This window comes from Klebsiella sp. C349492 (assembly GCF_042055345.1).
Taxonomy (GTDB): Bacteria; Pseudomonadota; Gammaproteobacteria; order Enterobacterales; family Enterobacteriaceae; genus Klebsiella; species Klebsiella scottii.
In genome coordinates this window covers 115,169-172,839 of record NZ_JANQCE010000003.1, presented here as the reverse complement: position 1 = coordinate 172,839, position 57,671 = coordinate 115,169, and the positions used below count along the sequence as shown (strand labels likewise).

The 57,671-nt window shown below is 52.5% G+C and carries 41 protein-coding genes and 1 pseudogene (2 of these 42 running past the window's edge); 25 read left to right on the top strand and 17 right to left on the bottom strand.

Features of this window, described 5'->3' with window-relative positions:
- Positions 1–341 carry the beginning of an SDR family oxidoreductase gene (locus NWP14_RS13450; protein WP_241782311.1) on the bottom strand. Its footprint begins 409 nt before the window's first position, so only the first 341 of its 750 coding nucleotides appear in the window; its start codon is at positions 339–341; its stop codon lies beyond the left edge, outside the window.
- 267 nt (positions 342–608) lie between these two features.
- Between NWP14_RS13450 and NWP14_RS13445 the strand changes: the two genes are divergently transcribed.
- Positions 609–1,619 carry a substrate-binding domain-containing protein gene (locus tag NWP14_RS13445; RefSeq protein WP_346431030.1) on the top strand — a complete coding sequence of 337 codons (1,011 nt, stop codon included), beginning with the start codon at positions 609–611 and terminating at the stop codon, positions 1,617–1,619.
- 14 nt (positions 1,620–1,633) lie between these two features.
- Here the strand turns inward: NWP14_RS13445 and NWP14_RS13440 are convergent, their stop codons facing one another.
- Positions 1,634–2,575 (bottom strand): sugar-binding transcriptional regulator, encoded by a 942-nt coding sequence (locus tag NWP14_RS13440; protein WP_375215490.1) that lies wholly within the window; start codon positions 2,573–2,575, stop codon positions 1,634–1,636.
- A 227-nt stretch (positions 2,576–2,802) separates the two neighbouring features.
- Between NWP14_RS13440 and dalD the strand changes: the two genes are divergently transcribed.
- From dalD to NWP14_RS13420, 4 genes are all read left to right on the top strand, one after another.
- Entirely contained in the window at positions 2,803–4,170 is a 1,368-nt protein-coding gene (gene dalD / locus NWP14_RS13435; protein ID WP_375215489.1) for a D-arabinitol 4-dehydrogenase, read from the top strand.
- A gap of 9 nt (positions 4,171–4,179) precedes the next feature.
- Complete coding sequence (xylB, locus tag NWP14_RS13430) at positions 4,180–5,643, top strand: xylulokinase (RefSeq protein WP_375215488.1); 1,464 nt, start codon at positions 4,180–4,182, stop codon at positions 5,641–5,643.
- A gap of 194 nt (positions 5,644–5,837) precedes the next feature.
- Positions 5,838–7,115 carry an RbtT/DalT/CsbX family MFS transporter gene (locus tag NWP14_RS13425; protein ID WP_095100841.1) on the top strand — a complete coding sequence of 426 codons (1,278 nt, stop codon included), beginning with the start codon at positions 5,838–5,840 and terminating at the stop codon, positions 7,113–7,115.
- A gap of 52 nt (positions 7,116–7,167) precedes the next feature.
- A complete protein-coding gene (locus tag NWP14_RS13420; RefSeq protein ID WP_331834791.1) occupies positions 7,168–7,830 on the top strand; it encodes an HAD-IA family hydrolase in 663 nt (220 codons plus the stop codon).
- A 95-nt stretch (positions 7,831–7,925) separates the two neighbouring features.
- Here NWP14_RS13420 and yegS read toward each other — a convergent pair whose 3' ends face one another.
- Positions 7,926–8,819, bottom strand: coding sequence for a lipid kinase YegS (gene yegS, locus NWP14_RS13415; protein ID WP_095100845.1), 894 nt, complete (start codon positions 8,817–8,819; stop codon positions 7,926–7,928).
- Between the two features lie 229 nt (positions 8,820–9,048).
- On the opposite strand from yegS, the gene NWP14_RS13410 reads away from it, so the two are divergent.
- On the top strand, positions 9,049–9,444 hold the full coding sequence (locus tag NWP14_RS13410) for a protease inhibitor I42 family protein (protein WP_095100847.1): 396 nt from the start codon (positions 9,049–9,051) through the stop codon (positions 9,442–9,444).
- A gap of 235 nt (positions 9,445–9,679) precedes the next feature.
- On the top strand, positions 9,680–10,420 hold the full coding sequence (locus NWP14_RS13405) for a carbonic anhydrase (protein ID WP_095100851.1): 741 nt from the start codon (positions 9,680–9,682) through the stop codon (positions 10,418–10,420).
- Positions 10,421–10,539: 119 nt separating this feature from the next.
- Here the strand turns inward: NWP14_RS13405 and NWP14_RS13400 are convergent, their stop codons facing one another.
- The 8 genes from NWP14_RS13400 to NWP14_RS13365 form a co-directional block, all read right to left on the bottom strand.
- Entirely contained in the window at positions 10,540–12,786 is a 2,247-nt protein-coding gene (locus tag NWP14_RS13400) for a TonB-dependent receptor domain-containing protein (protein ID WP_375215487.1), read from the bottom strand.
- Positions 12,787–13,410: 624 nt separating this feature from the next.
- On the bottom strand, positions 13,411–14,772 hold the full coding sequence (yegQ, locus tag NWP14_RS13395; protein WP_346431036.1) for a tRNA 5-hydroxyuridine modification protein YegQ: 1,362 nt from the start codon (positions 14,770–14,772) through the stop codon (positions 13,411–13,413).
- 273 nt (positions 14,773–15,045) lie between these two features.
- Positions 15,046–15,768 carry a two-component system response regulator BaeR gene (gene baeR, locus NWP14_RS13390; RefSeq protein ID WP_095100857.1) on the bottom strand — a complete coding sequence of 241 codons (723 nt, stop codon included), beginning with the start codon at positions 15,766–15,768 and terminating at the stop codon, positions 15,046–15,048.
- Positions 15,765–17,252: a two-component system sensor histidine kinase BaeS gene (gene baeS / locus NWP14_RS13385; protein ID WP_331834684.1), complete on the bottom strand. Its 1,488-nt coding sequence runs from the start codon at positions 17,250–17,252 to the stop codon at positions 15,765–15,767. Before baeS ends, baeR begins: the two co-directional genes overlap by 4 nt.
- Complete coding sequence (locus NWP14_RS13380; RefSeq protein ID WP_331834683.1) at positions 17,249–18,664, bottom strand: MFS transporter; 1,416 nt, start codon at positions 18,662–18,664, stop codon at positions 17,249–17,251. Before NWP14_RS13380 ends, baeS begins: the two co-directional genes overlap by 4 nt.
- 1 nt (position 18,665) lies before the next feature.
- The gene (gene mdtC, locus NWP14_RS13375; protein WP_095100863.1) at positions 18,666–21,743 is read right to left on the bottom strand and encodes a multidrug efflux RND transporter permease subunit MdtC; all 3,078 of its coding nucleotides are present in this window, start codon (positions 21,741–21,743) and stop codon (positions 18,666–18,668) included.
- Positions 21,744–24,866, bottom strand: a complete 3,123-nt coding sequence (locus NWP14_RS13370) for an MdtB/MuxB family multidrug efflux RND transporter permease subunit (RefSeq protein WP_375215486.1) — start codon at positions 24,864–24,866, stop codon at positions 21,744–21,746.
- Positions 24,866–26,116 (bottom strand): MdtA/MuxA family multidrug efflux RND transporter periplasmic adaptor subunit, encoded by a 1,251-nt coding sequence (locus NWP14_RS13365; RefSeq protein ID WP_375215485.1) that lies wholly within the window; start codon positions 26,114–26,116, stop codon positions 24,866–24,868. Before NWP14_RS13365 ends, NWP14_RS13370 begins: the two co-directional genes overlap by 1 nt.
- 444 nt (positions 26,117–26,560) lie before the next feature.
- Here NWP14_RS13365 and NWP14_RS13360 point away from each other — a divergent pair, with 444 nt between their 5' ends.
- Positions 26,561–27,829 (top strand): dicarboxylate/amino acid:cation symporter, encoded by a 1,269-nt coding sequence (locus NWP14_RS13360; protein ID WP_095100869.1) that lies wholly within the window; start codon positions 26,561–26,563, stop codon positions 27,827–27,829.
- A gap of 311 nt (positions 27,830–28,140) precedes the next feature.
- On the opposite strand, the gene NWP14_RS13355 is transcribed toward NWP14_RS13360, so the two are convergent.
- From NWP14_RS13355 to yegD, 5 genes are all read right to left on the bottom strand, one after another.
- Positions 28,141–28,758 carry a transcriptional regulator gene (locus NWP14_RS13355; protein WP_095100871.1) on the bottom strand — a complete coding sequence of 206 codons (618 nt, stop codon included), beginning with the start codon at positions 28,756–28,758 and terminating at the stop codon, positions 28,141–28,143.
- A gap of 169 nt (positions 28,759–28,927) precedes the next feature.
- Positions 28,928–29,059 (bottom strand): small membrane protein, encoded by a 132-nt coding sequence (locus tag NWP14_RS13350; protein WP_143350169.1) that lies wholly within the window; start codon positions 29,057–29,059, stop codon positions 28,928–28,930.
- 385 nt (positions 29,060–29,444) lie between these two features.
- Complete coding sequence (locus NWP14_RS13345; RefSeq protein ID WP_375215484.1) at positions 29,445–30,143, bottom strand: response regulator transcription factor; 699 nt, start codon at positions 30,141–30,143, stop codon at positions 29,445–29,447.
- Complete coding sequence (locus NWP14_RS13340; RefSeq protein ID WP_375215607.1) at positions 30,140–32,107, bottom strand: ATP-binding protein; 1,968 nt, start codon at positions 32,105–32,107, stop codon at positions 30,140–30,142. The genes NWP14_RS13345 and NWP14_RS13340 overlap by 4 nt, the downstream gene beginning before the upstream one ends.
- A 450-nt stretch (positions 32,108–32,557) precedes the next feature.
- The gene (yegD, locus tag NWP14_RS13335) at positions 32,558–33,910 is read right to left on the bottom strand and encodes a molecular chaperone (RefSeq protein ID WP_375215483.1); all 1,353 of its coding nucleotides are present in this window, start codon (positions 33,908–33,910) and stop codon (positions 32,558–32,560) included.
- Positions 33,911–34,045: 135 nt separating this feature from the next.
- Between yegD and alkA the strand changes: the two genes are divergently transcribed.
- The 4 genes from alkA to asmA all read left to right on the top strand — a co-directional run bounded on the left by alkA (position 34,046) and on the right by asmA (position 38,320).
- Positions 34,046–34,894, top strand: a complete 849-nt coding sequence (alkA, locus tag NWP14_RS13330) for a DNA-3-methyladenine glycosylase 2 (protein WP_375215482.1) — start codon at positions 34,046–34,048, stop codon at positions 34,892–34,894.
- 237 nt (positions 34,895–35,131) lie between these two features.
- A complete protein-coding gene (gene udk, locus NWP14_RS13325) occupies positions 35,132–35,773 on the top strand; it encodes a uridine kinase (RefSeq protein WP_041146397.1) in 642 nt (213 codons plus the stop codon).
- A 90-nt stretch (positions 35,774–35,863) separates the two neighbouring features.
- A complete protein-coding gene (gene dcd / locus NWP14_RS13320; protein WP_045855745.1) occupies positions 35,864–36,445 on the top strand; it encodes a dCTP deaminase in 582 nt (193 codons plus the stop codon).
- 27 nt (positions 36,446–36,472) lie between these two features.
- Positions 36,473–38,320: an outer membrane assembly protein AsmA gene (gene asmA, locus NWP14_RS13315; RefSeq protein ID WP_375215481.1), complete on the top strand. Its 1,848-nt coding sequence runs from the start codon at positions 36,473–36,475 to the stop codon at positions 38,318–38,320.
- 112 nt (positions 38,321–38,432) lie between these two features.
- Here the strand turns inward: asmA and NWP14_RS13310 are convergent, their stop codons facing one another.
- A complete protein-coding gene (locus NWP14_RS13310; RefSeq protein ID WP_095101363.1) occupies positions 38,433–40,019 on the bottom strand; it encodes a TerC family protein in 1,587 nt (528 codons plus the stop codon).
- 886 nt (positions 40,020–40,905) lie between these two features.
- Between NWP14_RS13310 and galF the strand changes: the two genes are divergently transcribed.
- From galF to NWP14_RS13245, 13 genes and pseudogenes are all read left to right on the top strand, one after another.
- The gene (gene galF, locus NWP14_RS13305; protein ID WP_346431044.1) at positions 40,906–41,796 is read left to right on the top strand and encodes a UTP--glucose-1-phosphate uridylyltransferase GalF; all 891 of its coding nucleotides are present in this window, start codon (positions 40,906–40,908) and stop codon (positions 41,794–41,796) included.
- Between the two features lie 462 nt (positions 41,797–42,258).
- Complete coding sequence (locus NWP14_RS13300) at positions 42,259–42,888, top strand: phosphatase PAP2 family protein (protein ID WP_375215480.1); 630 nt, start codon at positions 42,259–42,261, stop codon at positions 42,886–42,888.
- A gap of 1,026 nt (positions 42,889–43,914) precedes the next feature.
- On the top strand, positions 43,915–45,348 hold the full coding sequence (locus NWP14_RS13295) for a capsule assembly Wzi family protein (RefSeq protein ID WP_375215479.1): 1,434 nt from the start codon (positions 43,915–43,917) through the stop codon (positions 45,346–45,348).
- Positions 45,349–45,470: 122 nt separating this feature from the next.
- Positions 45,471–46,604 (top strand): polysaccharide export protein, encoded by a 1,134-nt coding sequence (locus tag NWP14_RS13290; protein ID WP_375215478.1) that lies wholly within the window; start codon positions 45,471–45,473, stop codon positions 46,602–46,604.
- Positions 46,605–46,609: 5 nt separating this feature from the next.
- Positions 46,610–47,047: a protein tyrosine phosphatase gene (locus NWP14_RS13285; RefSeq protein WP_375215606.1), complete on the top strand. Its 438-nt coding sequence runs from the start codon at positions 46,610–46,612 to the stop codon at positions 47,045–47,047.
- 14 nt (positions 47,048–47,061) lie between these two features.
- Entirely contained in the window at positions 47,062–49,230 is a 2,169-nt protein-coding gene (locus tag NWP14_RS13280; protein WP_375215477.1) for a polysaccharide biosynthesis tyrosine autokinase, read from the top strand.
- 149 nt (positions 49,231–49,379) lie between these two features.
- The gene (wbaP, locus tag NWP14_RS13275; protein WP_375215476.1) at positions 49,380–50,807 is read left to right on the top strand and encodes an undecaprenyl-phosphate galactose phosphotransferase WbaP; all 1,428 of its coding nucleotides are present in this window, start codon (positions 49,380–49,382) and stop codon (positions 50,805–50,807) included.
- A gap of 38 nt (positions 50,808–50,845) precedes the next feature.
- On the top strand, positions 50,846–51,757 hold the full coding sequence (locus tag NWP14_RS13270; RefSeq protein ID WP_375215475.1) for a glycosyltransferase family 2 protein: 912 nt from the start codon (positions 50,846–50,848) through the stop codon (positions 51,755–51,757).
- A gap of 386 nt (positions 51,758–52,143) precedes the next feature.
- Entirely contained in the window at positions 52,144–53,925 is a 1,782-nt protein-coding gene (locus NWP14_RS13265; RefSeq protein ID WP_375215474.1) for a hypothetical protein, read from the top strand.
- 37 nt (positions 53,926–53,962) lie between these two features.
- Positions 53,963–54,733, top strand: a complete 771-nt coding sequence (locus NWP14_RS13260) for a glycosyltransferase family 2 protein (protein WP_375215473.1) — start codon at positions 53,963–53,965, stop codon at positions 54,731–54,733.
- Position 54,734: 1 nt separating this feature from the next.
- Positions 54,735–55,889, top strand: a pseudogene (locus NWP14_RS13255) (O-antigen polymerase); the annotation flags it as partial.
- 154 nt (positions 55,890–56,043) lie between these two features.
- Positions 56,044–56,898, top strand: coding sequence for a glycosyltransferase family 2 protein (locus NWP14_RS13250; RefSeq protein WP_375215472.1), 855 nt, complete (start codon positions 56,044–56,046; stop codon positions 56,896–56,898).
- 68 nt (positions 56,899–56,966) lie between these two features.
- A protein-coding gene (locus NWP14_RS13245; RefSeq protein WP_375215471.1) for a lipopolysaccharide biosynthesis protein crosses the window boundary here: on the top strand, positions 56,967–57,671 show its beginning. The gene runs 729 nt beyond the window's last position; the window shows 705 of its 1,434 coding nt (coding positions 1–705); its start codon is at positions 56,967–56,969; its stop codon lies beyond the right edge, outside the window.

Below are 57,671 nucleotides of genomic sequence, written 5' to 3'. Positions count from 1 at the left end.
CGATCCCACACGTCCGGATCGCCTTCGGCCACCGGCCCGCCGATATAGGCTCCGGCGTTGGCGTGGAAGATATCCAGCCCGCCCGCCAGCTTAAGAATACCGGCCAGAATATTATCGACCTGTTCGCCCTGCATCAGATCCACCTGCAGGGCGAAGGCGTTTTCGCCCAGTTCGGCCACAATCTTATTTAGCTTTTCGCCTTCGCGGTCGATCAGGACTACCTTCGCGCCCGCCGAGAGCAGGGTTTTGGCGCATTCGAGACCGATACCGGAAGCCGCGCCGGTCACCGCAGCGACTTTACCATTGAGAGAAGTATTCATAGAGGATACGGAGTGGTTCATTTTATAATCCTTCACCGGGTCTGTTTTGGTAAATCGATCTGGCCCGTAATAAGCCGGGACCAGCGTTGGAGTCAGGTACTAAATCTTGCTAAGATTTTGAATATCAGCATCATTTATTTATATACGCTGGATACTGAGCGGCGTGCGACCTGGCGCGCCGGGGAGCATAGTGGTTGCTCAATCGATGAAGCTAATGTGCGCCAGCTTCATCGATTGAGCAAGTGGGGAAATTAACAGCGAAATGAATTTGTGACGCAAGTTGGGAAAATGAAAAAAATCACTATCTACGATCTGGCGGAATTATCCGGCGTCTCGGCAAGCGCGGTCAGCGCGATCCTCAACGGTAACTGGAAAAAACGCCGTATCAGCGCGAAGCTGGCGGAGAAGGTTACCCGGATTGCCGAAGAGCAGGGCTATGCGATCAACCGCCAGGCCAGCATGCTGCGCAGTAAAAAATCCCACGTGATCGGCATGATCGTCCCTAAATATGATAACCGCTACTTCGGATCGGTGGCGGAAAGTTTTGAAGAGATGGCGCGCGAACGCGGGCTGCTGCCGATTATTACCTGTACCCGCCGTCGCCCGGAGCTGGAAATTGAAGCCGTGAAGGCGATGCTCTCCTGGCAGGTGGACTGGGTGGTGGCGACCGGGGCAACCAATCCGGACAAAATTGCCGAGCTGTGCCAGCAGGCGGGGGTTCCCACCGTTAACCTTGACCTGCCGGGAACCATTGCGCCTTCGGTAATTTCCGATAACTACGCCGGCGCGAGGGCGCTGACCGATAAAATCCTCGACAACAGCCTGCGGCGTCACGGCAGCCTGGCGCCGCTGACCTTCGTCGGCGGCCGCAGCAGCGACCATAACACCCTTGAGCGTCTGCGCGGCTTTCACGACGCGCATCGGGCGCGCGGCCTGAACGTGCCGGCGGAAAATATCCTCGCTCCCGGCTACTCGAAAGGCAAAGTTGAGGCCAGTATGCTGGCCCGCTTCGGCGCGCCGGATGAACATCTGCAGGGCTTCTTCGTCAACTCAACCATCTCTCTTGAAGGGGTCGTCCGCTGGCTGGCCCAGCGGGGCCTGACCGGCACCGGGCAGCCGCCGATGGGCTGCTTTGACTGGGACCCTTTCGTCTACCTGCTGGGGCACGATATTGACATGGTTCAGCAGAACGTGCCGGCGATGCTGGAAGCGGTGTTCGGCATTATTGATTCCGGCGACGCCGCTAAACAGCTGGTCGAAATCCCGCCGCTGCTGATCGGCAGCCGCGAGCTTATCTGAGCGCGTTGCGGGCGTTAGCGCGTCAGCAGCCAGCGGGCGGTGTGCTCATCGGTCACCAGGCCGTTGATCCAGCCGCCTTTCAGCGCCGCCAGAATTGCCGGACGCTTATATTCGCCGCAGGCTACCGCAATTCGCGGGCAGCGGTTGTGGCGGATATCGTAGCTGGTGATCATCTGGTTGATATTGCTCTCCACCACGCCGCCTTCGGCATCGATAAACCGGCCGAGGATCTCGCCGATCCCGCCCTGGGCCGTTAGCTCGTCCAGCTGCGCCTGATTAATAAATCCGTCCTTGAAGATTGGGCTGTGGGTGCCCAGCGGGCCGATGCCGACGAAAATCACGTCCGCCTGCTGCGCCACTCCGGACACGTTCTGAAACAGGCGGCTGGTGCACCACATCCGGTGCTCATCCGCCGTTTGCGCATAGCGCGGCGCGGGCCACTGGTAATATTTGGCCTGTATTTTCCGCGCCAGCAGCAGGGGAACGTCGTCGTAGTAGTTGCACTGTCCGTCGGCATCCATCGCGCTTATCAGCGCCACGCAGCGCGTGTTCAGGCTGTCGAAATCGATGCGCTGCATGGTTTTCTTCAGCGTCAGCCCGGAGCCAATGCCGATAATTTTGGCCTTATCGTCCTGCAGATAGCGGGCCATCAGCTGGTAGCAGCCGAACGAAACGCTATCGAGGGTGCTCTCCTCGCTATAGGCCGGAACGATATTGCAGTCGATAAGCCGATATTTTTCCTGCAGCAGCTGGGCGTAGTCGAGGCAGTTTGCCACCGGATGATGCAGCCCAATCGAGACGATGCCTTCCTCTTTCGCCGCGGCAATCAGCCGCTGGACCACCGGCCTTGAGGTGCCGAGCTGGCTGGCGATCTCGCTCTGATTCTGGCCGGCAATGTAGTACATCCACGCGGCGCGGACCTTCTGGCCCAGCCTGATGTCATCTTCTTTACTCACGGTTCCCTGCCTTAAGTTTGCGGCCACGGCGATAAGTTCGTCTTTCTGCAGGCCCACTGATTTTGACTATTAGCAGCATTTTGGCTGCGGCTCAGAAAACAGGCAAGCTTTTGCTCTGGTTTGGTCATTTGTAATTTAATTGGGTAATTGATCTTTTGTGATCTATGGCTCTTAATTGGGTCAAATGATCATCTACAGTGAGCCACATCACTCAAGGAGATCAGAATATGAATCAGCAATACACATGGCTTCACATCGGTTTGGGTTCTTTTCACCGTGCGCATCAGGCGTGGTATCTGCATCGCCTGATCGCCAGCGGCGATAAGCGTTGGCATATCGCGGCGGGCAATATTCGCGATGATGCCGAGCAGGTGGTGCAGGCGCTGGCCGCGCAGGGCGGGCGCTATGTGCTGGAGACCGTCAGCCCGGAAGGCGAACGCGAGTATGAAGAAATCACCTCTATTCAGAAGCTGCTGCCGTGGCAGAAGGGGCTGCAGCCGCTGATTGATGAAGGGGCCAACCCGCAGACTAAGGTCATTGCCTTCACCGTCACCGAAGGGGGTTACTACCTGAATACCAGCCATCGTCTGGAGACCAGCAACCCCGACCTGGTTGCCGATCTGCAGGGCGACTGCCAGACCATCTACGGCACCATCGCGCGTATTCTGGAAAAGCGCATGGCGGATAACGCCGGACCGCTGACCCTGCTGAACTGCGATAACGTCCGCCACAACGGCGAGCGCTTCCACGACGGGCTGGTGGAGTTCCTGCAGCTAACCGGCAGGCAGGCGCTGGTTGAGTGGCTGGCGGCGAATGCGAACTGCCCGAACACGATGGTTGACCGCATTACGCCGCGCCCGGCGGCGGATCTGCCGGCGCGAATCAAAGCGCAAACCGGCATTGACGATCGGGCTCCGGTGATGGGCGAAAGCTTCATTCAGTGGGTGGTGGAGGATAATTTCCGCGCCGAACGGCCGAATCTGGAAGCCGTTGGCGTGGAGATGGTGGAGTCGGTTATCCCTTACGAAGAGGCGAAAATCCGCGTTCTCAACGCCTCGCACAGCTGCATCGCCTGGGCGGGCACCCTGATCGGCCAGCGCTATATCCACGAAAGCACGCTCACCGAATTCATCTACGCCATTGCCGATCGCTACGTCACCGAAGACGTGATCCCGTGCCTCGGCGATAACGGTATCGACCTTGCGACCTATCGCGACGTGGTGCTCAAGCGCTTTACCAACCCCTACATCCAGGACACCAACCAGCGGGTGGCGGCGGACGGCTTCTCTAAAATCCCGGCGATGATCGCCCCGACCCTGCAGGAGTGCTACCAGCGCGGCGCGCGGCCGGAAGCGACGGCGATGCTCCCGGCGCTGTTCTTCGTCTTTATGGAGCAGTGGCATAAGGGAACGCTGCCGTATCAATACCAGGACGGGATCCTCGACGCGCAGGCGGTGCACGAGATGTTTGAGGCCAGCGACCCGATCGCCGTCTACGCCAAAGACCGGGCGCTATTTGGCGCGCTGGCGGATCGCGAGGACTTCCTGGCGCTGCTGCGCGAGAAGATTGCCGCAGTTTATACGCTGATTAAGTAAGAGGTGGCTATGTACTTAGGGATCGATCTTGGCACGTCGGAAGTGAAAGCGCTGGTCATTGACGAGAACAACGACGTCGTCGCCAGCCATAGCGCGCCGCTGAGCATTCAGCGGCCCCATCCCCATTGGTCCGAGCAGGCGCCGCAGGCGTGGTGGGAAGCCACGGAGTATTTGATGACCACCCTGCGGGAAAAGTGCGGCCATCACTGGTCGGCCATCAAGGCGATCGGTCTCTCGGGGCAGATGCACGGTGCGGTACTGCTGGACAGCCGCGGGGAGGTGATTCGCCCGGCAATCCTGTGGAATGACACCCGCTGCGCCGACGAGTGCCGCGAGCTGGAGGAGGCCGCGCCCGAGTTGCACCAGGTGGCGGGAAACCTGGCGATGCCGGGGTTTACCGCGCCAAAACTGCTGTGGGTGCGGCGCCATGAGCCGGCCAACTTCCAGCGCACGGCGACGGTTATGCTGCCGAAGGATTATCTGCGCTACCGGATGACCGGCCGGAAAATCTCCGATATGTCGGATGCCGCCGGGACGCTGTGGCTGGACGTGGCGAAGCGCGACTGGTCCGATGCGCTGCTGGACAAGTGCGGCCTGTCGCGCAGCCATATGCCGTCGCTGGTCGAAGGCTGCGAGGTGTCCGCTACCCTCGATCCGCTGGTGGCGGAGCGCTGGGGACTGAACGCGTCGGTGGTGGTCGCCGGCGGCGGGGGCGATAACGCGGTCAGCGCCATTGGCGTTGGGGCGGTCTCGCCGGGCGATGCCTTTATCTCTCTCGGGACCTCCGGCGTGCTGTTCGTGGTGACCGACTCCTATCGTCCGGCGCCGCAGTCGGCGGTTCACGCCTTCTGCCACGTGCTGCCGAACCTGTGGCATCAGATGAGCGTGATGCTCAGCGCCGCCAGCTGCCTGCAGTGGTTCTGCCGTCTCACCAGCACCACCGAGGTCGCTCTGCTGGAGGAGATTGCCCAGCTCAGCGAGGAGGAGAAAGCCAGCGCCCCGTTCTTCCTGCCGTACCTTTCCGGCGAACGCACCCCGCATAACGATCCCGATGCCCGGGGGATGTTTTGGGGGATGACTCACTCCAGCCTGCGCGCGCAGCTGGGCTATGCGGTGCTGGAGGGTGTGAGCTTTGGCATCAACGATGGCCTGCAGGTGCTGAAGGAGAGCGGCACGCGGATTGAGCAGTGCTCGCTGGTCGGCGGCGGCGCCCGAAGCCCGTTCTGGGCCCAGCTGCTGGCGGATATTCTCGCGATGCCGGTGGTTACCCATAAAGGGGGCGAAACCGGCGGCGCGCTGGGGGCGGCGCGGCTGGCCTGCCTGGCGGCAGGGAAACCGCTGGCTGCGGTGTGCGAAAAGCCGGAAGTCTGGCAAACCTGGCGCGCGACGCCGGCCCGCCATGAGGCACTGATGCAGCGCTATGCGCAGTTTAAGGCCTTATATCTCAACGACCTGAATTACCGTCAGCGCTAATTATAAATAACATATCCTAAATAATTCGGGCTGCAGGAAGGCGGCGACGCAGGGAATCTCCAGGAGCTTACTTAGGTAAGCGACCGGAGCGAGTGAGGAAGCCAACGCACCTGCAGCCTGAATTATGACGGGTATAACAACCGCCCCGGTGACGCCACCGGAGCGGCATCCTGTACCCTGAAAACGAGGTCATTATGTCCGTAACCAATAAACAGTGGCTTGGTCTGCCCCTGAATCTGATATGGGGATACATTGCTATCGCCGTGTTTATGACCGGCGACGGTTTCGAGCTGGCTTTTCTCTCGCACTATATTAAAGAGCTGGGCTTCACCCCGGCGCAGGCCTCTTTCGCCTTTACGCTGTACGGCCTGGCCGCCGCGCTCTCGGCGTGGATTTCCGGCGTGGTGGCGGAGATCATCACCCCGCAGAAAACGATGATGATCGGCTTCGTGCTGTGGTGCGTGTTCCACGTTCTGTTCCTGGTTTTTGGCCTCGGACACGCTAACTATCCGCTGATCCTGCTGTTCTACGGCATTCGCGGCTTTGCCTATCCGCTGTTCCTCTACTCGTTTATCGTGGCGATTATTCACAACGTCAAAAGCGACAGCGCCAGCTCGGCGCTGGGCTGGTTCTGGGCCGTCTATTCAATCGGCATCGGCGTATTCGGCAGCTACATTCCGAGCTTTACCATCCCGCATATCGGCGAGCTCGGTACCCTGTGGCTGGCGCTGGCGTTCTGCGTCACCGGCGGCGTTATCGCGATGGTCGCGCTGCGCAAAATTGAGACGCCGCGGCATATGCAAAACCTGACGACCCGCGAGAAGTTTGCCGAACTGGGCCGCGCGGTGACGCTGCTCTACAGCAATCGCAATATTCTGCTCTCCAGCGTGGTGCGCATTATCAATACCCTGTCGCTGTTCGGCTTTGCGGTCATTATGCCGCTGATGTTTGTTGATGAGCTGGGCTTCACCACCTCGGAGTGGCTGCAGGTGTGGGCGGTGTTCTTCTTCACCACCATTTTCTCCAACGTGCTGTGGGGGATCTTAGGCGAGAAGCTGGGCTGGATCAAAGTGGTGCGCTGGTTTGGCTGCGTCGGCATGGCGCTGTCGAGCCTCGCTTTTTACTACATTCCGCAGCACTTCGGGCATAACTTCGCCATGGCGCTGATCCCGGCGGTTGCGCTGGGGATCTTTGTCGCCGCCTTCGTCCCGATGGCCGCCGTGTTCCCGGCGCTTGAGCCTAAGCATAAAGGGGCGGCCATTTCGGTCTATAACCTGTCGGCGGGGCTGTCCAACTTCCTCGCCCCGGCGATAGCGGTAGTCCTGCTGCCGTACTACAGCACCATCGGGGTGGTTATCGCCTACACCGCGCTGTACGTGCTGGCGTTCTTCCTCTGCGCGTTTATCCGCGTTGAGCAGCCGGGTTTTAGCCAACAGCCGGCCGGTAGCGGTAAAAGCGTTGAATTTTCCTGATGAGAGTCTACGGGCCGCGATGGCAGACATCGCGGCCCGCCTGAGGTGGATGATGAGTATTAAAGCGGTAATTTTTGACATGGACGGCGTGCTTATTGATTCGGAAAGCCTGTGGCGCCAGGCGCAGATTGAGGCCCTGGCGCGCTGGGGCGCCACGGTTAGCGTGGCGGAGTGTGAAACCTTGACCAAAGGCAAGCGGCTGGACGACATTGCGCGCACCTGGTGCCGCCATTGTCAGCTCAGCGTCGCGCCTCAGCGCCTGCAGCAGATGATCCTGCGGCGGGTGACCGGGCTGATTATCGCCAGGGGCGAGGCGATGGACGGCGTCAATGAAGCCCTGGCCCATTTCCGCCACTGCGGCTACAAGATTGCGCTGGCGACCTCCTCATCCCATCAGGTTATTGCCGCCGTGCTCGATAAACTCGCCCTGCGCCCCTGGTTCGACGTGATATCCAGCGCCGATGACGAAGCGTGGGGCAAGCCGCACCCGGCGGTCTACCTCTCGACCCTGCGCAAGCTCAATCTCCGCGCGGACCAGTGTCTGGTTATCGAAGATAGCGCCAGCGGCTTTCAGGCCGCCCGGGCCGCGGGCATCCCGACGATAGCGGTGACCGAAGATTGCCAGCATCAGCAGTTCCACGGCGCCGTCGCCCGCCATCATTCGCTAACCGAGCTGCTGCTGTCGCGCGCTGAAAGCGTCAAGGCGGCCGGATAGCCACGTACCGATGAGCGCAGAAACCCTGGGGATGTAACGGTCGGTTTATCTCTTTTCTGCGCTCATTTTCACACCTTTCCCTGGCGATCGCCCATCTATTTCAGCAGCGCGCAGTCCGGCGGCAGCCGGCAGCGCAGGGCGCCGGGCAGAATTTCCATGCGGAAGGTTTTGCCGCTTAGCGGCTCGCCGTCGAGGTTAAAGGTCATCTCGTGGGCGGCGGTAATTTCAAACCAGGACGAAACGCCGTCCACCAGGTTAGGGGAGTTGTCGGGATTGGCCAGCGTACTGAACAGCGCCGGCAGCAGCTCCTGACCGGTAAAAATGCGCAGATGCAGCAGCCCGTCGTTAATTAACGCCTGCGGGCACAGCTGCTGGCCTCCGCCCGCCTGGCGTCCGTTGCCGATGCCGATCACCAGCGCGTCCCCTTGCCAGGAGAAGTTCTCCCCGCGGATTTCACAGCGGTCGGGTTTGAGGGTATCCATGCGCATCAGGCCGTGGATCAGGTAGGAGACGCCGCCCAGCGCGGCCTTGAGCTTTTCCGGCGTTTCGGTGGTGATCCGGGTGCCGAAGCCGCCGGTGGCCATATTAATAAAGCCGGTTTTATCGTTGACCCGCGCGACGTCTATCGCGATATCGCGCCCGACGATCGCCAGCTTGAGGGCGCTGGCGAGGTCCAGCGGGATCCCGACGCTGGTAGCGAAGTCGTTGGCGGTACCCAGCGGCAGGATCCCCAGCGCCGCCTTGCTGCCACGCTGGACCAGCGCGGTGGCGACTTCATTAATGGTGCCGTCGCCGCCGCCGGCAATCACCGTGCCGACGTTAAGCCGTTCGGCCTCATCGACGAAGCGCCCGGCGTCGCCTTTTTCCCAGGTGACGCGGACGTGGATATCGACGCCCTCTTCGCGTAACAGATTTATCGCTTCGCGCAGCTGCGGCTCATTAGCGCCTTTGCCATTCAGAATCAGTAAGCTGGCCGGAAACGTTGACATGATGGTTGCCTCATTGCACAAGATGCAGAAAGTGTACCGCATGAAGAGAAGGATGGATATTTCGTAAATTATCGGCCCGGGGGGCGTGGATATCGGGCTATCGATAACCGCGCCCCCCTTTTTCTGCAATGGTAGCTCAACCGGCGCGCTATTCGTCCTGTGATACGTTGCGCGGGAGTGTCAGAATTGCGCGGGTAAATTTGACCATTGATATAGTAAGGAAAAGAGGATGTCCCGTAACACATTCACCTACGTAACGAATTCCTGCATGGCGGTATTTTGTCTGGCTTTCTCCCTGCAGGCTCTCTCCGCGCAGGTGACGGAGAAGAGCATTTCCGGCGGGGAACAGTTTACCGTTACGCTGCAGGATATCCCGGGCACCGGCTACAAGTGGATGCTACGTTCCTTACCCGCGCAGGTTATGCTGGTCGCCGAGAATTACCGCCAGCCCGCCAGCTGCGGTAAGCGAGCCACGGGCTGCCCGGTGGAAAGAACCTTTACCTTTAAAGGTGTCCAGCAGGGGAGCGGAAATATTAACTTCGTCTATGGCCGCCCCTGGCTGAATATCACAGAGAAAGCGACCACCGTACGGGTCAGCGTAAGGTCAAATGCCCCTGCGCGGTAATTCGGCATTACGCTATTACTTCGCATCTTATTCGCGCACGGTTTTTAAACTGTGCGCTTTATGTTAATTGTCTTTTCAAAAAGGCTTCTTCATATTAACAACCTGCCCCTGCGAGCGTCATTATTGAAACAAAGGGAAAAAAAATTTCTCTATATATCGTGTGGTTTTAGTTTGGTTGTTCTTTACCAGGAGATTATCTGCGTAATTTGAATAACCCGGTCCATAGAGAGATATTATGAAACAGAACCAACAAGCTGAACCTTCACGTCGTACCATTCTGAAGCAGACGTTAGCGCTTTCCGCGCTGTCCATCACCGGGCTGGCGGCCTTATCGGTACCGACGATCTCTTTTGCCGCGTCTCTGAGCAAAGAGGAACGCGACGGTATGACGCCGGATGCGGTAATTGAACATTTTAAACAGGGTAATCTGCGTTTCCGGGAAAACCGCCCGCTTAAGCACGATTATCTGCAGCAAAAGCGCAGCAGCCTGGCGGGGCAGTTCCCGGCGGCGGTGATCCTCAGCTGTATCGACTCGCGCGCGCCGGCAGAAATTATTCTGGATGCGGGGATCGGTGAAACCTTTAACTCTCGGGTTGCGGGTAATATCAGCAACCGCGATATGTTAGGTAGCATGGAGTTTGCCTGCGCCGTCGCCGGTGCGAAGCTGGTGCTGGTGATGGGGCATACCCGCTGCGGCGCCGTCCGCGGGGCCATCGATAATGCCGAATTAGGTAACCTGACCGGCTTACTCGATGAAATTAAACCGGCCATCGCAAAAACCGAGTACAGCGGTGAGCGTCAAGGCAGTAATTACGACTTTGTTGATGCCGTGGCGCGGAAAAACGTCGAGCTGACAATCGAAAATATTCGGAAAAATAGTCCGGTGCTGAGAAAGCTGGAAGAACAAAGGAAAATCAAAATTGTTGGCAGCATGTATCATCTTGCTGGCGGGAAGGTCGACTTCTTCGAGGTATGAGTTAGATAACAAAGCCCGCGCGCATGCAGCCTGAAGATAAATATTCATAGCGCATAATCGGCAGGGAAGAGGGCGCAAAAATCGCCCTCTTCCCTGATAGCGCCTCTGGTGGGGAACGATCAGAAGCGGAGGTCAACGCCGAGCATTACCGTTCTGCCGGGATCTGGCATGCTGATAACCGCTCCGGGCTGGATATCATAGCGATCTGTGACATTATTAACCGCGGCAAAAAAGGTCGCATTTTTATTTAAAATATATTCTCCATACAAATCAATTTGGTACCCGGAAGGTATTTCGATAACCGGGTTGGCTGCTGTCCCCTCAAGCCATCCCGCAGGGTTTGTTTTCGCCGAGTGATATCTGTATCTGATGCCAGCATCGACGGTTTCATTGCGGAATTTTTTCCCCAGATTCACAGAGATATTTTGTTTGGCGGGAATTCTGGTGGGCGTTAATCCCCAGGCGAAGCCCATGTTATTACAGCTGCTGGTGTTATATTTTTGCGCATAGTAGTTTGAGCACACCGCCGTTTTGCTATACAAGGTTGCGGAAATGGCAGAGTAGAACAGTTCGCTGTTGTATTTAAGCGAAAAGTCAATTCCGGATAAATCGAGCTTATCATAATTCATAAACGTGAAGTTATCCTGCCATGCCGGCATTCCCGCGGTTTTATCCTTTAATCCGGGAGAGATAAAGTTATTGGTCCTGTTGTTAAACCAGGAGAGGGAGAGGTCGAGAGCATCCTCCGCGGATAATAAAGCCGGGCGATGTATCTTTACCCCAACTTCTTTTTGCAGGGAGACTTCTGGCGCGATCGGGTCCGCCGGGTTATAGCTGAAAATCTCATTCGATACCGTGGTTTCATACAGGCTCGGCATTCTGTAGTTTCTGGCTGCTTTCACAAACACGGTTGTGCCTGGGGTCAGCGCATAGCTTATTTCGGAACTCAGGTCCGCTTTAGCCTGATATTTTACGCTTTGATTGGTCTGAAAATCGTTGGCTGCGGAATTATGATAATTAATACCCAGATTGACCTGGAGCGGACCACTCTCAATCATCCCGTTGACGAAAAGGGCATTTTCCCTTCTCTCGCCATGCCGCGAGGTGGGATAGGCGGTAAACCGGGTCAGACCGTCAGATTTTGGCGCCAGCTTTTCTTTTTGCGTTGACGACCCGTAGCGGAGCGTGAGCATGTTTAACTGGCTTTCATTGACAATGGCTATACCATTTTTATTGTTGCTATAGGCATGCAGATATTGTTGCGCATTGGTCCCCAATGCCCACAGGCCGTTATATTGCTTTAAGTTCGTATCGGTTATCCAGTAGTTCAGATTTAAGTTAATCAGCCTGTTGTTAACGGGGGTATAGGTATATCCGGCACTGTAGGCATTAACAATCGCGCTGCCGGGTTTCCATTGTGGCATGGATTCCACGCCCGCAGGCAGGGGCTCGAAGTCAATGTCATTGGCGTTTTTATACCAGTAGGCAGCCAACGTTTCACCGGCCTGCTGACGATGGTTGCGGTACGCAAGGTTGAAGTGATGATCATCATTCGCGTTGATCGCAAGCTTATAAATAAATGACTCGCTTTCAAAGTAAGTGTTTACGACCTCTTCATTTTTAAATACCACCGGATCGTTGAATTTTTTAAAGCCATTTTTCCCTGAAAAATAGTTCCCGGTAGATCTTTTACTATAGGCAAGCACGGTATCAACCGTATCATCTCTGAAGCCAAAGGCAAGCGTGGCGGAGCCATTTCTAAAATCATACCCGCGGGGCTTGTCCGTCAGCTGATAATAGCTTTGCGCCGCATAATCATCAGGGATATCAGGCTTTTTATTATTGTTGAACGTTCTTAGCTTAAGAAGTAAGCCGTAGCTATTGCCGGGATTGATAATATCCTCCGTGGAGAGGGTTTTTATATTTATTACCCCACCGATGGCGCCGGATGAAAAAGCATTGTTATTCTGTGAGGCCCCTTTGCTGATGGTGATATTGCTGATTAAATCAGGGTCGATATACGTTCTGTCGCTGGTTCCCTGATAGCCTCTTGACGTGTGGGTCGACTGCAGCGAGCCGTCAATAAACACCGGAACACGGCCTTCTCCCTGCAGTCCCCTGATTCCTGGATCAATCGCACCCGCCTCATTTCTCATATTATTTGACTGGATATATGTTTCAGAGGAAAAAATATCTGCATTCGCAATCCCTCTGAATCTGTTTAAATCAGATCCGGAGAGGGTATTTTCAGCGGTCCCTGTAGATGAAACAACCATAATTTCTTCATTGTCATTTTTTCCCTCTGCAAGCGTCGAACCTGTAAAAACCGACGTCGATAAGGTGAGGATTAAGGCGCGTTTTCCCATGAAATTTCCTTATTTTTTAAAAAGATATCGAAAATCCAACAATGTTAGTGATGAAAAACCAGTAGCTGGTTAATTACCGGTTTAAAACACTAAAAAAATAAAGAATGGCAGTTTATGCCTCTAATTAAACAAATGCAAATAGTTATCATTATCATTTAATTGAAGTGATTATAATTATCTGTCTAATGAATGATGGATAAAAAGCATGTCACTCCTGGGCCAGCGGGAGAGCGCCGTTCCGGTCAGAGCGGCTGATGGCGACAACATATTGATGGCCGCGCCTGAACGGAGGTTTTGTCACTCAGGAGGAACCAAAGCAGCGGGAAAGGCGGGGAATTGTTTTTAATATCAGGGGAACGATCGCGGATGGGTCTCCGCTGTAAAGAGGGCACCTGGTAAAGCAAAACCGGTATCCAGGCATGGACAGCATGCGGACGTAGATAGGTTAATAATAAAAAAATAAGCCCGCGTAAGGGAGATTACGCAGGCTAAGGAGGTGGTTCCTGGTACAGCTAGCATTTATGGGTTATGTTTTTCAGCGAAATGGATGATACCGGCTTTAAGCGAAACGGTATGTGATCCGTTTCTAATATCCGTGCATCCTGAAAAAATAACCCTGGTAAACTAGCTGCCGTGCGGGTTTCTGGTGCTCTGGCCGGCAAAGTTGCGCATCAGCAGGGCGTACTGCAGCACCATATCTTCCGGTACCGGCAGCCAGACCGTGTAGCCATCGCCGGGGGCGACCGGCATCACTTCGCCTTTGGCATTTTCCATATGCTCGAGGGTGAAGTTGACGTTGCCCTGCGGCGTCATCAGCTCAAGGCTGTCGCCGAGGGTGAATTTGTTCTTCACCGCCACCGCCGCCAGCTGGCCGTTACGTTCGCCGGTAAACTCTCCGACAAACTGCTGGCGCTCTGAGAGAGAGTAGCCGTACTCGTAGTTCTGATAATCATCATGGGTATGGCGGCGCAGGAAGCCTTCGGTATAGCCGCGGTGGGCCAGCCCTTCGAGGGTTTCCAGCAGGCTTTCGTCAAACGGTTTGCCGGCGGCAGCGTCGTCGATCGCCTTGCGGTAGACCTGGGCGGTACGGGCGCAGTAGTAGAAGGACTTGGTGCGGCCTTCGATTTTCAGCGAGTGCACGCCCATATTGGTCAGGCGCTCAACGTGCGCGATGGCGCGCAGATCCTTCGAGTTCATGATGTAGGTGCCGTGCTCGTCTTCGAAGGCGGTCATATATTCGCCCGGGCGCTTGGCTTCTTCAATCATAAATACCCGGTCGGTGGGCTCGCCGATCCCCAGCGTTGGCTCAACGTTCTGTACCGGGATCGGCTCATATTTGTGGACAATATTGCCGACGTCGTCCTGCTTGCCTTCCTGGACGTTATATTCCCAGCGGCAGGCGTTGGTGCAGGTCCCCTGGTTCGGATCGCGTTTGTTGATATAGCCGGAGAGCAGGCAGCGGCCGGAGTAGGCCATGCACAGCGCGCCGTGAACGAAAATTTCGAGCTCCATCTCCGGCACCTGGCTGCGGATTTCGGCAATTTCTTCCAGCGACAGCTCGCGCGAGAGAATGACCCGGCTCAGCCCCATCTGCTGCCAGAATTTTACCGTTGCCCAGTTGACGGCGTTGGCCTGTACCGAGAGATGGATCTGCATCTCGGGGAAGTTTTCCCGTACCAGCATGATTAAGCCCGGATCGGACATGATCAGCGCATCCGGCCCCATTTCCACTACCGGCTTCAAATCGCGAATGAAGGTCTTCAGCTTGGCGTTATGCGGCGCGATGTTCACCACCACGTAGAACTTTTTCCCCAGCGCATGGGCTTCGTTGATGCCGAGCTGCAGGTTTTCGTGGTTGAATTCGTTATTGCGCACGCGCAGAGAGTAGCGCGGCTGGCCGGCATAAACGGCATCTGCGCCGTAGGCGAAAGCGTAACGCATATTTTTCAGCGTTCCCGCCGGGGAAAGGAGTTCCGGTTTAAACATGATTTTCTCGTTCTGATGACAGGTCAGATTCGCCGCACCTGGTGGGCGAGTTGGGGAGTGTCCCCACATTAAGGGCGGGCATTGTAGCGCCGTGGGGGAGGCAGGTAAACCCTTTCACGCCGCCAGCGCCGGGTCGGCGGGTCAATGACGGCAAATGCTCCTGCTGCGCGGACTCGTCGGCGCCATATGGGCGAGAGCGCCGGAGGCGTTTTTCGCATAAAAATTACCCGCCAGCAGGCGGGTAATCGCGCGGGCAGAACGGCATCCGGTGGCCTATGCCAGCCGGCAGGCGTCCGCCTCCCAGCGGTAGCCGACGCCGTAGACGGCGCGGATAAACGACTGCTCTGCGTCCAGCGACTCCAGCTTGCGGCGCAGGTTTTTGATATGGCTATCGATGGTTCGGTCGGTGACCACGCGATAATCATCGTAGAGATGGTTCAGCAGCTGTTCGCGCGAGAACACTTTTCCCGGCTCCTGGGAGAGGGTTTTCAGCAGGCGAAACTCGGCGGGGGTGAGATCCAGCAGCTTGTCGCGCCACGAGGCCTGAAAACGCCCTTCATCGACGATCAGCGGGCTGACGGCATCCAGCGCCTGCAGCTCCGGACGCGGCTTGCAGCGGCGAAGGATGGTTTTTACCCTCGCCACGACTTCACGCGGGCTGTAGGGCTTGCAGATATAGTCGTCGGCGCCGATCTCCAGCCCCAGCAGGCGGTCGATCTCCTCAATCTTGGCCGTCACCATCACCACCGGAACGTCGGAGAAGCGGCGAATTTCGCGGCACAGCGTCAGCCCGTCGGTGCCCGGCAGCATCAGATCCAGCAGGACCAGGTGCGGCGGCGTCTGGCGAACGTAGGGCAGAACCCGATCGCCGTGATTAATCAGCGTCGGCGCATAGCCTGCGGCAAGCAGATAGTCGATCAGCAGCTGGCCGAGCTTGGGTTCATCTTCCACGATAAGAATACGCGGAGTGTTTTCATCAACAGGTAATTCAATCATACGTCTCTCGGTAAATCGCGTTCCAGAGGTAACTCTACTTTAATGCTAACCCCGCCAAAAGGCGAATGGCCGGCCCGTAAGGTGCCGCCGTGGGCGGCGACGATATTGACGCAGATAGCCAGCCCGAGGCCGGAGCCGCCGCTGGCGCGATTGCGCGAACCTTCTGCGCGGTAGAATCGTTCGCAGAGGCGCTCCAGCTGGGCGTCGCTGACGCCAGGGGCGCTATCGGCGAAGTCGACGATCAGCATCCGACCGTTTTGACTGGCGCTAATCAGCAGCTTGCCGCCGCTATCGGTATAGCGAAGGCTGTTTTCCAGCAGGTTATTGAAAAGCTGCATCAGGCGGTCGCCGTCGCCAAAAATCATGGCGCTTTCCGGTAACGATACGCCGATCTCCAGCCCGCGGCTGGCGAAGCGCTCGCGGAAGGCCCCCGCCGCGACTTCCAGCAGGGTGATGATATCCACGGAGGTTTTCTGATAGGCCAGCGCGCCCTCATCCGACATCGACAGCTGGTGCAGATCGTCAACCAGCTTGGTCAGGGTGGCGACTTCCGCCTGCAGGGAGGGGATAGAGTCCGGGGTGAATTTGCGTACCCCGTCCTGAATCGCCTCCAGCTCGCCGCGCAGAACCGCCAGCGGCGTGCGCAGCTCGTGGGAAATATCCGCCATCAGATCGCGACGCATCTGCTGGTTGCGCTCAAGGGTGCTGGCAAGCTGGTTAAAGTCCTGCGCCAGGCGGCCAAGCTCATCGCCGCCGCTGGCGGTGACCCGGGTGGAGAAATCACCCGCCGCGAGGCGATGGGTTCCTTCTACCAGCCGTTTAACCGGCGCCAGCAGGCCGCGCGCCAGCGGGAAGGTCGCCAGCGCCGCAAGGATGGTCGCCAGGGCCACAATCAGCCAGCTGGTGCGCTTCTGCTGCCGATCGAAATTGATATCGGTATTGCGGGTTAAGCGCTCCACTGGCGAGGCGATGACCGCCCCTACCGGAGCGCCGTCAACGAGGATCTCGCGGCGGGTACCGTCTTCAGGCACCGGCTCCCGCGGGCCGACCAGCACGCGACCTTTCTGATCGACCACCCAGAACATCGTCCGCCAGCCGTGCGGAGGCATATCCGGCCCGGGACCGCGGGGGCCGTTGTCCGGCGGCGGGCCTCGGTCCGGCCCCGGACCCCGCTCGCCGTCAGGCCCTGGGCCGTGGCCGGCGGGGGAGCGATCGTCGTTGTCGCGCTCAAAGGTGCGCAGCAGCTGGAAAATAAAGCGGTCGTTGTTGCGCAGGAACTTCCAACTGCCGTGCTGGGCATACTGCTCGCTGAGGGCGTCGCCAAGCATCGTCAGCCGCTGTTCGTTGCCGCGCTTAATGTAGTCGATAAAGCCGCGTTCAAAGCTGATACGCACCGCCCAGTGCATGCTGATCAGCAGCACGATGCAGGTGGCGAAGATGGCGAGAAACAGTTTGCCGGTAATGCCGGGACGCCAAAGCTTCACGGTTCACTCCTTTTGCGGCGGGCGATGACGGTATTGCCTTCGATGTCATCCGGTACGCGGGAAAAAATAAGCGCCGGCAGCGCGATAATGACCGCCATGCTCAGGTAGGTGTAGAGAAAGACCTGATGCGCGGTAGCCGCATCGGCGCTGAGGTGCTGCTGGCCGAACATCCCCAGCAGCATGCCGGCGATGGTGACGCCAATACTCATCGACAGCTGCATCACCATCGACAGCATGCTGTTGCCGCTGCTGGCCAGCGGGTCCGGCAGATCCTTCAGCGTCAGGGTATTCATCGACGAGAAGCGGCTGGAGTTGATCATGCCTTGTAAAAACAGCACCACCGGCAGCAGCCAGTACCAGCCCGCCAGCGCGACGGCCATAAACAGCAGGCTGACCAGCGCCAGGCCGATCGTCGCCACAATCAGCACCCGGCGGTAGCCAAAGCGGTTCACCACCTGCACCACGATGCGCTTCATGCCCATGCTGCCGAGCACCATCGGGATCATCATCAGGCCGGCGTGGAACGGCGTGAAGCCGAGGCCAATTTGCAGGAATACCGGCGTCATGAACGGCAGCATGCCGCTGCCGATACGCCCGGCGAAGCTGCCGCCGAGCCCGAGGGAGAAGGTGCGGTTGCGGAACAGGTCTAGGCTGAACAGCGCGCCGTCATTGCCCCGCGCGTGCCACAGATAGAGAACAACGGAGGCGATGCCGATAGCCACCAGCGCCGCCAGCAGCAGCGGAGAAATACCCAGCCCTTTTTTGCCGTCAAGAGCGAGGGTTAACGTCGCCATGCCGGTGGCCAGCAGGATAAAGCCGAGCATATCAAAGCGGCGCGTCTGCAGGGTGTAGTTCGGCATCAGCGAGAGCGTGGCGATAGCGCCGATAATGCCGACCGGAATGTTGATTAAAAAAATCCAGTGCCAGGAGGCATATTCCACCAGCACGCCACCGAGCGCCGGACCCAGCAGCGGCCCGACCTGGCCGGGGAGGGTGACGAACGTCATCGCCGCCATATACTGCGAGCGGGGGACGATTTTCATCACCGTCAGGCGGCCTACCGGCACCATCATGGCGCCGCCGATGCCCTGCAGCACGCGGGCCAGCACCAGCTGGTCAAGGGTGTTGGCCTGGGCGCAAAACAGCGACCCGAGGGTGAACAGGATAATGGCAGTAAAAAAGATATTGCGCACTCCGACCCGATCCGCCAGCCAGCCGCTGGCGGGCAGCATAATCGCCACCGTCAGCACGTAGGAGACAATAACCATATGCATATGCAGCGGGCTCTCCCCGAGGCTTTTGGCCATCGAGGGGAGGGCGGTGTTGACGATAGTGGTATCCAGCGACTGCATAAAGAAGCCGAATGCCACTATCCATAGCTGCCAGCGCACGCTGGACGGGAGATCGGTCATGTTATTCGCTTACCGGTTGCCTGATTTTTCGGGAAAAACGCAGCCGCAGACGATCGAAGAACAGATACACCACCGGCGTGGTGTACAGCGTCAGCAGCTGGCTTACCACCAGACCGCCGACGATCGTAATCCCCAGCGGCTGGCGCAGCTCCGAGCCGTCGCCGCCGGATAGCACCAGCGGCAGCGCGCCGAACAGCGCCGCGAGGGTGGTCATCATAATGGGGCGAAAACGCAGCAGGCAGGCCTGGAAGATGGCCTCTTCCGGCGGCAGGTTGCCGTTACGCTGCGCCTCCAGCGCAAAGTCGACCATCATGATGGCGTTTTTCTTCACTATTCCAATTAATAGCATAATTCCGATCAGCGCGATGAGGCTGAACGGCGCGCCGAACAGCTCCAGCGCCAGCAGCGCGCCGACCCCCGCCGAGGGGAGGGTGGAGAGGATCGTTAACGGATGCACGTAGCTTTCGTAGAGGATCCCCAGCACGATATAGACCGTCGCAATCGCCGCCAGAATCAAAATGATCTGCGAATTCATAGTCTGCTGGAAAACCTGAGCGGTGCCGGCGAACGAGCCGCGGACGCTGGACGGCACCCCGAGCTGGGTCATGGCGCGGTTGATGGCGTCGCTGGCTTCCGACAGGGATTTACCGGTCGGCAGGTTAAAGGAGATGGTGGAGGCCGCCGAAAGCCCCTGATGGTTCACCGACAGCGGGGCGTTAGCCGGCTGCCATTTGGCGAAGTAGGAGAGCGGGATCGGTTTGCCTTCGCTATTGATAACGAACATCTTATCCAGCGCGCTGACGTCCTGGGTGTAGACCGGGTCAACTTCCATCACCACCTTGTACTGGTTAAGGGGCTGATAGATGGTGGAGATCTGCCGCTGGCCGAAGGCGTTGTTCAGCAGGCTGTTGGCGTCCTGCACGCTGATGCCGAGGCGCGACATGGTATCGCGATCGTAGAGCAGGTCCATCTCCGCGCCGTTGTCCTGCTGGTCAGAGTTGACGTCAGCCAGCTCAGGCAGCGCCGCCAGCGCTTTGCGAATTTTAGGCTCCCACTCGCGCAGCGCCGCCAGATCGTCCGACAGCAGGGTGTACTGGTAGCTGGCGTTGGCCTGACGTCCGCCGACGCGGATATCCTGCACCGCCATCAGGAACAGGTTCGCCCCCGGCTCTTTCGCCAGCTTTTTCCGCAGGCGGTCAATAATCTCCTGCGCCGTTTCATGGCGCTGGTCGCGCGATTTGAGGGTGATAAACATCATCCCGCTGTTGACCCGCGAGCCGCCGGTAAAGCCGGTGACGTTATCCACCGCCGGGTCTTCACGAATGATTTTCATAAAGTCCTGCAGCTTGCCGCGCATCGCCTGGAAAGAGATGCTCTGGTCGGCCTGAATGCCGCCCATCAGCACGCCGGTATCCTGCTCCGGGAAGAAGGTTTTCGGAATTGAGATATAGAGCCAGATGCTAAGGGCAATCGTACCCAGCAGGACGAGGCCGGTCATTCGGCTGTGCTTCAGCACCCACCTCAGCGATTTGCCGTAGCCGCCCTGAATGGCGACCAGCAGGCGGCCAAAGCCGCGGTTGCGCGTGGGCTCATGCGGCTTACCGCTTTTCAACAGCCAGCCGCACATCATCGGCGTCAGGGTTAACGACACCGCCAGCGAAATACCAATCGCCACCGACAGCGTGACCGCGAACTCGCGCAGCAGACGCCCCGGCAGGCCGCCCATCAACAGCAGCGGTAAAAACACCGCCACCAGCGACAGGCTCATCGACAGCACCGTAAAGCCCACTTCCCGGCTTCCCTGCAAAGCCGCCTGCAGCGGCTTCATCCCCGCCTCAAGGTGGCGGGAGATATTCTCCAGCACCACGATGGCGTCATCCACCACGAAGCCGGTGGCGATGGTCAGGGCCATCAGCGACAGGTTGTTGAGACTAAAGTCGCAAAGGTACATGGCCGCAAAGGTGCCGATCAGCGATACCGGCACCGCTACCGCGGGGATCAGCGTGGCTCTGCCGGAGCGCAGGAACAGGAACACCACGAGGATCACCAGCGCGACCGAAATCACCAGCGTCTGCTCGACCTCCTCCAGCGAGGCGCGAATCGTCGGGGTGCGGTCCTGGGCGATTTGCAGATCGATCGCCGCCGGGATAGTTTTCTGTAGCTCCGGCAGGCGCGCGCGAATGCTGTCCACCGTCTGGATGATATTGGCTTCCGGCAGCTTGCGGATCATCAGCAGAATCGCCGGTTTCGCATTGGTCATCCCGGCGTTGCGTACGTCCTGCACCGAATCGCTGATGTTGGCGACGTCGCCAAGACGCACCGCCGCGCCGTTGCTGTAGTGCACGATTATCGGCTGATACTCGGCGGCGGTTTTCAGCTCATCGTTGGTTTGCACCTGCCAGCGATGGCTGCTGTCCTCCAGCGCCCCCTGCGGCCTGCGCACGTTGGCGCTATCAATTGCCGTGCGCACGGCGTCCAGCGATACTCCCTGGTTAAACAGCGCCTGCGGATTGAGGTCTACGCGCACCGCGGGCAGCGAGCTGCCGCCGACGTCAACGTCGCCGACGCCGTCAATCTGGGCGATAGTTTGCGCCAGCTGGGTGGAGGCAAAATCGTACAGCTCGCCCTGGGAGTAGGTATCCGAGGTGAGCGTCAGGATCATGATCGGCGAGTCCGACGGATTGGCCTTGCGATAGGTCGGACGGCTCGGCATGCCGCTGGGCAGCAGGCTTTGCGCGGCGTTGATCGCCGCCTGGACATCGCGGGCGGCGCCGTTGATATCGCGGTCGAAGTTGAACTCCATAATAATGCGCGTGCTGCCAAGGGAGCTGGAGGAGGTCATTTCATTGACCCCGGCAATGCGCCCGAGGGAGCGCTCCAGCGGCGTCGCCACCGACGAGGCCATCGTCTCCGGCGAGGCGCCGGGCAGCGAAGCGCTGATCATAATCACCGGGAAATCCACCTGCGGCAGCGGGGCGACCGGCAGCAGGCGGAAGCCGAGAATGCCGCACAGGGTGATGGCCAGCGAAATTAAAATCGTCGCCACCGGACGGTAAATGAAGAGGGCGAAAAACTTCATTTACGCCTCCTCCTCGCGCCGTGGGAAGCGGCTTTTGAGGTACAGCGACAGGCGGTCGAACAGCAGATAGATGACAGGGGTGGTAAACAGCGTCAGCACCTGGCTTAGCATCAGGCCCCCGACCATGCCGATCCCCAGCGGACGGCGCAGCTCTGCGCCCACGCCGGTGCTCAGCATCAGCGGCAGCGCGCCGAGCAGCGCCGCCAGGGTGGTCATCAGGATGGGGCGGAAACGCAGCAGACAGGCCTGATAAATCGCCTCGCGCGGCGCCATGCCCTGTTCGCGCTCTGCGGCCAGGGCAAAGTCGATCATCATGATGGCGTTCTTCTTGACGATGCCAATCAGCAGGATGATGCCGATAATGGCAATCACGTCCAGCTCGCTGCCGGCGAGCCACAGGGCCAGCAGCGCGCCGACGCCGGCGGTCGGCAGGGTCGAGAGGATAGTGATCGGATGGATAAAGCTCTCATACAGCACGCCGAGGACGATATACATCGCCACCACCGCGGCGACGACCAGCCAGACGGTATTTCCCAGCGCCGACTGGAAGGCAAGGGTGCTGCCCTGGAACTGAGTGCGGATATCGGTCGGTAAATCCAGCGCCTGTTCGGCGGCCTGAATCGCCTCGACCGCATCGCCAAGCGAATAGCCATCCGGGACGTTAAACGAGATGGTGGTCACCGGGAACTGGTCGAGATGGTTGATCGACAGCGGGGCAAAGCGCTGCTCAACGGTGGCGATCGATTTCAGCGGCACGATGCCGCCATCGCTGCCGGTGAGGCGAATGCCGTCGAGCGCGGCGAGCCCCGGAGTGGCCTGGGTATCATGCTCCAGCACTACCCGGTACTGGTTGGCCTGGGTATAGATGGTTGAGATCAGGCGCTGGCCAAAGGCGTTGTACATCGCATTATCGATATCGGCCATGCTGATCCCAAGGCGGCTGGCGCTGTCGCGGTCGACGTTGATGTACGCCGCAAGGCCCTTATCCTGCCAGTCGCTGCTGACGTCGGAGAGCTGCGGTAGCGCCTGCAGGCGGGTCAACAGCTGCGGAACCCAGTTGCTGAGCGCATCCAGCGAGTTGGCCTGCAGCGTGAACTGGTACTGAGTGCGGCTGACGGTGGTATCGATGGTCAAATCCTGGGTGGGCTGCAAATAGAGCGCGATGCCGGGAATGCCGTCCACCGAGTGCTGCAGGCGAGAGATAACCGTCTGCACGCGATCGTCGCGCTCGCTCAGCGGCTTGAGGTTGATCTGCAGCCGGGCGCTGTTCAGCGCCGGGTTGGTGCCGTCGACGCCGACAAACGACGTCAGGCTCTCCACCGCCGGGTCCTTGAGGATCAGGGCGGAGACCTGCTGCTGGCGCTGCGCCATGCTGGCAAAAGAGGCCGACTGCGGGGCCTGCAGCGTGCCCTGAATAATGCCGTTGTCCTGAATCGGGAAGAAGCCTTTCGGGATAAACACCCACAGCATAATCGACAGCGCCAGGGTGCCCAGCGCCACGCTGAGGGTCAGCCACGGATGGTTCAGCACCCGGCTCAGCAGGCGGCCGTAGGCGGCAATTACCCGCTCGAAGAAGCGTTCGCTGGCGCGGGAAAAGCGGTTTTGCTTACGCAGCGATTCGTGGCTCAGCATCCGGGCGCACATCATCGGCGTCAGGGTCAGCGACACCACGGCGGAGATCAGGATCGCCACCGCCAGGGTTACGGCAAATTCGCGGAACAGCCGGCCGACGATGTCGCCCATAAACAGCAGCGGGATCAGCACCGCAATCAGCGAGAAGGTCAGCGAGATGATGGTAAAGCCGATCTCGCCGGCGCCCTTGAGCGCGGCGGTCAGCGGCTTTTCGCCTTTTTCGATATAGCGCGAGATGTTTTCGATAACCACGATGGCGTCATCGACGACGAAGCCGGTGGCGATGGTTAAGGCCATCAGCGTCAGGTTGTTAATCGAGAAGTCGAGAAACACCATCACCGCAAAGGTGCCCACCAGCGAGAGCGGCACGGCGACGCCGGGAATGATCGTCGCCGGGACGTTGCGCAGGAACAGGTAGATGATCATCACCACCAGGGCGATCGCCAGCATCAGCTCAAACTGCGTATCGCTCACCGAGGCGCGGATGTTGGTGGTGCGGTCGGATAAGACCTGCACCTTGACCGATTTCGGCAGGCTTTCGGTCAGCTGCGGCAGCATCTGGCGCACGCTGTCGGCGGTGGCGATAATATTCGCGCCCGGCTGGCGCTGAACGTTCATGACGATCGCCCGCTGGTTGTTCGCCCACGCGCCCAGCCAGCTGTTTTCCGCGCCCTGCTCAATGGTGGCGACGTCGCCGAGGCGAATCGGCGCGCCGTTCTGATAGGCGACGATCAGGCGACGATAGTCTTCCGCCGACTGCATCTGGTCGTTAGCGGAGAGCGTTACCGCCCGCGAAGGGCCGTCGAGGCTCCCTTTCGCCGAGTTGACGTTGGCGCTGGTAATCGCGGTGCGAATGGTTTCACTGGTCAGCCCGAGGGCGGCAATCGCCTGAGCGTTGAGCTTCACGCGCACCGCCGGACGTTGACCGCCGGCGAGAGTCACCAGCCCGACGCCGGAGACCTGGGAGATTTTCTGCGCCACGCGGGTCTCCACCATATCTTCCACCTGGGTCATCGGAATGGCGGAAGAGGTGACCGCGAGGGTCATGATCGGCGGATCGGCCGGGTTGACTTTACTGTACACCGGCGGATTAGGCAGGTCCGAGGGGAGCAGGTTGGTGGCCGCGTTAATAGCCGCCTGCACTTCCTGCTCGGCGACGTCCAGCGGCAGCGTCAGCTGAAACTGAAGGGTAACCACCGAGGCGCCGCCGGAGCTTTGCGACGACATCTGCTTGAGGCCGGACATCTGACCAAACTGGCGCTCCAGCGGCGCGGTGATCGATGAGGTCACCACGTCAGGGCTGGCGCCCGGATAGAGGGTAACGACCTGAATGGTCGGATAATCCACTTCCGGGAGCGCCGAGACCGGCAGGAACCGGTAGCCGATAATCCCGGCCAGCAGGATCGCCACCATCAGCAGCGTGGTGGCCACCGGACGCATGATAAAGAGACGGGAAGGGCCGCCCGTACTGCTCGGCGGTAAGACTTGCATCAGGAGCGCGCTCCTTTTTTACCGTATTCGCGGCTGGTGGCTTTTTCCGGCGCGGCGGCGGAGGCGCTGTGCGGCTCGACGACTTCGACCTTCGCGCCTTCGGTCAGGCGGTCGATACCGTCGGTGACCACGCGGTCGCCGGCGGAAAGCCCGGCGTTAATGACCACCTTCAGGCTATCCTGGATACCCGGCGTGACCGTATGCTTGCTGACCTTATTGTCGGCGTTCAGCACCCACACGAAGTGGCCCTCATTGCCCATCTGCAGAGCGGCGGTAGGGATCACGACCGCATTCTGCTCGGTGTCCACCAGCATGCGGGCGTTGACGAACTGGTTCGGGAACAGCGCATCGTCCAGATTGCTGAAGCGGGCTTTCAGCTTGATGGTGCCGGTGGTGGCATCAATCTGGTTATCAAGGCTGAGCAGCGTGCCGCTGGTGATTTTCTGCTTGTTGGTGCGGTCCCAGGCTTCGACCGGCAGGGCTTTACCCGCTTTCTGCGCCTGAACCACCGCCGCGATATCATTTTCCGGCAGCGTGAAGACTAAATCGATCGGGTGGGTTTGCGTTAATACCACGATACCGGTGGTATCGCCGCTGGAGATCTGGTTGCCGATATCCACCTGTTTTAAGCCGACGCGCCCGTCGATGGGCGCGACGATCCGGCTCCAGTTGAGCTGCAGCTGGGCGCTGGCCACCGCGGCTTCGTCGGCTTTAATCGTGCCGTTGGTTTCGCTGACCAGCGACTGCTGGGTATCCAGCTCCTGGCGCGAAACGAGGTTGGTTTTTACCAGCTGCTGATAGCGGGCGAGGTCGCGCCTGGCGTTGGCAAGGGTCGCCCGATCTTTGGCTAACTGTCCCTGCGCCTGCGCCAGCGCCACTTTGAACTGGCTGGGGTCGATTTCAGCCAGCAGATCGCCGGCTTTAACCTGCTGGCCTTCCTGGAAATGGATCGCCAGCAGCTGGCCGTCGACGCGGCTGTGCACGGTGACCGTATTGGCTGCGGTTACCGTGCCGAGGCCACTGAGATAGCGCGGCACCGATTCGCTGGTGGCCGTTGCGGCCTGGACCGGTGCCAGCGTCGCGCCTAAGCGGCCGTGACGACCGCCGCCCGGAGCAGGCGCACCTTGTCCGGCCGCCGCTGGAGCCGCTTCGCCCGCCGTATCACGACCCTGCCAAAACCAGTATGCGCCGCCGGCAACGATGACGACCGCCAGGGCGGTTGCCCAACGAAGTGTGTGACTGCCTTTCATTATTTTGCTATCTCATCCTGAAACGTTTCGCGAAATGATACTAGTTTAGTGAGGGAACGCCTCGCAAAAATGGAGGAATTATGAAAAGACTGTTGAGATATGTCTGGATTGACGCCATTTTTTGCGGCCGGCGAGCGGGCGTTTTCCCCTCCTGAACCCGCGATGGGAGGCTCATCGACGGAACCCCTTTGGAACTTTCCATCCGCCGGGGCATCTTCTCCACGGCGGCCCGGCGGCAACGCGCAGAGAAGATGCAGCGAATGTGCATTATTAAGCACTTGATGCACATCAAGCATCCTGCCAACTTTTAATTTAAAAAATAAAAAAGAGTTGTAACTGGCGCGGCTTTTATTCAATTTATACGACGAATGTTTTGGTGTGCTTCGATAATAAAAAATATATGCACACTGAACGCGACGGGTTCATAAATCAGGGGTAATTTTAGTGGCTAGTGCAAACAAACTCACGCTCTTCATCGTTATCTTCATGCTGATGGGGATCCTTTCCGGCGCGGCAATCCACGCCTACGCCTCCCAGACCGCCATCGTGGCATGGTCTGAGAACATCACGCTTTTCACCGATATGTTTTTACGCCTCATCAAGATGGTGATTGCGCCGTTGGTCTTCAGTACCCTGACCGTCGGCATCATGCGGCTGGGCGAAACCGCCACTATCGGCCGCGTAGGCGGTAAGGCGATGGTGTGGTTTGTCACCTCCTCGATCCTCTCCATTCTGGTGGGATTAGTGATCGTCACGCTGTGGCATCCGGGCAGCGGCCTGAATCTGACGATCCCCAAAGAGTCCGTGGACACCGGGCTGGCGGTCAGCGGGATGAGCCTGAAAGGCTTCCTGTCGCATACCATTCCGACCAGCATTACCGAAGCGATGGCCAATAACGAAATTCTGCAAATCGTGGTCTTCTCGATGTTCTTTGGCATCGCCGGGGCATCGCTGGGGGAGAAGTTTAACGCCCCGCTGGTGGCAGCGCTGAACGTGGTCTCCCACATTATGCTTAAGGTGACCGGATACGTGATGTACGTGGCCCCGCTGGCGATTTTTGCCGCTATCTCCTCGGTTATCGCCTCCCAGGGGCTGGGCATTCTGCTGAACTATGCCTCTTTTATCGGCGGCTACTACGTTGCGGTGCTGCTCACCAGCGCGGTGCTGATGGCTGTGGGCTATATGGTGCTGAAAAAAGAGGTTTTCCGCCTGCTCAATATGCTTAAGGATCCGGTGCTGGTCGCCTTTACCACCAGCAGCTCCGAAGCGGCCTATCCGAAGACGCTGGAGCGGCTGGTCAGCTTCGGCTGCTCGCGCAATATCGTCTCCTTCGTTTTGCCCATCGGTTACTCCTTTAACCTGGTCGGCTCGATGGTCTACTGCTCCTTTGCCTCTATGTTTATTGCTCAGGCATATAACATCCACCTCAGCTTCAGCGAAATTACGGTGATGATGCTGACGCTGATGCTGGCATCGAAAGGGATTGCCGGGGTGCCGCGCTCGGCGCTGGTGGTGCTGGCCGCGACGATCCCCAGCTTCAATATTCCCGTCGCCGGAATTTTGCTGCTGATGGGGATCGACCATTTCCTCGATATGGGGCGTTCCGCCATCAACGTGCTGGGCAACGGTATTGCCACGGCGATGCTGTCGAAAAATGAGGGTCAGCTGCAGGAAGAGGTGCCGGAGGCGGAGCCTCAGGGCGTTCAGGCCTGACGGTGGCATACGCGCTCTGGCCGGAGCGCGTATTTTCTTCTGCCGCGAAGGGCGCGGTGATAGAAAAAGATGCCCCTAACAGGCACGCAAGGGGCGATGTGACGAAGTAAATATTCCCCGCTAAATACATTGTTATTATTGTATAACCACGCATTGCTGCGCCTTTATACCGAGGATGCGCTGATGTTATCTGCTGTTCGTCGGGCATGAGAAGCTATTTTTCCGCGCGGCGGTTTTTTTAGGAATAGCATCCCTGCACAACCCCATAAATTCCTAATTTTTACCCTTCGGTCGCAAATATTCCACGGCGATTACCCTCTTTCTCTTAGTAAATTCATAAACTGAAAAAAGTCATGGTTATTATTGAGGCGGTATTTTTCCATGATCTTACTTTTATGGTAGGTGGTCGTTTTGATACTCACCTTATTGATGGCGGATATTTTACCGATATCAAACCCATGAATAAGACCGTGGGCCACCGCGACCTGCGATCGCGATAGCGTTTGGTGCGGGCAGTGGCTGCAGATTAACCCGGGGTCCTTGAATAATTTTATCGGCGGATTTTCAACGTTCTTCAGCACTTTTTCTATTATCGTTCGCATCTGTTCGACGCTGGCTGATTTGATGGCGAAAAAGATAACGTCCCTCAGGCAGTTGACGATGCATGCCGGTTCCGGGAGGGTGTCGTAGCCGTGCAGGATAATAACCGAACTGGCGGGCTTACGATTTTTTATCAGCGTGTTGCACAGGTGGATCTCGCCGGGCAGAACGTCAGAGAAAATGATGTCCTCATGCGCCAGCGTATCGCTGCGTGAGGAGAAACTCACCCGGAGGCCTGCGCGATCCCGGGTGAGCTCGTTCACTATGTAAACCAGCGCATCCCGGATAAAGGTGTTGCGAGTGTTAAGCGCAATATTAATGGTTTTCATGGCGCGACTTCCTTTATAAGTCAACATGACGCCATTCCGCGACCGGACCTCCGGCGTAGGCGATGGTTGCTGTGTGTTATGCACAAAAATAGGGTCAACATCGGCTTATTAGCGCTGCCGCTTATTATATGGCGCGTTATTTTTAGTATTGCCGAAAGTCCGTCGGGCGTTATTTTTTACGCCCGTTGGTAAACGGAATCTTTTGTTTTCTTCGGTCCTTCAGATAGGACACCAGGCTGTAGACCGAAATACAAAGACAAAATATGCACAGCAGCAGGGCGAACCCCGTTTGCATGGTCATTATGAATATCCTTTCTCTAAGAGCCTGCCGGGACAGGTTCTAATTGGTATATGGCGCTAAAAAATAGCTAAGTATGAATATTGCTCTACGCTGCATGCTGCGCTGCGGCCAATGCAGCGACAATTTCAGGCAGGGCGGCTATATCATTATATTTACCAGGGGCCGGTAGCCATGAACCGTGCCTGTCAGACGGTTCGATAAACGGGGCACACCGGCAGCCCGCGCTTTATGGCGCAAAATCAGTGTAAGAAAATTCCTAATCAAGGCGTCAGTCTCATTTCTCTCATTTCTCTCAAAAAGCGAGAAAAAATTAACAACCCCAGAAAAATTAATAACGTAGCGGCAATAACGATGGCGCGGGAAGGGGAGTATCGGCCCACCGACCTCAGGAAAGAAACGCCAGCCCTTTGCCGAAAATGGCCCGGATGGGCAGGCTGATGCCGTGCAGCCGCGCCTTGTGCCGCAGCCGGCTGATGACCACGTCGATGCGGTGCAGCTCGGGTTCGCCTTCGTCGGTAAAGAGCCAGGCATGCAGATCGACCTTGCTGCACACTTCATTCCGGTTGCGCATCAGGATCTCCATCAGCCGGTACTCCTGCTGCGTCAGCGGAAGGATCAGCCCCGACGGCGCGACCAGCCGCTCAGCCTTCAGCGTCCACGGAGAGGTGAGCGCCGGGTCGGCTAATCGCGTCGGCGGAACAGGCGTCACCGCCTGTTGCTCCTTCAGCCGCGCGCCCAGCGCATGGATGGTGTCTGCGAGGTCGGAAAAGTTAACCGGTTTAATCAGGTAGAAGTCCGCGCCGAGGTTTAATGCCTGCAGCTTGTCCTGCTGGTGGCCCCTGGCGGTAATGACGATCAGACCAAACTGGCCAAGCTGATGCAGATACTCCAGCACGCTGAAGCCATCCTCGCCCGGCAATCCGATATCAATTAATACAATATCAACCGGGTCAGCGTGCAGCTGCCGCCAGAACGCCTCGGCGCTGCGTACGCCCCAGGCCGCAAATCCGCGGTGGCGGAGAAAGGCCAGTAGTTCATCGAGTAAATCAGCGCTATCTTCAATGATAGCCACACGTAATGTCATAACTTGACCTTTTGCTGTCCTGTCAGGGGAAGCGTTAACGCAAATTCGCAGCCGGCTGGCGTATTCGCTGCCAGCCATAAATCGCCGCCGTGGGCCTGGACAATTTGTCTGGCGACATACAGCCCAAGGCCGGTACCGGCCGGTGATGCGCCGCGCGTTTCGCCGCGTCGGTAGCGCTCAAAAATAAGCTCGATCTCCTCGACGGCAATGCCCGGGCCCTGGTCGCGGATCCTGATCTCGAAGTGCCGCTCCTTTTGCGCGATATCGATTCCAATTTCGCCGGAGGAGGCGTACTTCACCGAATTGTCGAGCAGGTTGGCCAGCGCCACGCACAGTAGGCCGCTATCAATAAAAAGCACCGGCGAGTGGTCATCGGGCGTCACCAGACGTCCCTCCAGCCTGACCTTGAGATTGTGTTTTAGCGAGAGATCCACCACCGTCGCCGCCATCTGAATCACCGGCAGCAGCGCCGCGTCCTGTTTATCGACGGAGAGAGCGTCAGAGGAGAGCCGGGCATCGGCCAGGCAGTTATCGGTGAGCTGCACGAGGCGGGTGGTCGCCCGCTGCATCCGATCCAGCCGGGGCGCCTGCGCCTGCGTGGCGGCGCACAGGCGCAGGTTTTCCAGCGCGGCCTGGATAATCGCCAGCGGCGTTCTGAATTCATGCGCCACCATGCCCATAAACTGGCGCTGATGAAAGCTGGCTTCGCGCTCGATGCGCAGCTCCCGCGCCAGCTGCTGTTTCTGCAACAGCCTGCGGTTTTCCGCGCGAACCCGCAGCACGGCGATGATCAGCACGGTGATGATATGGACGATCAGCGCGTACTGCCAGGCGGAGTAAATCGCCTGATGATAGGGAATGATGCCGTGTATCGAGAGCAATACCAGCGCCGCCGAGGCGACGTAGACCGGCGGCAGCAGGCCAAGGAGCAGCGTATTTAAGTCGATCGCTTTGCGCCGCCACAGCATCCACGAGGTTGTCAGCAGCACCGGGGAGGCAATAAGGAAGATCCCTGCCTCAATCTGCATCGCCAGCCCGTAAAAGCCCAGCGGAATGCTGAGCTGGAGCACGACGTTCAAACCCACCGCCAGCAGCAGCAGCCGATACAGCCTGGGCATATTCTTCTTCAGGTCGAACACTTCGGCATGCAGCCACAGGGCGGTGGCGTAGCTGAGCAGCGACAGGCAGCTTATCATGTAGTCCTGAACGGGCAGCACCGCCTGGCCGAAGAGCCACTCCGGGTAGCCGTGCAGCGCCGCAACCAGCGGGTAGTTGAGGGAGAAGAGGCAGATCCCCCACAGCAGGCGGCGGCGCAGCGCGATGGCCAGCCACAGGGCAATGCCGCTGGCAATAATGGCAAGGCCGAAATAGAAGCTCCAGAAGGCGGTATCGATGGTGGCGGCCTGTACGAACTCCTCGGGGGAAGAGAGGGTCGCCAGCAGGATCAGGGTGCTGCTGCTCTGGAGATGGAAAACCACCTCGTATCCCGCAGGTCCCGGGGGCGGCGGAAAAATCAGTACGCTTTCGCGATAGTCGATATCGCTCTCCCTGGCCGGAGCATGGTCGCCGAACGTCTTGCGAATCCAGGGCGTAGCGCTGCCGGCCGGGCGGTAGAAGACCGTCAGGTTATCGACAAAGGATGGGCCAACCTGCAGCCAGCGCGGCTGGCCGGCGAAGTAAGAGGCCGGTAAGGTGGCCTTGAGCCACCAGGCTTTGCGCGAGTAGCCAAAGGAGGGGATTTTGCGCAGCGGCTGCAGATCGCTCTCCGGCAGCGAGGCGAAGGTATCCACCGTCATCTGGCCGCCGGCGTCGACGAACCAGTAGAGGGGAATATCGATCCCCAGCTGGCGGGATTCAGCATGAGCCGGCGCCATCGCCTGGAGATAGCTAAATACGCCGCAGCAGACTAAAAAAAGGCACCTGAACCAGGCTACCGGCTTAGCCGTAGCAAAAATAGCGCACACGCGATCCAATCACGCCCCCTTGCGGCATTGATAACGGTATTTTAAATAGCGCGACAGTGAATAACCGGCAGCGTAAATCCGCCGGTATCCCGGGGAAAAGTGCAGAGGTTCAGACGCGAAAACATTTTGCTGACCCGACAGAGAATATTCCAGCTTTATTTCAGTTCGTCATTTCTCTTTGTCATGACGGGCCGGAACCCTCGCGCCAGCTGCGCAGGCGGCCGGGTTTACGCCATAGGGTATATCACGAATGGAAGAGGACGGGAGAGAGCATTTTGTGATAGCAGGCGCCCGGGCGGGCTGAGGATATCTCTTTTTAGCCGCCGATATGTCCGCTACCGCCAGCAGAATTATTTACCGCTGTCCGTACCAGGCGCTAAGCCGCCGCATATTAATAAATGATAATGTTCGATGACAGGGCGGCCGAAAGTCCGGCCGCCCGCAGCGGGGTTAGCTAAAGACCACCTGCGCCCAGCGGGCCAGACCGGCGGTGACCGAGCCAAAGTCATCGCCACCGGCAACAGGAATGCCCGGCAGATGGGCCGCCAGCGCTTTCTTAATCAGCGGGGAGCGGGCGCTGCCGCCGGTCAGATAGATGACGTCCGGCGTTTCGCTGCTGCTGTCCAGCGCGAGCTGAACCTGCTCCATGATGCGCGCCAGCGGCTGATTCAGCGCGGCTTCCAGACCCTGCTGGCTGATGGCCGTCGCCAGGTCGGCGCTGATAAACGGCAGTCCGGCGGTGACGCTATCCTGCGCGGAGAGGGCAATCTTGCTCTCTTCGGCGCCGCGTACCAGGCGATAGCCGAGGCGCTGGCGCCACACCTTGGTCAGCAGCGCGACCTTCTCGCCATCGCGGGCATCGCGGACTAAATCGTTCAGCAGCCTGCCGTTGGCGCTGCTGTAGAAATCCGTTTGCGCCGGGACGTCGTTAATCGCCACCGCGTTCCACCACGGCAGAACCGGCAGGGCAATCCCCTTTTCGGTTTCGCCGCCCATGCCGAGCAGCGGCATCAGGCACTTAAAGGCGAGGGCGATATCAAGATCGTTCCCGCCGACGCGACAGCCGCTGTGTCCCAGCAGGCTTTGCTGGCGATCGGCCTTCTGACGCCACTCCGGGCCCATCAGCAGCAGCGAACAGTCGGTCGTACCGCCGCCGATATCGACAACCAGCACGCGTTTTTCCGCGCTGAGCGTGGCTTCGAAATCCAGCCCCGCAGCCACCGGCTCAAACTGAAACACCACGTCGCGGAACCCGGCACGCTGCGCCGCGCGTTCGAGGATCCCTTGCGCCTGGGCGTTAGCCTCATCGCCGCCGAGGCCCTGAAAGTTAATCGGCCGCCCGATGACCGCCTGGTCGATGGTTTCCGCCAGCTGGGTTTGCGCCTGCTGCTTAATATGGACCATCATGGCGCATACCAGATCTTCAAACAGCGCGACCTGCTGCGGCTTCAGGCCGCTGGCGCCGAGGAAAGATTTCGGCGATTTGACGAAGTACACTTCCTCCGGGTCATCGACGTACTGATGCAGGGAGGCAAGGCCAAACTGCACGCTGTTGTCGAGAACCTCGATATATTCCTCGCGGTTAAAGTTCATCGCGCGGCGCAGCAGCGCCTGATTTTCATCACCGTTGGTCGGGACGCTATGATGCCGGTAGAGCCACTCGCTGACCGCTTCGCGGGTCGGCGCAGAGAGCATTGAAGGCAGCAGCTTGCTGCCGTTTTCCAGCGTTAACAGCTGCGGAGTATTATCGCGCATTACGGCAACCGAACAGTTGGCGGTTCCGTAGTCAAAACCAATAAACATGACCTGAAAATCCCCATGCCAGTGAAGAAGGGGGGCGACTTTAGCGGATTGCTGCCACGGCGACAACTGGAATTTAAAAGCAAGGTACGGCATCCGCGGAGCGGCTATCATTGAGGCAATTCATCGGGAGAAATTATGACGCTATTACCCTGGCACCCGCCCTACGACGGGGAGTGGATATTCGGTTTTCTCGGCGCCCGCGCGGTTCAGGGAATCGAAACCTTTAGCGAAGGGCGCTATACCCGCAGCTTCTCACTGGCAGGGCACCGCGGGCTGATAACGATCGCGCCGGACGCCATCGCGCAGGGGCTGCGGGTGACGCTATCCGAGGGGCTGCTGCCGGTCGCGGATGAGTGTCTGCGGCGCGTGGCGCGCATGTTTGACCTCGCCTGCGACCCGCAGCAGATTGTGCACGCGCTGGGCCCGCTGGCGCTGGCGCGGCCGGGTCTGCGCTTACCCGGTTGCCTCGATGCCTTCGAGCAGGCGGTTCGGGCGGTGCTGGGGCAGCTGGTTAGCGTGGCGATGGCGGCCAGGCTGACGGCGAAGGTGGCGGCAGCCTTCGGCGAGCCGCTGGCGCAGGCGCCGGGATATTTTCTTTTTCCGTCGCCGCAGCGGCTGGCGCAGGCCGATCCGCTGGCGCTGAAGGCGCTGGGCATGCCTCTGCGGCGCGCCGAGGCGCTGGTTCACCTGGCGCAGGCGGCCATCAGCGGCGACCTGCCGCTGATGGCGCCGCCCGATATCGCGGCGGGGATGAAGCAGCTGCAAACCCTGCCGGGCATTGGCCGCTGGACCGCGAGCTACTTCGCCCTGCGCGGCTGGCAGGCGAAGGATATTTTCCTCGCGGATGATTACCTGATTAAGCAGCGCTTCCCCGACATGACGCCGGCGCGCATCGCTCGCTATGCCAGCCGCTGGCAGCCGTGGCGATCCTATGCGCTGCTGCACATCTGGTATACCGAAGGGTGGACCCCGGCGGCGGAATAGCCTAACGGGGCGCATAGCGCTGGTATCGCCGCGCTGAAGCCCCTATAATTGCCGCGTTTGACGCTAAAACGTCACCCTTCCTGTACATAAAATCATCCGAGATACGTCAAGGCGACGGGGAAGTGAATCCCCGGAAGCTGGCTAAAGTCAGCGACCGGAGCGCACGACGCAGCTAACGCCGGGCAGTTTGCAGGATGATGTGTATATACATCCAGGTTAATCAGGTCGCAAAAAGTTATGACTGATACGTCTCATCAGTGCGTCATTATAGGTATTGCCGGCGCATCGGCTTCGGGAAAAAGTCTTATTGCCAGCACGCTTTATCGCGAATTACGCGAGCAGGTTGGCGACGAGCATATCGGCGTTATTCCGGAAGACAGCTACTACAAAGATCAAGGTCATTTGTCGATGGAAGAGCGGGTTAAAACGAACTATGACCATCCCAGCTCGATGGACCATAGTCTGCTGTTCCAGCACCTGCAGATGCTGAAAAGCGGCCAGCCGATTGAACTACCGGTTTACAGCTACGTTGAGCACACGCGTATGCCGGAAACGATCCATATCGAGCCGAAGAAAGTGATTATCCTTGAGGGGATTTTACTCCTGACCGACGTGCGTTTACGCAATGAATTAAACTTTTCCATCTTCGTCGATACGCCGCTGGATATCTGCCTGATGCGGCGCATTAAGCGTGATGTTAACGAACGCGGCCGCTCGATGGATTCGGTGATGGCGCAGTATCAGAAAACCGTTCGTCCGATGTTTCTGCAGTTTATTGACCCTTCCAAGCAGTATGCCGACATCATTGTGCCTCGTGGCGGTAAGAACCGCATTGCGATTGATATTCTGAAGGCCAAGATCAGCCAGTTCTTTGAATAACACTAACGAATTGTGTAACGTGCAAAGAGAACCCATATTGCCCTTATCCCCGGAAGGTGTGAGGGCGCGATGCCTTAAAGGAGAAAGCTCATGCGTCTGTGCGACCGAGATATAGAAGCCTGGTTGGATGAGGGCCGGCTATCCATCAGCCCGCGTCCGCCCGTTGAGCGCATTAATGGCGCGACCGTCGATGTCCGTCTGGGCAATAAGTTCCGCACCTTTCGCGGCCACACGGCGCCGTTTATCGACCTGAGCGGGCCGAAGGCGGAAGTGACCGCGGCGCTGGATCGCGTGATGAGCGAAGAGATCGTGCTGCCGGAAGGCGAAGCGTTCTATCTGCATCCGGGCGAGCTGGCGCTGGCGGTAACCTTTGAGTCGGTCACCCTGCCTGCGGATCTGGTGGGCTGGCTGGACGGCCGTTCGTCGCTGGCGCGTCTGGGGCTGATGGTCCACGTAACCGCGCACCGTATCGATCCGGGCTGGTCAGGCTGCATCGTGCTTGAGTTCTATAACTCCGGCAAGCTGCCGCTGGCCCTGCGTCCGGGGATGCCGATCGGCGCGCTGAGTTTTGAACCGCTGTCCGGCCCGGCGGCCCGTCCCTATAACCGCCGTGAAGACGCCAAATATCGCGACCAGCAGGGCGCGGTGGCGAGTCGAATCGACAAGGATTGATAACGTAAGCGGCTTGCTGAGGGTGCCATGAGACGAATTCTGACGACGCTGATGATCTTACTGGCGGTAGTTGTCGCCGGGCTTACCGCATTGGTATTGCTGGTCAATCCCAATGATTTTCGCGCCTATATGGTGCACAAGGTAGCGGAGCGTAGCGGTTATCAGCTCAAACTCGATGGCCCGCTGCGCTGGCACGTCTGGCCGCAGCTGAGCATTCTCTCCGGGCGCATGACGCTGACGGCGCCCGGGGCTGCCGAACCGGTCGTGCGCGCGGACAATATGCGCCTTGACGTGGCTCTGCTGCCGCTGATTTCCCACCAGCTGCAGGTTAAGCAGGTGATGCTCAAGGGCGCGGTTATCCAGCTGACGCCGGAAACTGAAGCGGTGCGCGATCTGAATGCGCCGGTGGTTCCGCATGACAATACGCTGCCGCAGGTGTCGGAAGACAGCGGCTGGTCCTATGACGTGCGGCAGCTGAAGGTTGTCGACAGCGTGCTGTTCTTCCAGCATGAAAGCGGCGAGCAGGTGACGGTGCGCGATATCCGTCTGCAGATGGATCAGGATAAAAATCATCACGCGACGCTCGATTTCTCCGGGCGGGTCAATCGCGATCAGCGCGATCTGGCGCTCTCCTTCTCCGCCCAGGTGCAGGGCGGCGATTATCCGCACTCCCTGCAGGCCGAAATTTCTCAGCTTAACTGGCAGCTGCGCGGCGCCGAGCTGCCGGCTAACGGCATCAGCGGTCAGGGCAGCCTGCAGGCCAGCTGGCTTGAGGATCGGAAAATGCTCAGCTTTGATAAGCTGAACCTGACGGCTAACGGCAGCGCGATTTCCGGCAATGCCAGCGTGGTGCTTGGCGAGCAGGCCGACTGGAAGCTTAATCTCCACGCCAGTACGCTTAACCTCGACAGCCTGCTGACGCATACCGATGCCGCCGGCGATAGCTCGGCAAGCCAGCGGGGTCAAAGCCAGCCGCGGCAGATGCGTCCGGTGATTGCCGATAGCGACATTCAGCAGGATTACGATAGCCTGCGCGGCTTCAGCGCGCATATGGCGTTGACCGCGGATCGCCTGCAGTGGCGGGGAATGAATTTTACCCAGGTTAAGAGCGATATCAGCAACCAGCAGGGGCTGCTGACGATTAATCAGCTGCAGGGCGAGCTCGACGGCGGGCTTATCTCTCTGCCCGGCACGCTGGATGCGCGCACGGATACCGCAGAGGCATCGTTCCAACCAAAACTCGATAATGTTGAGATTGCGACCATTCTCAATGCCTTTAACTACTCGTTGAATCTTACCGGCAAGCTCTCTCTGGCCGGTGATTTTTCCGGCCAGCGCATTGATGCCGACGACTTCCGCCGTAACTGGCAGGGGCAGGCGCATCTGCAAATGAGCGATACCCGCACCGAAGGGCTCAATTTCCAGCAGCTGGTGCAGCAGGCCGTTGCGCGAAGCACCAACGTGCAGGCGCAGGAGAACTACGATAACGCCACCCGCCTCGATTCCATGAGCAGCGACCTGCTGCTGGATAGCGGCGAGGTGACGCTCAAGAGTATGCAGGGGAAGTCCGAGCTGATGGCGCTAAGCGGGCAGGGTAGCCTGAATCTGCTGAAAGAAGATTGCGATATGCGCTTTAACGTCCGCGTGCTTGGCGGCTGGAAAGGCGAAGGCAAGCTGATCGATAAACTCAAACAGACGGCTATTCCGCTGCGAATCTACGGTAAATGGCAGGCGCTGAGCTACAGCCTGCAGGTGGACCAGATTCTGCGTAAACAGCTGCAGGATGAGGCGAAGCAGCGCCTGAACGATTGGGTTGAACGCAATAAGAACAGCCAGGACGGCAAAGACGTGAAGAAGCTGCTCGATAAGCTTTGACCGCGGCGGGGCCTGAAGACGATCCCGGATGGCGCGATGCTTATCCGGGCTACGGGACCTGCGCTAACCCGAAGCCCCGGCGAGCGCTGCGCTACCGGGGAAGGTCATCATCCTACACTTCGTAACTCAGCTCATCGTCCTGCACAGGCGGTGGGATAATCTGCACCTTCTGCACCCGGTGGCTTTCGACCTGCAGAGTACGCAGAATGTAATCGCCAATCTTAACTTCCTCTCCGGCTTCAGGCACATGCTGCAGATACTCCATCAGCAGGCCGGCGATAGTGTGATATTCGCGTTTATCATCGAGCGGCAGGGGAACGTACTGCACTAAATCTTCGAGCGGCATATGGCCGTTGACCGTCCAGCTGCCGTCAGGGTCCCGGGTAATATCATGGCGGGCATCAATCTCTTCCGCCTCATTCGGCAGATTACCGGCAATAGTTTCCATCACGTCGCTGAGCGTCACCAGCCCTTCAACGGAGCCGAATTCATCGACCACGAAGGCAAAGTGGGTACGGGCATGACGAAACTGCTCGAGGGCTGGAAGCAGAGGCAGCGTTTCGGGGAAGACCAGCGGCTGGCGTAGCAGAACGTGCAGGTCGAGCGGCTCGTGGCGCAGCGACTGCTGGAGCAGGTCGATAACGTGCACCACGCCAAGCAGGTCTTCGTCATTTTTCCCGCCGGTAACCACCAGCCGGGTATGCTGGTTTTTCTCCAGCAGCGCGCGGATCTCGGCTTCCGGCGCGCTGAGATCGATATGCTCAATATCATGGCGTGAGGTCATGATACTGCTGACGGTACGCTGGTTGAGATTAAGCACCCGCTCAATCATCCGGCGCTCCTGAGGGTTGAACAGAGGACCGTCTTCCTGATTGACGATTAGCGCTGAGGTGTCCGTATTCAGCTCGGCGTTTTCCTTATGCCCGCTCAGCAGGCTCATTACCGCTTCCGTGGTTCGCTGGCGCAGCGTCAGATTAGCCGAGAGGAAACGACGGCGATTGAACAGCGCCAGCTGGTTTAGCGATTCGATGATCACAGAGAAGCCGATCGCCGCGTACAGATAACCTTTCGGGATTGGGAAGCCAAAACCTTCGGCGATCAGGCTAAAGCCGATCATTAACAGGAAGCTAAGGCACAGGATAACGATAGTCGGGTGGCTGTTAACAAAGCGGGTTAACGCTTTGCTGGCAAGCAGCATCAAGCTCATGGCGATAACCACCGCCGCCATCATCACCGCCAGATGATCCACCATCCCGACCGCGGTAATCACCGAGTCGAGCGAGAAGATGGCATCCAGCACCACAATCTGCGCCACCACGCCCCAGAACCGCGCTCCTTTGCGTTGAACCGGATTATCGCTGTCCTTGCCTTCGAGGCGTTCGTTAAGCTCAACCGTGGCCTTAAACAATAAAAATAATCCGCCAAACAGCATGATCAGATCGCGGGCGCTGAAGCTGAGATCATGAAAGGTGAACAGCGGTTTTGTCAGGGTGACCAGCCAGGATATCGATGCCAGCAGCAGGAGACGCATCAGCATGGCCAGCAGCAGGCCAATGACGCGAGCGCGGTCGCGCTGGGCAGGGGGAAGTTTTTCGGCAAGAATCGCGATAAACACCAGGTTATCAATCCCGAGTACCAGTTCAATAACGACAAGCGTTACCAGACCGGCCCAGATTGAGGGGTCGGCAATCCATTCCATCATTCGTTAAAACCTTTACAACATAAGCGTGCCATAGGTCGATCATGGATAAGCGACTGCTAAATTGCAACTCGAATTATTCCGTATACGGGCCCTGAGGGCCCGCCGTCGCTGAGGTTTGATACAAATAAAAGTAATCGTGATGAATATTTCACCGGGTAAAATATAAACGGTATGGCTTATATTTATGCGAATTAACTTACTTATAAGCTAGTGAAATCAGGAGCGCAACCAGGCGGTGGGTTATAGTTACCCTGAACGGCGAAGGCGTTATATCGCAGTCTCCCTGCAGGTTACCGCCAGCACGATCGCGTGAAGCACGGTACGAAGAACAGGCGCTATTTTGCCGTATCAGGCGGGTGGGTAGTTTTTCCAACTACCTAATCGCGTGGCTTGTGACATATCCGTTTATATATGAGGATGTTGATAGATTTATATATCAACAGATGGCGTATCGCCTGCTCAGGTATATGGATAATATATTCAAAATATCCAATCTTAACGCTCATTTTGCCTGAGCGCTGAGCGCTATCTGGTGAGTCGGTTTGCCTGCTGGTGATGATAAATTAGTCATAAATATCAACTTGTTGTAATAGCTATATGTTTATAAATACATAGCTTCGTCTTATGCGTGAGGATGGACAGATAAGTCGGATGGGTCATGATGAGCGCATCTTGCGATCCTACGAAATAAATGGCATAAGAATTTTCTTAAATCGGCCTGTCGGCTGCCATACTTTAAGTGTATTCTCTGGTTAAACGCGTAAATTCAGAATTTGACGGGAAGTCGGGCTGGTCGCAAACATGTATTATCAGGAATAAATGCCGTTGATACATGCGGTCTGACAGGCATAGAAAGATCTATAACTTACGGATGGATATGAGAATGGCGAGTTTGAAAGCGGTTATTCCGGTAGCAGGATTAGGTATGCATATGTTACCGGCCACCAAGGCGATCCCCAAAGAGATGCTGCCGATCGTCGATAAACCTATGGTTCAGTACATTGTTGACGAAATTGTTGCCGCCGGCATCAAGGAAATCGTGCTGGTTACCCATTCATCCAAGAATGCAGTTGAAAACCATTTTGATACCTCCTACGAGCTGGAAGCGCTGCTTGAACAGCGCGTAAAACGCCAGCTGTTGGCCGAGGTGCAGGCTATTTGCCCGCCGGGCGTCACGATCATGAACGTGCGTCAGGGGCAGCAGCTTGGTTTAGGCCACTCCATTCTTTGCGCGCGCCCGCTGGTTGGCGATAACCCGTTTGTGGTCGTGCTGCCGGATATCGTATTAGACGATGCCAGCGCCGATCCGCTGCGCTACAACCTTGCGGCAATGGTTGCCCGCTTTAATGAAACGGGGCGTAGCCAGGTTCTGGCGAAGAGAATGGCCGGCGATCTGGCCGAGTATTCGGTTATTCAGACCCGTGAACCGCTGGAAACGGAAGGGCAGATTGGCCGCATTATGGAGTTTATCGAGAAGCCGGATGAACCACAGACCCTCGACTCGGACCTGATGGCCGTAGGACGTTACGTTCTGTCCGCCGACGTCTGGAGTGAGCTGGAGCGTACTGAACCGGGCGCCTGGGGCCGTATTCAGTTAACGGATGCCATCGCAGCGCTGGCGAAAAAGCAGTCCGTTGACGCCATGCTGATGACCGGCGAGAGCTACGATTGCGGTAAGAAGATGGGCTATATGCAGGCATTCGTTAATTACGGGCTGCGTAACCATAAAGAAGGCAACAAATTCCGCGAGAGCATTAAGAAGCTGCTGGCCTAACGGCGTGACGGCGACAGCCTAAAATATCGGTCTACGGAAGCATAATTATGAGGGTGAGCCCTTCGTTGCTTCTGTAGCCGGTTTACAATCGCTAAGCCTGAAAGGAATGATTATCTAAAAAATTAAAAAATATCAATGCGTTAGGTTTTTTAGATAAGTGTTTCAATGAATTGTCCCTGAATCCGTGAAGTAGAATACGCTGCACGCGGATAACGGTAAGATGGCGTAATGGTCAGACGAGCAGAATTTAATCTTAATGAAGAGTTACTTACTAAGATTATTCTCAAAACAGAAGCGTGATTCCGGTGGAGACAAAAAAATAAAACTTGACTGAGATCATACTTACGCATTAAACAACGATTATGAATGCATAAAAATGTGAAGTTTATGGATATGCATTCCCACATAAAAACAGTGGAAAAACGCGATGAACAGGAGATATCGTCAAAGGATGAAAAGTAAATGAGCTGGCAATTTGTCTCTTTTTTTGGCGATAGCACCGTGCTGTTACCCAGCGCGGCGGCACTGTTGATTGTTTTGTTTCTGCGCGCACCATCCCGGCAGGTGGCCTGTCAGTGGGCACTCTTGTTCGGTATCACTGGCGCTATCGTTAGCGCATCCAAACTGGCCTTTATGGGCTGGGGTATCGGTATCCGAGAGCTCGACTTTACCGGTTTTAGCGGACACACCGCACTATCTGCGGGATTTTGGCCGATATTTTTATGGCTCCTTTTCTCTCGCGCTACGACAGGAGTGCGACGCGCTGCCGTCATGGCTGGCTATGCCCTAACGGCGCTGGTGGGTTACTCCAGATTAATGATTCATGCCCATTCCACCTCGGAAGTAGTTGCCGGCCTGCTGCTCGGCGCGAGCGGCAGCGCATTATTCCTCCTGCTGCAATCGCGGACATCGCGTGCAGGGAATGTACAGCTTTCGTGGAGTGGGTTACTCAGCGTGATTTTGATCCCCGTGTTGCTGCTTAATACTGGAATTAAGGCACCAACTCAGTCTTTACTGGGGGAGATTGCGGTGAAGATTGGTCCTCTGGAAAAGCCCTTTACCCGCGCGGATCTGCATAAGCGCTTTTATTGATTTCGCCAAAGACATGGCGTTGAGCTAGCGGTCATCGCTCAATATCAGAAATAGCGTTAGCATCATGATGATTGCAGATTGATTAAGCGGGTTGAAGCTGATTCATATTCATGAAATAAATAACTGTTACTACATCCTGAGCGATACCCATGATTTTTATAATGCTTGTGAGATGATTCCTAAATAGAGCGATAAGATTACCGTCTGATTTTAAATTAAACTTGTCAAGTATAATAACCAAACAAAATCTATTAAATTTTGTAGTTGACCGGGACGCATAGCGAAAGATTTGTGTAGAGTGCTTTTTTTATAAAGCTCATTAAAAACAACTTGTTACATGGTTTTCTCGATGGTGGCAGTGTTAAATTAACAAATTCTATGACGCGGCTTAATAATCTTATTGCCAGGAGTGTGCTTGTTTTTAGCGTCGGTAGAGAAGGCTTTTAATGAGTGAATAATTTTCATTTTCTCTCCCATTTAACGGCAGAATCTCGTAAACTTGATGCCGCTGAAATTATAGTAAGTGATTAATTATTCGACGGACATGAAGTCGGTCAATTGGCTTAAAAAGGAAGTACAGTGCATTGGTAGCTGTTAAGCCAAGGGCGGTAGCGTTTCCAAAAGCACTCGAATCCTTTCAGTATGACCTCCTTTAGACGTTCGAAATTCCTAAAACCTGCATCAGCATGTGAATATCCTGACGACCTGGATATACTGAGTCGCTTTCAAAGAGCGCCAGTTGCAGTCTGCAACGACATGTCAGTCAGAACCAAACACATAAAAGAATAGTTCCAGATATCGCTACGCGCGTTTTTTTGCTTGCATTATATGCGATATGAACGATTATCAACCGCTGAGGCGGCAATGTTTCACCGATGATTCGCTTTATCGCTCCGCGATGGCCGTTGCTGCAGTTATAGATGTGGAACAAACATACTGAAGGCTGGCGTCAGAGTACGCTCTCAATACCTACATTCCCCGCAATCATGCCTGTTTGAGGTGGGGCTAAAAAATGGATCTTGGATAATGATGAAAATTGCGCGTATTGCACTTGCTCTCGGGCTGTTTACCTCGATGAGTTCGCAGGTTTTTGCCTCTGGTCTAGTAACCAATGATAATGAGCTGCGAAACGATCTGTCGTGGCTATCCGACCGAGGCGTTATCCAGCTTAGCCTTTCAACCTGGCCGCTGAGCCAGGAAGAGATTACCCGTGCATTAAAGAAGGCAAAGCCCTCTTACTCATCTGAACAAGTTGTCCTGGCGCGCATTAACCAACGCCTTTCTTCCCTGAAAGCCGATTTCCGCGTCAGCGGCTATACTTCCACCGATCGGCCCGGAACGCCGCAGGGTTTTGGCCAAAGCCAACCTGCTGATAACTCGCTATCGTTAGCCTTCAATAACAGCGGTGAGTGGTGGGATGTTCATCTCCAGGGAAATGTGGAAGGCGGAGAGCGAATTAGCAACGGCTCGCGCTTCAATGCGAATGGCGCCTATGGCGCCGTGAAGTTCTGGAACCAGTGGCTGTCGTTTGGTCAGGTGCAGCAGTGGTGGGGCCCTGGCTACGAAGGCAGCCTGATCCGCGGCGATGCCGCCAGGCCGATGACCGGATTTTTAATGCAGCGTGCCGAGCAGGCCGCGCCGGAAACCTGGTGGCTGCGCTGGATTGGCCCGTGGCAGTATCAGATCTCTGCCAGCCAGATGAATCAATATACCGCAGTGCCGCATACCAAGATTATCGGTGGCCGATTGACCTTCACCCCGTTCCAGTCTCTTGAACTGGGGGCGTCACGCATTATGCAGTGGGGTGGGGAAGGGCGGCCGCAGTCTTTCAGCAGCTTCTGGGATGGCTTCACCGGGCAGGATAATACCGGTACTGCCAATGAACCGGGTAACCAGCTGGCAGGATTTGATTTCAAATTAAAGCTTGAGCCAACGTTAGGCTGGCCGGTAAGTCTGTATGGGCAAATGATCGGTGAAGACGAAGCTGGCTATCTGCCATCCGCCAATATGTTCCTCGGTGGGATCGAGGGGCACCATGGCTGGGGGAAAGATGCGGTTAACTGGTATGTGGAGGCTCACGATACGCGCAGCAATATGAGTCGAACTAACTACAGCTATAACCATCATATCTATAAGGACGGGTACTATCAGCAGGGCTATCCATTAGGTGATGCGATGGGCGGTGATGGACAGCTTTTTGCCGGAAAAATTGAGCTAGTAACAGAAGACAACCAGCGCTGGAGCACCCGTTTAGTGTTCGCGAAGGTAAATCCCGAGGCTCAATCGATTAATAAGGCGTTTCCACACTCAGATACATTGAAAGGCGTACAGTTAGGATGGAGCGGGGACGTGTATAAAACAGTACGACTGAATACCTCATTATGGTATACCGACGCAAACCATAGCGATAGCGATGATGTCGGGGCCAGTGCAGGGATTGAAATACCGTTTAGTTTATAGGCTGACTGCTGCGAGTATCGAAGAGAAAGTTATGTTCTCTCCCTAAGTCCGGTGGCAACAAACTGGCAGATGGAAAGCAGCTCAGGAATTGGCAAATTTTGGTTTACTGATGATGTGACATTATGAAGAAAAAAATTGTTAGATTTTCGGCATTAGCATTGGCAATTGGGTTTTTAGCGGGTTGTACCATTATCCCAGGCCAGGGATTAAATAGTCTGCGTAAAAACGTTGTTGAACTACCGGATAGCGATTACGATCTGGATAAGCTAGTCAACGTCTATCCGATGACACCGAACTTGATTGAACAACTGCGTCCGGCTACGGTGATGGCGCAACCAAACCCGCAGCTGGATAATCTACTTAAAAGCTATGAATATCGCATCGGCGTTGGTGATGTGCTGATGGTGACCGTATGGGATCACCCAGAGTTAACGACTCCAGCTGGGCAATACCGTAGCGCCAGTGACACAGGCAACTGGGTAAATTCTGACGGTACGATTTTCTATCCATATATTGGCAAGGTTCAGGTTGCGGGAAAAACATTAGCTGAAGTCAGACAAATCATTGCTAGTCGCTTAACAACCTACATTGAAAGTCCACAGGTAGATATCAGCGTTGCTGCTTTCCGTTCGCAAAAGGCATATGTTACAGGTGAGGTTATTAAATCTGGCCAACAGCCAATCACTAATATTCCGCTAACTGTTATGGATGCCATCAATAATGCGGGTGGTCTGGCACCAGATGCTGACTGGCGAAATGTAGTACTGACCCATAATGGTAAAGATACAAAAATCTCCCTTTATGCCTTAATGCAGAAAGGTGACTTAACCCAGAACCATCTTCTGTATCCCAGCGATATTTTGTTCGTGCCACGTAACGACGATTTGAAAGTCTTCGTGATGGGGGAAGTTGGTAAACAAAGCACGATGAAGATGGATCGCAGCGGTATGACTTTAGCCGAAGCCATTGGTAATGCTGAAGGGATGTCGCAGGCATTCAGTGATGCTACAGGTGTGTTCGTTGTACGCCAACTGAAAGGGGATAAGAAAGGGAAAATTGCTAATATCTATCAGCTAAATGCGCAGGATGCTTCAGCTATGGTGTTGGGGACGGAGTTTCAGTTGCAACCATATGATATTGTCTATGTCACAACAGCTCCGTTGGTCCGCTGGAATCGTGTTATATCCCAGTTAGTACCAACAATTGCTGGAGTGCATGATATGACAGAAACAACTCGTTTCATCAGAAATTGGTAATGATTATGTTTGATTCGATTCTGGTGGTATGTACAGGAAATATTTGCCGTTCCCCTATTGGCGAGCGTTTTTTACGTAAGCTTTTACCTCAAAAAAAAATAGATTCAGCAGGAACGGGGGCTTTGATTGATCATGTTGCTGATCGAAGTGCATCTAAAATAGCAGCGCTCAATGGCATTTCTCTGGAAGGTCATAGAGGAAGGCAATATACTGCTTCAATAGGGCGTCAATACGATTTGATTTTGGTAATGGAAAAATATCATTTAGAACAAATAGGTCGATTGTCACCAGAAGTTAGAGGTAAAATAATGCTTTTTGGGCATTGGATCAATCAACGTGAGATCCCAGATCCTTATCGGAAAAGTGACGAAGCTTTTGCTTCAGTTTATCATTTGATCAAATTGGCCGGCGAACAATGGGCTGAAAAGTTGGGCGCTAAATAATCAGGAATAAATTAATGTCATCAGTTACAAATAAACCATCATCACAAGAATCAGATGAGATCGATTTTGGTCGCCTGATAGGTGAATTAATTGATCATAGAAAGCTGATTATTTCGGTTACTTCGTTATTCACATTAATTGCTTTACTTTATTCAATCTTTGCTACTCCTATTTATCAGGCAGATGCATTGATTCAAGTAGAGCAAAAGCAAGCTAACAGTTTATTAAGTAATTTGAGCCAAATGCTTCCTGATAGTCAACCGCAATCGGCACCTGAAATTGCATTATTGCAGTCGCGAATGATTTTAGGTAAAACAGTTGATGATCTAAATTTACAAGCAGTTATTAAACAAAATTACTTCCCAATTTTTGGCCGTGGATTTTCTCGTTTACAAGGACAAAAACCTGGTGTTTTAACCATATCTAGATTATATATACCGAAAATTTCAGATGATGTTCCCGAAATTAAAATAAAAGTAAAAGATAGTAAGCATTATGTACTTGATTTTAATGGTGAGCTAATCAATGCTGAAGTAGGACAATTAGTTGATGAAAAAGGTGTTTCTATAAAAATAGAAAGCATTCAAGCTAATTCTAATACAGAGTTTACAGTATATTATATTACTAGACTGGATGCGATTTCGAATTTACAAGAAAAATTCAGCGTTAATGAGCAGGGTAAAGATACAGGTATTCTGAGCATTTCATTAACAGGTGATAATTCAACCTTAATAAAAGAAATCATTGATAATGTGAGTGAGAATTATCTATCGCAAAATATAGCTAGACAAGCGGCACAAGATGAAAAAAGTTTACTTTTCTTGAATGAGCAGCTACCAAAAGTTCGGAGTGATTTAGATTCCGCCGAAAACAGGTTGAACCAATATCGCAGACAAAGTGATTCGGTAGATTTATCGCTTGAAGCAAAATCAGTTCTTGATCAAATTGTTAATGTTGATAATCAATTAAATCAACTTACTTTTCGGGAATCTGAAGTTTCTCAGCTTTACACGAAAGAGCATCCAACATATAAAGCCTTACTTGAAAAACGTAAAACCTTACAAGATGAGAAGGTAAAACTTAATAAGCGTGTTTCGGCAATGCCAGAAACACAACAAGAAATTTTACGTTTAAATCGTGATGTCGAGTCTGGGCGCGCAGTATATATGATGCTACTTAACAAGCAGCAAGAACTTAATATTGCAAAATCGAGTGCCATCGGCAATGTTCGTATTATTGATAATGCTGTAACACTCCCTAAACCTGTAAAACCTAAAAAATTAATAATAATAGTCATTGGGATAATCTTTGGTATTGCATTTTCTGTTGGTTTAGTTCTATTACGCGTGTTTTTACGGAGAGGTATCGAAACACCTGAGCAACTTGAAGAAGTTGGTATTAATGTTTATGCAAGTATTCCTGTATCTGAAATGCTTGCAAAAAAAGCCACAGGCTCGCAGCGGTGGAATAATAAATCATCGACAGATTTAGAAAGTCAGACGTTTCTTGCTCTGGAAAATCCAGCTGATATTGCTATTGAGGCAATTAGAGGATTACGTACCAGTCTGCATTTTGCAATGATGGAGTCAAGAAATAATATTCTTATGATTTCTGGTGCAAGTCCGAATGCAGGGAAAACATTTGTGAGCACTAACCTTTCGGCCGTTATAGCGCAGGCTGGGAAAAAAGTACTTTATATTGATACAGATATGAGGAAAGGCTACGCTCATAAGCTATTCAAGGTTACAAATGATAATGGTTTGTCTGAGGTGTTGGCTGGAAGAATTAATATCGAAAAAGCAGTAAAGCATATTCCTGCGGCCAATTTTGATTTTATTTCCAGAGGAATAGTACCACCAAACCCTGCTGAGTTGCTTATGCACCATAATTTTGGTGAGCTAATGAAATGGGCTAGTGAGAATTATGATATTGTCGTAATAGACACTCCTCCTATTTTAGCTGTTACTGATCCTGCAATTATTGGTCATTATGCAGGAACCACTCTTTTGGTTGCAAGATTTGAGAAAAATACAGCTAAAGAGATTGAGGTAAGTGTGAAAAGATTCGAGAATAGTGGGGTTATTATTAAAGGATGTATTCTAAATGGAGTCGTCAAAAAAGCGAGCAGTTACTATAGCTACGGATATAACCATTATGGTTATTCATACGAAGAAAAGAACTAACAATTTATATTGATTAATATAAGCCCTAGTCTGGTATAAGAATCAGGCTGGGGTTAGGTTTCTAAAATTAATTCACTGTTAATTAAGATCGATTTCTTAATTCCCTAACTTCCTTTTACTAATCTTAGTATACATCCTGAGAGGATATAATGACGCTTCTCGTTAGGAATATCATAGTAAGTATTTCATTAGCTATATCTGATTTTATTTCTTTCACTATTTCTTTATACTTAACTTTAGGGTTACTATCTGTTAGTGTTGACCGAGAGACATATTATACATTAACATCTCAAATTGAAGGGTGGGTAGTATTACATTGGTTATTGGCATTTTGCTGCGTTGGATGGTATTCGATTAGATTGAGACATTATTTTTATCGTAAAACATTTTGGTTCGAACTAAAAGAAATACTGCGGACACTGGTCATTTTTGCAATTATAGAAATTGCCGTAGTGGCATTTACCAACTGGTCATTCCCCCGTAGCTTATGGATAGCGACTTGGATGTTTGTCCTTTTACTTGTGCCTCTGTTACGGATGCTTACAAAACTTATTTTAAATAAATATGGTTTATGGCAACGTGATACTTGGATAATTGGAAGTGGTGGTAATGCACATGAAGCACATAAAGCTATCAGCAGTGAGAGAAACCTAGGGCTAAATATCGTTGGTTTCATTGCGACAGAAGGAGGTATTCCTTCTGGCAGTCACATAGATAACATTCCTGTTTTAGAGAATAATTTGGAATGGTTACTATCAATTAATCCTAAAACACAATTTATCGTAGCTGTAGAATCACATCAAAGTGATATACGAAATACTTGGCTCCGCAACTTTATGATCAAGGGATATCGATATGTATCTGTAATTCCCACATTACGAGGAATGCCACTCGATAGTACGGATATGTCATTCATTTTTAGCCATGAAGTTATGATTTTCCGTGTACAACAAAACTTAGCTAAATGGTCATCAAGAATTATAAAGAGATTATTTGATCTTGTTGGCTCTATCATCATTATATTAATACTGTCACCAGCATTGATATATATTTCACTGAAGGTTAAAAAGGATGGGGGGCCCGCAATTTATGGGCATGAGCGTATTGGAAAGGGGGGAAAGTCATTTAAATGCCTGAAATTCCGTTCAATGGTGATAAATTCGAAAGAAGTTCTCGAAGAACTTCTCAAGAATGATCCTTTGTCCAAAGAAGAGTGGGATGCTACCTTCAAACTGAAAAATGATCCAAGAATTACAAAGATTGGTGTTTTTCTACGAAGGACTAGCTTGGATGAACTTCCACAATTATTTAATGTATTAAAAGGTGAAATGAGTCTTGTTGGACCACGGCCAATTATTACAGCAGAACTTGAAAGATACAATGATGAAGTAGATTATTATTTATTGAGTAAACCAGGAATGACTGGATTATGGCAAGTTAGTGGTCGAAGTGATGTTGATTATGAAACTCGTGTATATCTTGATGCATGGTATGTAAAGAACTGGTCAATGTGGAATGACATCGCTATATTATTCAAAACAATTGGTGTTGTATTGAAGAAAGACGGTGCCTATTAATTTTGTATTACGGTTTTTTAAAATGAGTACCATTTTAGATGAAATACTATATTGCAATACCAACCTATAATGGTGGTGAGATTTGGCGTTCCGTTGTATCTAATATTAAACGATACGCCCCAACTGATACATTTGTACATATAATTGATTCTAGTAGCAAAGATGATACTATTAAAGTAGCACAGAATGCAGGGTTTGATACTATCACTATTTCTGGGCAAGACTTCAATCATGGAGGAACCAGAAATCAGGCCATCGATAACTACTTTGAAAACTATGATATAGTGATTTTCTTGACACAAGATGCGATACCGCAAGCTGGCTTCATTGAAAATATTATATCAGTATTTGAAAACGAACAAGTTGCTTGCGCATATGGGCGACAACTCCCTCATGAAGATGCAAATCCGTTAGCACAACATGCCCGCTTATTTAACTATCCAGAAAAAAGTTATATTTGCGGAGCAGGTGATGTTAACGATATGGGTCTGAAAACTGTATTTATGTCAAATTCATTTTCAGCATATCGTTTATCTCTTTTTAAGAGCTTAGGTGGGTTTCCATCCAATACTATTTTATGTGAAGATATGTATTACGCGGCAAAAGCTGTGCTTAAGGGTTATAAGGTTGCCTATGTCTCTGACGCAATGGTCCGTCATTCACATAACTATAAACCGTTTGATGAATTTAGACGTTATTTTGATATCGGGGTGTTTCATACTGATGAATCATGGATACGTGAAAGTTTTGGTGGCGCGGGAGGGGAAGGTAAAAAATTCATTCTATCAGAACTCTCATTTGCGCTTAAAAATGCCCCTCTCTGGATCCCAATTGCATGCATAAATAATCTAATGAAAATTGTAGGTTACAAATTAGGTCAAAAATACAAAAGATTGCCTAGTAAATTAATTGAGAAATTTAGTATGCACAAAAAATACTGGAAGCTTTAATTATCGGCTTAATCTAAGGATTAGACATATCAATATAAAGTTTTTCTTAATGGTAGATTGACTAGATCTTATACGTTAAGTCATATTTTATTAGTCTAGAAGAAACTAGGGTGTTAAAAATCCTCTTGTGAATCTAAAACTGAACAGTAAGTATCCAAGGTTAAGTGTAAATATCTGATCTAATTATAATAAATGAGTGAGTGAGGTGTAGCATTGTCAAATTGGAATGCTTTACCTAGCTATGCTGTTTATAATTACTAAACCAAGTTCTATAACTAGCACAACTTTATTTTGATATTTAGATATCTAGGCTTGTGTTGATTTAATATTCAGTATAATTTCAAGCTCCAAGCGTAACGATCTTATATAAAATATAAGGAGGTAAAATGAATCGTAGGGGCTTAATAAAAAAGACCATATTATCATTCCTTTTGTATGGATATTCATCTAAACGTGGAAGTAATGCAGAATCGCTTTGCAGAAATAGAGTAATTGAAGATGAAAAATGTTCTATGCCAGAAATGTTTGGAGCTAAAGTTGATGGAGATTTCAATAATAAAAAGGCAATAGAAGATGCACTACTCCATTCATATAAAACCGGATTACCGTGCGTTTTTTCTAACGGTTTATATAACAGCGATGATATTGAATTTTATTTCCCTGTTTCAATTATAATTGAGAATGGTTCCTTTTTGAACTTTTCTCTAACTATATCAGGTCACCGTTTAAATATCACTGATACTGTGAGAACTGTTTTGGGTTGGGAAGAATGCCCTAGCTCCAAAGATAGCTTTCCTCTCTCCCTTGGTCTATTTAGACCTGGTGATATTATTGCCCTACAACTTGACGATGAATATGGAGGTAATGCTAAACACGGCAATGAAAATGGACTTGATATATTAGAGGTGAAAAGTAGTAATACATCGACAATATCTTTTAGAAATAAAACGAGATTAGCTTATTCAAAACCGAGTTTCGGAAAATTAAATCAGGTAACCAGAATTAATGGTTCTTTAGATAAGGGGGCAAAGCTAATCAATGGGAATTTTGAGGGGGTATTCTCTGTCGGAGATATTCTACGGATTGAAAATATTGACGGCAAAGATAGTGTTTCTGGTAGTAAGTTTTATTTTGAGTATATAAAAGTAAAACAAATTGTTGAAGAACATATGATTCTTGAGTCTAGAACTATATATTCTTATGAAAACCCATGGGTGATTGGGACTGGGTTTTTAAGGCAGGTACATATAACTGGAAATGGTGGGATTAAAAAACTAGTTATCCGCAATTCATCAGATGTAATTATTACATCATTATCAGTTAAGAGATTGATCGTTTCGAATTGTTATGGTCTTAATATATCTAATGTTAAATCTGAAGGATTACAAGAACCATCTACGATAAACATAACATATTGCTTCGGAAAAAGTATTATCAATAACCTCACGGTTAGTAACTCTCTAAGTGTGACTGATAATGCTGCTCTTAAAATCATGAGCTCACCTCAGCTAATATTATCCGATATAATAATAAGTGATTCAAATTCAAGTTCTAAAAAACAAAGTAACTATTGTCTCTTTGTTGATGCTTTTTACACCCCTTATTTATGTTGGAATGATAATATTATTGTAAGTAATGTTATATGTGAAAAACCTAATTCAAATTTTTCACGTGGTGCATGGTTCTATGGTTTGCGTAACTCAATCGTAGATTCTATCGTGGGTACTGATGTATTTTTTCAAGGCTCAGTTGACACAATGTTTGAAAGAATCAACATTCCAGGATACTCACTTGAAATCAAAGATCTTATCAGATGTACAGTTCACTCGAAATGTTCAAAGGTTCTATTTCAGGGTGGTCAGCAAAACATCCTTAATTTGATGTATGGCAACGTTAAAGATAAGAAGGGACTGTCTAAAGAGAAAATAATCAAGTTTACATATGGAAAGATTAACCCAGAAACTGGGGTCAACTACTCAAAAGGAGAAAGTAATTTTCTTGCGTTAAATGGTCAATCTTGGATTTCGGAAAACTCTTATCCATCTATTTCTATTGAATATCAAGATAAAATGGCTATAGACACCGGTGTAGTATCAAATGAATTAGAAAGAAAAATTTTTAATATTGGTAGTGATGTATCTATTTTATCTATCAAAGATAGATATTAGACATTAAGCTTAATTTTATTTCTTAGGGGCATAATAAATGGATATTAGCGTTATCATTCCATGTTTTAATCGTGAAGATTCAATCCGAGGTGCTGTGCTTTCTGTTCTTAATCAGCTTGGGAGTCACAATATTGAGGTGATAGTAGTGGATGACGGATCAACTGATAGTTCAATTGATAAAATAGATGACCTTGATGTTAAGATTTTAAGGACTAATGGTCGTACTGGTGCATGCAATGCAAGGAACTTGGGTATATCTGAGGCTAATAATAAATGGGTCGCATTTAATGATAGTGATGATTATTGGAGAATAGATAAGTTAGATTGCATTGAAAAAAAACTGGCATTAAGTAATGATGTCGATTATATATTTCACCCCTTCATTAGAACAATAGGTTTAAAAACAAAGCTAGGGGGTATATATCAGAATAATATTGGGATTGTTAATGAAAATGATTTTTTAAAAACAATTTTAACTAAAAATATGATTAGCACTCAATGTTTGATTGCAAAAAAGAATATTCTAATTGAGTCTGGTATGTTTGATGTTGAACTTAAAAGATTTCAAGATTGGGATCTTGCATTAAGAATTTGTGCTGGGAATACAGGTCTATATGTGCCTGAGTTACTTTGTATTTGTATTGAATCCGTTGATTCAATATCGAAAGGTTTCAAAAAGGGTATTTCAGCAAGAGAGTATCTTTTTAAAAAATATTACCATTTATACTCTAAAAATAAAATTGCAATGTTGAAGTTTAAGCTATCATTGCAACTTAGAAAAGTTATATCTTTATTGAAAAGAGGCTGAGATGGTAATTACAAACAGAATTAGTAGTTTTCATATTAATAAAGGAAAACTGACATCACCGCTTTTTACTTTCTGTTTTATTTGGTTGAGTGTGTATTTTCTTTATGCTTTAGGATTGTCTGATCTCTTAATTTTTCCATTGAGTGAAATATCATATACAGTATTTATAATTATATCACCATTCCTCGTTGGTTATTTTTTATTCAGCCTTATAGATAGGTTAGCTCCTAAGAAAATAAAGAACTATAATTTTGGAACTAAAGATTTTTATAATGGTGCTCGCAAAGCATTAAAAAAAACGAAGTTATTAACTTTTATTTTTTTTATTTTGGTTCTTTTTGAGATCGCAATTGCAGGTTATGTCCCATTATTATCAATGGCGGCCGGACATACAATCTCTCAGTTCTCTTTTGGCATTCCATCTTTACATGGTTTTATCCTTGCATTTGGTTGTTTATTAGTTGCGTCTAATTATTATGATTATATCTGTTTTAAAAATCGAAAATCCTTAATGTTAGCGCTTTTGATTATTTTCGTTTTTGTTCTTCTTGTAACTCGTAAAATGATAATGGTCTCATTTATTCAAATGGGCATGATTCATTTACTTACAACTAAAATTAAACCTAAAACTATATTTCTTGTTATTTTCTCTGTTTTATTCGTTTTTGTACTATTTGGGTATATTGGAGATATTAGGACAGGTAGACAGCTTTTCATTCAACTTGCGCATCCGAGTTTTGACTATCCTGAATGGTTACCTAGTGGGTTTATGTGGGCATATATATATATAGTTACACCAATAGTAAATTTGACAAATGCTATACATATGGGGCAGGTAGATAGTAATCTTAATTTTTTGTGTACATTATTGCCTAAAGTTGCTCGTGGAGCATTACAGTGTGCAGTTACAGATGAGGATGCTTTTGCAAGATCGTATCAGATAAGTGGCGCATTTAATGTGGGGAGTGGATATATTGAGATATTTTTATCTCAAGGCATATTAGGAATGGTTGTGTTTAGTTTTATACATGGAATTATTTCTTCATATATTTATAAAAGAGTTAATAAGAAAAAGCCAGCGATTTTACTTTTTTCAGTTATTAGTCAGATCAACTTGCTCCTCATTTTTGGTAATGGATATTTTAATCTTAATGTCTTAGCTCAAATCCCGATGGCTTTATTGCTCTTTGATAATAAAAGAATTAACTATATTTATCAAGATAATAGCAATAGCAATAGCAATAGCAATAGCAATAGCAATAGCAATAGCAATAGCAATAGCAATAGCAATAGCAGCATTGGAGTTTAGAATGATTAATGTGATTTGTGTAATCTTATATGGAAAAGGATTCCAAGAGTCTTTAACTCTTAGAAATCTTGGTGAAATGAATTTTTCTGATTATCATCTGGTCATAATAAATAATGGTCCAATACCTATAAAAAAAGATAATTTGTTTTTTCGGCTGAAAGAAAATTTTACTGATGTTTCATGTCATGAATACTTGGATAATAAATCACTTGCTGTAGTGTATAATACAGTTATAAATAAATTTAAAGGTTCTGATAGATTTGTTTTTTTTGATGATGATACAGATGTAAGTAGCTCTTATTTTGAGGATATGCTGTCTCATTATGACGAAAGTATTGACCTCCAATTACCACAAATTGTTGAGGTGGACAAAGACATCAAACATTATCCTTTTTTGAATAATCGTTTATTCACTGGTGGAATACCAACTGTTTTCATAAATAAAGACACGATTCTTTCTATTGGTTCGGGGTTGGTCGTTTATAAAAAGATGATAAATTGTTTTAATGAAAATAACATGACACTTTTTGATGAGAGATATGCTCTCTACGGTGTTGATTATAGTTTTTTTCGTAGAATAGACAGCCTTAAGAGGCTAAATTATAATTTTAATATCCAGGTCTTCACCTCATTAAAACATTCACTTTCTAAAACAGAGAGTGGTTTTTCAGAGTGGAGACATAGGGAACATTTACACGATTATGCAATATCTTGTAGATTTTATTCTAAATCGTTGCTTCACATGCTTTTGGGCATGCTCAGATGCATTTTTAGAGAGTTAATAAAAAAAAGATTCAGTAATATTAAGTTGGTTTTATGCACTTTTGTTAAAGGAAAACATCCTCGATGCAATTAACTCATCATCTGCAAATTTGCTCTATAGTCAATTTTTGCCACTAAGGTACTTTTAAAGGCTATCTAATTATGACATTGCTTTCAAATGCTAAGTGGAATATGGCATCTCAGTTTTTTAAAATGCTTGTCCAGCTTATTAATATTATTTACTTAGCTAAGATAATTCCTCCTGGTGAATATGGCTTGATGGCAATGGCACTTGTAGTCGTCAATCTCGGTATTTTATTGCGTGACCTTGGTACTTCAGCTGCTTTAATTCAACGGAAAGACTTGTCTGAATCATTGGTTAATACGGTATTCTGGTTGAACTTATTAATGGGGGTCGGTCTTTTTTTAATTGTTTTTTCATCTTCTTCGATTATATCGGAGATATATAACCAGCCTAAATTAACTTTGGTTTTAATGTTGCTTAGTTTTTCTTTTCCATTATCCAGTTGTGCAGCTGCACATTTGGCTTTGTTGGAGCGAGACTCTAAATTTAGAATTGTGTCTAAAATTGAAATTTCATCTTCATTATTATCTTTACTTGTCGCCATTACATTAGCAAATATGGGCTATGGCGTTTATAGCTTAGTCGGGCAAGCTGTTACATTAAATTTGATATCTGCTGTTCAGTTTTGGATGGCTTCAAAATGGCGACCATCGATTAGAGCATTCATAAATATTGATGATCTAAAAAGTATTTTTGGATTCAGTGCTAACTTGTCGCTTTTTAATTTAATTAACTATTTCTCCAGAAATGCGGATAGTTTCATTATTGGTAAGTTTATGTCC

Excerpts from the sequence above, each read along its gene's own strand:
- NWP14_RS13445 (WP_346431030.1), top strand. The coding sequence starts at position 609 with ATGAAAAAAATCACTATCTACGATCTGGCGGAATTATCCGGCGTCTCG.
- dalD (WP_375215489.1), top strand. The coding sequence starts at position 2,803 with ATGAATCAGCAATACACATGGCTTCACATCGGTTTGGGTTCTTTTCAC.
- xylB (WP_375215488.1), top strand. The coding sequence starts at position 4,180 with ATGTACTTAGGGATCGATCTTGGCACGTCGGAAGTGAAAGCGCTGGTC.
- NWP14_RS13425 (WP_095100841.1), top strand. The coding sequence starts at position 5,838 with ATGTCCGTAACCAATAAACAGTGGCTTGGTCTGCCCCTGAATCTGATA.
- NWP14_RS13420 (WP_331834791.1), top strand. The coding sequence starts at position 7,168 with ATGAGTATTAAAGCGGTAATTTTTGACATGGACGGCGTGCTTATTGAT.
- yegS (WP_095100845.1), bottom strand. The coding sequence starts at position 8,819 with ATGTCAACGTTTCCGGCCAGCTTACTGATTCTGAATGGCAAAGGCGCT.
- NWP14_RS13410 (WP_095100847.1), top strand. The coding sequence starts at position 9,049 with ATGTCCCGTAACACATTCACCTACGTAACGAATTCCTGCATGGCGGTA.
- NWP14_RS13405 (WP_095100851.1), top strand. The coding sequence starts at position 9,680 with ATGAAACAGAACCAACAAGCTGAACCTTCACGTCGTACCATTCTGAAG.
- NWP14_RS13400 (WP_375215487.1), bottom strand. The coding sequence starts at position 12,786 with ATGGGAAAACGCGCCTTAATCCTCACCTTATCGACGTCGGTTTTTACA.
- yegQ (WP_346431036.1), bottom strand. The coding sequence starts at position 14,772 with ATGTTTAAACCGGAACTCCTTTCCCCGGCGGGAACGCTGAAAAATATG.
- baeR (WP_095100857.1), bottom strand. The coding sequence starts at position 15,768 with ATGATTGAATTACCTGTTGATGAAAACACTCCGCGTATTCTTATCGTG.
- NWP14_RS13380 (WP_331834683.1), bottom strand. The coding sequence starts at position 18,664 with ATGACCGATCTCCCGTCCAGCGTGCGCTGGCAGCTATGGATAGTGGCA.
- mdtC (WP_095100863.1), bottom strand. The coding sequence starts at position 21,743 with ATGAAGTTTTTCGCCCTCTTCATTTACCGTCCGGTGGCGACGATTTTA.
- NWP14_RS13370 (WP_375215486.1), bottom strand. The coding sequence starts at position 24,866 with ATGCAAGTCTTACCGCCGAGCAGTACGGGCGGCCCTTCCCGTCTCTTT.
- NWP14_RS13365 (WP_375215485.1), bottom strand. The coding sequence starts at position 26,116 with ATGAAAGGCAGTCACACACTTCGTTGGGCAACCGCCCTGGCGGTCGTC.
- NWP14_RS13355 (WP_095100871.1), bottom strand. The coding sequence starts at position 28,758 with ATGAAAACCATTAATATTGCGCTTAACACTCGCAACACCTTTATCCGG.
- NWP14_RS13350 (WP_143350169.1), bottom strand. The coding sequence starts at position 29,059 with ATGACCATGCAAACGGGGTTCGCCCTGCTGCTGTGCATATTTTGTCTT.
- NWP14_RS13345 (WP_375215484.1), bottom strand. The coding sequence starts at position 30,143 with ATGACATTACGTGTGGCTATCATTGAAGATAGCGCTGATTTACTCGAT.
- yegD (WP_375215483.1), bottom strand. The coding sequence starts at position 33,910 with ATGTTTATTGGTTTTGACTACGGAACCGCCAACTGTTCGGTTGCCGTA.
- alkA (WP_375215482.1), top strand. The coding sequence starts at position 34,046 with ATGACGCTATTACCCTGGCACCCGCCCTACGACGGGGAGTGGATATTC.
- udk (WP_041146397.1), top strand. The coding sequence starts at position 35,132 with ATGACTGATACGTCTCATCAGTGCGTCATTATAGGTATTGCCGGCGCA.
- dcd (WP_045855745.1), top strand. The coding sequence starts at position 35,864 with ATGCGTCTGTGCGACCGAGATATAGAAGCCTGGTTGGATGAGGGCCGG.
- asmA (WP_375215481.1), top strand. The coding sequence starts at position 36,473 with ATGAGACGAATTCTGACGACGCTGATGATCTTACTGGCGGTAGTTGTC.
- NWP14_RS13310 (WP_095101363.1), bottom strand. The coding sequence starts at position 40,019 with ATGGAATGGATTGCCGACCCCTCAATCTGGGCCGGTCTGGTAACGCTT.
- galF (WP_346431044.1), top strand. The coding sequence starts at position 40,906 with ATGGCGAGTTTGAAAGCGGTTATTCCGGTAGCAGGATTAGGTATGCAT.
- NWP14_RS13300 (WP_375215480.1), top strand. The coding sequence starts at position 42,259 with ATGAGCTGGCAATTTGTCTCTTTTTTTGGCGATAGCACCGTGCTGTTA.
- NWP14_RS13295 (WP_375215479.1), top strand. The coding sequence starts at position 43,915 with ATGATGAAAATTGCGCGTATTGCACTTGCTCTCGGGCTGTTTACCTCG.
- NWP14_RS13290 (WP_375215478.1), top strand. The coding sequence starts at position 45,471 with ATGAAGAAAAAAATTGTTAGATTTTCGGCATTAGCATTGGCAATTGGG.
- NWP14_RS13285 (WP_375215606.1), top strand. The coding sequence starts at position 46,610 with ATGTTTGATTCGATTCTGGTGGTATGTACAGGAAATATTTGCCGTTCC.
- NWP14_RS13280 (WP_375215477.1), top strand. The coding sequence starts at position 47,062 with ATGTCATCAGTTACAAATAAACCATCATCACAAGAATCAGATGAGATC.
- wbaP (WP_375215476.1), top strand. The coding sequence starts at position 49,380 with ATGACGCTTCTCGTTAGGAATATCATAGTAAGTATTTCATTAGCTATA.
- NWP14_RS13270 (WP_375215475.1), top strand. The coding sequence starts at position 50,846 with ATGAAATACTATATTGCAATACCAACCTATAATGGTGGTGAGATTTGG.
- NWP14_RS13265 (WP_375215474.1), top strand. The coding sequence starts at position 52,144 with ATGAATCGTAGGGGCTTAATAAAAAAGACCATATTATCATTCCTTTTG.
- NWP14_RS13260 (WP_375215473.1), top strand. The coding sequence starts at position 53,963 with ATGGATATTAGCGTTATCATTCCATGTTTTAATCGTGAAGATTCAATC.
- NWP14_RS13250 (WP_375215472.1), top strand. The coding sequence starts at position 56,044 with ATGATTAATGTGATTTGTGTAATCTTATATGGAAAAGGATTCCAAGAG.